The organism is Ferrovibrio sp., assembly GCF_036381655.1.
GTDB lineage: Bacteria > Pseudomonadota > Alphaproteobacteria > Ferrovibrionales > Ferrovibrionaceae > Ferrovibrio.
The window spans coordinates 57349-113117 of record NZ_DASVCJ010000065.1; the positions used below are offsets into that span (position 1 = coordinate 57349).

Genomic DNA, 55769 nt, shown 5'->3' on the forward strand with positions numbered 1-55769 from the left:
TGATCGGCGCCGCGAGAACCATCTCCAGCCGCGCGCCGGCGCGCCTCGGAACGGCAGCAAGTTTTCCAGCCGACGAACCGCTGGCGACCCTGCCGGTCGCCATCCTCGACACCGAAACCACCGGCCTGAACGTGGCGCACGACAGGCTGCTCGCCGTTGCAGGGTTGCATAGCCGCGGAAGCCGCTTGGAGACCGCGCCGCCGCTCGACTATCTGGTCTATCCCGGCATCAAGATTCCGAAGCGAGCCATCGCGATTCACGGCATCGACGATCGCAAGGTTGCCGCCGCGCCGCCTTTCGCCCTGATCTGGCCAAGCATCCAGATCTTCTGGCACCGCCGGGTGCTGGTTGGACATAACATCGCTTTCGACCTGGCGCTGTTGCGCCATGAAGCCGAGCGCCATCGCCTGGCCTTTCATCCGCCGGCTGCCGCCATCGATATCGGCATGCTCTACGCCGGACTGAAGCCGCGCGCGGCGGCAGTGACACTGGATGCCATCGCGCGCGCTCTTGCCGTCGAAATCGCCGGCCGCCACAGCGCGCTGGGCGATGCCGAGGCCGCTGCCGCGATCTGGCGGCATCTGCTGCCGGCGCTGGCCGGGCTCGGGGTCGGCACGCTGGGCGGCGCGCAAGCTCTCATCGCCAGGCAGCGCGACCTGATGCATGGCCAGGGCAAGGCCGGCTGGGCCGTCGACCTGCTGCTGCCGCACAAGCTTCGGAGCGCGCCGTGAGCGAACTGCCGCACGATCTCGAACCCTATCGCCGGCGCGTATCGGAGGTCATGCGCAGACCGGCGCGCGACATCGCCGAAGCCGCCACGCTGGTCGAGATCGCCGCCGCCATGGCCGCCGATCAGCGCGGCGCGCTGCTGGTCGCCGACCGCTACGGTCGTCATGTCGGCATCCTCACCGAGCGCGACCTGACCAGGGCGCTGGCCAGGCGTGGCGCTGCCGCTCTCGCGCTGACGGCACGCGACATCATGACTGCCGATATCGTCGCCATCGCCGAAAACGCTTTCCTGTTCCGCGCCATCGGCCGCATGCGGCGGCTGAACCTGCGCTATCTGCCGGTGACCGACTATGCCGGCCGCTTCATCGGTATGCTGTCGGCCCGCGCCTTGCTGCAGCAGCGCGCCCTGGAAGGCCAGGTGATCGCCGACGAACTCGATGTCGCGCAGGATGCGGCCGAACTGGCCCATGCCCGCGCCGCCCTGCCGGAGCTGGCTGCGCTTTTGCTGGCCGAAGGCTCCAGCGCAATCGCCATCGCAGCCGTGATCAGCAGCATCTATGCCGACATCACTGCCCGCGCCGCCGCCATAGTGGAGGCAAAGCTGACCGCAACGCATGAGCCGCCTCCTGCGCCCTGGTGTGTGCTGATGCTCGGTTCGGGCGGACGCGGCGAAAGCCTGCTCACGCCGGATCAGGACAATGCCATCATCCATGCCGGCAGCACCGAGGATGACGGCTGGTATGCCCGCGCCGGCGAAATGATCGCCGACCTGCTCAACGAGGCCGGCATCCCCTACTGCAAGGGCGGCGTGATGGCGAAGAATACCGCCTGGCGCGGCAATCAGGGGCAATGGCGCCTGCGGGTGACCGACTGGATCCGCCGCCATTCGGCGGAGGCCTTGCTGAACGTCGATATCTTCTACGATCTCAGGCCGGTCTATGGCGCGTTGCGGCTCGGCGAGAATTTGCGTCTGGAGGCGGTCGCCGCCGCCCGCGCCTCGCCGCTTTTCCTGCGGCTCCTGGCCGAGCAGGCAGCGCAGATGCCGCCGGCCATCGGCCTGTTCGGCCGGCTGCGGGAAAAGGACGGCCGCGTCGACCTCAAGCTCGGCGGCCTTTTGCCGCTGGTCAGCTCCGCCCGTGTGATGGCGCTCAAGCTGGGCAGCAATGCGACAGGTACCGGCGAACGCCTGCAAGCGGTTGCCGCTAAGGGCGGCCTGATCGGCGAGGAGGACCTGGCACGGCTTGCCGAGGCCCAGGAGCTTCTCCTGAGGCTGATGCTGCGCCAGCAGATCGCCGATATCAGAACCGGCGCCAAGCCCGGCAGCCGCGTCGACCCCGATGCACTGGCCCGCCGCGACCTTGTCCGGCTGAAAGCGGCGCTGAAGCATCTCGAATTGCTACCCGAGATGGTGCAGGGCGTGCTCACGCGCGGCTGAGCGCGGGTGTCGCTTATGGAGAACCTTCTAAACAGCCAGGATCAAAACTCCTTGCGCGTCCTCACCCGGCCATCGCTTCCGGACCGCGGCGGCACCTTGCTGGCGACGGCATTCACCGCAACGGCCAGCCGCTTCGGCGCAATCTGGCAATAGCTGCGCCGGACCAGCTCGGCCACCTCGTTCCACTCGGGCCTGCCGTCGAGCCACATGCCGACCCAGCCTTTGTGACCCACATAGGGCGGCACAAAGAAGCGCCGCGGATCGGCGCCAACGAGGATGGCCTGACTGCCGGGCAACGCCTTGCACCAGAGCGACAGCCGCCCTTCGGTTTCGGTTTCCATGACGAAAATTTTCCTGCGCACCCGATAGGTCGGGATGTCCCAGGTCTCCTGCTCCACCGCCTCAGGCAGAGCAAGGCAGATTTTGCGCAAACGGTCTGACGGCTTCATTATCGAATTCCATTCAGTAGTCCACACGCCAGCTATCCGCCAGCCCGCTGCGCCCCGCTATATCCCGACGATGGGAATCTCGCGTCAGGCGCGCAGTTTCATGCCCTCACATTCGCCTGCCCCGCTAGCGGCGGCCGGTCACGTAGAAGTTTTCGCCGCCGACGCAAATCTGGCGTAATCTGCGGCCATGAAGGACGCCGACGCTCTCTTCGCGGCCTTGCGGCAGTCCACCGATCCTGAAGCCGCAGATGCCATCGACGATCTGGTCCGCAATGCACCCGACCACGCATTGTGCCGCGTCAATGTGCTGTCCTTCGCCGCCGAGCGCAAGCTCAACGAGGAGCGCGCCATCGGCGCCTTTCTGCATGCGGCAAGGCTCGGCCTTTTCGAATTGTCGTGGAATGTACTCTGCCCGGGCTGCGGCGGCGTGCTGGCCGCCAACACGTCGCTCAGGACCGTGCGCAGCGAACATTACAACTGCGCGCTCTGCGCAGCCGGTTATGAGCCGACGCTCGACGAGCTGGTCGAGGTCACCTTCACGGTATCGCCGCGCGTCCGCCGCATCGCCGCGCATGATCCGGAAAGCCTGTCGATCGCCGAATATTCCCGGCAATATTACTGGGGGTCCGGCATCGAACTGCCGGCGAACTTCGCGGAAATCGTCGACGAGCTGACGCTCGAAACCATCGAACTGCCGCCGGGCGAGCGGGCGATCCTGTCGCTGCAGTTGCCGGCGCAATTCGCCATTGTTTTCGATCCCGTCAGCCATGCGGCGCAGTTCCTGGATGTGCAGGGCGAGCCAACGCAGGAGCGGCAGAGCCTGTCGATGATCCTGAATGACACGCATACGCCGAATGAGGCGGTCAGGCTGCGGCCCGGCCCCTTGCGGCTGCAACTCGAGAACAATACGCATCATCGCGTGCTGCCGGGCGTATGGATCGCCGACGACCGTCTGCACGATCTGCTCGGCCATCGCCGCCCCTTCCTGACGGCGAAGCGCCTGCTGACCAACCAGAACTTCCGCGATCTGTATCGTACCGATACGCTCGATATCGACCAGCGGCTGAAAATCGTCAGCCTCACCTTCCTGTTCACCGACCTGAAAGGCTCGACCGAGCTTTACGAGCGGGTCGGCGATCTGGCGGCTTTCGATCTGGTGAAGGCGCATTTCCAGGTGCTGCACGAGATCGTCGCTTCCGAGGCCGGCGCCGTGGTCAAGACCATCGGCGATGCGGTGATGGCGACCTTTCCAACCCCGGAGCGGGCGCTGGCGGCGGCCCTGCGCATGCGCGAGGCAATGGGCAGCTTCAACCGGGCCCATGGCGGCAGCCAGGACCTGCTGCTGAAGATCGGCATCCATGAAGGTCCCTGCCTCGCGGTCATGCTGAACGAGCGGCAGGATTATTTCGGCCAGACCGTCAACATCGCATCGCGGGTGCAGAACCTCGCCGCCTCGCACGCGATCTTCGCAACCGGCGCCGTGGTGGAGGATCCGCAAACCACTGCGCTGCTCAAGCATGCCGGCCTGATGCCCAGGCCGCAGCCGCAGCCACTGCGCGGCATCAGCCAGGAAGTGCCGGTCTACGAAATCCCCTAGCAAATTCCCTTAACGCTGCCATCGGGAACCGATCCGGTCGCTCCTGGGTTGAACGCAAGATCCATGGAGGCACCAAATGGCAGACAAACGCGACAAACAGCCCAAATCCGACCAGGTTTCGGCGCATGACGTTGACGAACTCGACGATGCGCACAAGTCGAAACGCGATGTGGAAGACGAATTGGATGCCGGTTTGGAAGGCACCTTCCCGGCGAGCGATCCCGTAGCGATCAGCCAGCCGACGACCGCCACGCCGCAAAAGAGAGACAAGCCGGCTGCCGAAGCCGGTAACAAAACCCGCGATGCCGTCGAAAACAGCGCTCCCCCTCGGCGCGTCAATGTCAGCGAAACCGAGGAAATCCGCTACTGGACGCAGCGCTTCGGCGTTTCGGAAGAAGAATTGAAAGAGGCCGTCCGCACCGTCGGTTTCATCCCGGCCGATGTCGCGGCCTTTCTCGGCAAACCGCTGTGATCGGCAGCAGCAGAGCTTGACCTGGGTCAAGGTTCACGCGGGGGAAACGGACAAGGCTTTCGCTGACGCGGCTCCCATGCATCGTCAGCGAAAGGAAAATCTCATGACCGCCAGCCCCTACGAACTGGTCAGCCGACATGTCGCCGCCCTGCTGGAGGACGGCGCCAGGGCCGCCATTCCGCCGGAAACCATTGCCGGTACCCTGATCACGGAAGCGGTGCGCGTGCTGAAGCGGCATCGCACGCTAGACGATATCCGCTCCGAGCTGATGTTCGTGATCGACAATCTGGAAGAGCGCGATTACGAATTCATGCGGCCCTGACGTCCTGGCGGACGGTGTCGCAAACGTCTAGAAAAGGCTGCCTTGCCGCTCGTCCCGGTCGGATTTTCCCGGCAGCACGAAAAGATCGCTGCGCGTCGGCAGACGCCGCTTGTTGAAACCGAGCCTGCTGCAGGCCAGCTTGAAACGCTGCGCGATCAAATCGGCATAAGGTCCCTCGCCGCGCATGCGGTTGCCGAATTGCGGCACGTAATCGGCACCGCCGCGCGCCTCGCGCACCATTTTCATCACCCGCGCGGCGCGGTCGGGATAATGCTCCTGCAGCCATTCGCGCCAGATCTCCTTGAGCTCCAGCGGCAGGCGCAGCAGCACGAACCCCGCCTCGCGCGCGCCGGCGTCATAGGCCGCCTCGAGGATGCGCTCCAGCTCCATGTCGTTGAGCTGCGGGATCATCGGCGCCGGCATCACGCCGCAGGGAATGCCGGCCTCGTTGAGCAGCCTGATGGCTTCCAGCCGCTTCGGCGGCGTGGATGCCCGCGGCTCCATCGCGCGGGCGAGCTTGCGGTCCAGAGTGGTGACCGAGACATGGACCTTCACCAGATTGAGCCGGGCCATTTCCGACAGGATGTCGATGTCGCGGGTGATCAGGAAATTCTTGGTCACGATGCCGAGCGGATGGCGCGTCTCGAGCAGCACTTCGAGGATGCTGCGGGTGATCTTCAACTCGCGCTCGACGGGCTGATAGGGATCGGTATTGGTGCCCATCGAAAGCACGGCCGGCTTGTAGCTCCTGGCCGCAAGTTCCTTGCGCAGCAATTGCGCGGCATTGCGCTTGACAACGATCTGGGTTTCGAAATCCAGCCCCGGCGAAAAACCGAGATAGGCATGCGTCGGCCGCGCGAAACAATAGACGCAGCCATGCTCGCAGCCGCGATAGGGGTTGATCGAGCGGTCGAAGGGGACGTCGGGCGACTTGTTCCAGGCGATGATGCTGCGGCTGGTATCCTCATGCAGCACAGTCCTGAGCGGCTCGGCCTCCTCCAGATTGCCCCAGCCGTCGTCCTCGCGCTGGCGCCGTTCGGCTTCGTAACGGTTGGTGGCATTGTTGATCGCGCCGCGGCCATGCCGGGCATCGGGATGGGCATGGTCGGCGGCAGTCGAAATCGTCCTCGGAGTCAGCTTGCTCATGGCGTCCTCACCGGCCGCCATCATACAGGACTATAAGAACATTTCAAGAAACAAGAACGTCGAGAGAACTGCGAAAAATGGATTAAAGCTCGATATTGTAGCGTATGAAGGGCGCGCGCTTGGCGACCCGCTCGTAAAGCCGACGGGCCGGGCCGTTGAACTCCTCGGTCTGCCAATAGAGCACCGCGGCTCCCTTGGCGCGGCTGATCTCGGCGACCGCCGCGATCAGGCGGCGGCCGATCCGCTTGCCGCGCGCCTCGGGCACCACGAAAAGATCCTGCAGATAGACATTGCCGCCGACATTCCAGGTAGAGGCGTGATGCAGATACTGCACCAGCCCAAGCGCCCGGCCGCCCGCTTCTATGGCCAGCAGACCCTCGATCGGGTCAGCGGGATCGAGCAGGCGTTTCCAGGTGAATTCGGTGGCCTCCTGCGGCACGGTCTTTTCATAGAAAGCGAGATAGCCGAACCACAGCGGCTCCCAGGAGGCACGGTCGCTCGCCGCGACGGGACGGATGACGATATCGGACATGGATGCGCGATTCCTGAACTGGATCGCCTCCGACTAGCCCGATTACGGCTCCAGGTGAAGCACCAGATTACGCAAAATCGATGGAGCCAATTTAGCGGCAGGCGGGCTGCGTTACCGCCCGCCGCCACGGCGCTCATGCTCGCGCAGGCGGGGAAACAGCTCGACGAAATTGCAGGGCTTGTGACGGTAATCGAGCTGGTCCTTCAGGATGCCGTCCCAGGCGTCGCGGCAGGCTCCGGGCGAGCCGGGCAGCGCGAAAAGATAGGTGCCGCGCGTCACCCCCGCCGTGCAGCGCGACTGGATCGTCGAGGTGCCGATCTTCTGATAGCTGAGCATGCGGAACAGTTCGCCAAAGCCGGGGATGGATTTCTCATACAGCCCCTCGAAGGCTTCCGGCGTCACGTCGCGGCCGGTCACGCCGGTGCCGCCGGTGGCCAGCACGACATCGATCGTCTCGTCATCGATCCAGGCGCGGACCTGTTTCTGGATGGCTTCGACATCGTCCAGCACGATGGCGCGCGCCGCCAGGATATGGCCGGCGCCGGTCAGCCGCTCGATCAGCGTAATGCCCGACTTGTCGTCCAGCTCGGTGCGGGTGTCGGATACCGTCAGCACGGCGATGCGTACCGGCACGAAAAGACGCTGGCCGTCGGGGCCGATCGCCGCGGTGGAGCTTGAGAGCGGGTCGCTCATGATTGATCTCCGCTACCTCCTGTTGGCCGTCTGCAGATCGCCGTCGAGGGGGCGATAGAGCGGCCAGTTGCCCATTACCGCGTCGGCAATGCTGGTATCGGGCTGGCCGATGCGGCTGCGGTAGATCCAATAATTGGTGAGGACACGCTGAACAAACAAGCGGGTCTCGCTCAACGGGATCGTCTCGATGAACAGGAGCGGATCCTTGTCGGCATCCGGCGTCTCGCGCAGCCACCGCTGCAGATTGCCCGGACCGGCGTTATAGGCGGCGGCCAGATACAGCAGGTTGCCGTTGATCATCGGCATCTGCAGCAGATTCTGCAGATAGCGCTGGCCCAGCTCGATATTGTATTCGGGCGCGAACAGCTTATGCCGGCCGCGCTTGTGGCGCAGGCTGCGGTCGCCGGCGACGGCGCCCGCGGTATTCGGCATGAGCTGCATCAGGCCGGCGGCGCCGGCCGCGCTCATCGCCCGGGCATTGAAGGCGCTTTCCTGGCGCATGACGGCGAAAATCAGCGCGCGGTCGACGACAAAGCCGTCATCGGGCTCCCAGGGCGGCAGCGGATAGAGCGCCTGGTCGTAATTCTCGCCCTTCACATTGTACCAGGCGATGCCGATGCGCATGGACGAGGCCGGCGCCTGCATGCGGCTGGCCAGGCCCAGCAAGGCCGCCGCGAGCTGGTCGTTCGACTGGGTAAACAGCCGCGAGATTTCGCGATCGGCGCGGACCGCCTCGCCCACCTCGCTGAGCGCCAGCGCACGCCGCACCGCTGGAATCGCCGTCAGCTTGCGGATTTCGCGCTTATCGAGCGGCGGCGGCGTCCAGGAGAAGGGCTCGTCGCCGCCGAGCTGGCTCAGGCAGAGCTGACCGTAGAAGGTGTATGGCTCGCGCGCGCCGATCTCGAGCAGGCGGATCGCCTCGGAGGGCTCGCGCAGGCGCAGCATCACGCGCGCGCCCCACCAGGCGCCGGCAGAGCGGTCCCAGGATGTCGCCTGCCTGGAGAAAGCCAGATTCTCGAAATGGTGCCCGGCATTGTCGTAGCGGCCGAGCCGCCAAGCCGCCAGGCCGGCGATCCAATCGGCTTCCGGCACTCTGGCGCGCGAGCGCTCGGCGGCGGCCGAGGCGAGATCGAGCGCCTTGGCATCTTCGCCGTCCAGGAGCCAAAGCCAGGCCAGCCGGCGGCGCCAGTCGTCGTACTCCGACGCGCTGAGCCGCTTCCTGATATCGGCATGGGCGAGCAAGGCCTCCGCGTCCTTGAGCCGGTCGCGGCGCAGCAGGCTGTTGAACTGGCTCTCGGCCCGCGCGATCGCATGGGAATGGGCCGGCTCGCGCTCCTTGAGCTGCGGCTGCCGCCGCGTCGTGGCCACGAGGCCCGGATCATTGTTGCTGTAATCACCCAGATCGACGCCAATCGGCGGCAGCGGCGCCTTTTGCTTGCGGCCCTTCTTCCGCATCGCCAGGGCGTAGATTTGCTCGGCGCCGGGCTCGTCCCGATAATGCTTCAGCCAATCGGAAAGCTCGGCAAAGGAACTAACATAAGCCGTCGGATGCATGTAGCGCTGATGCAGCACATGCCCGAGCAAGATCTTGTTCTTGAGCTTGCGGATTTCCTTGTCGGCTTGCTGCCAATCGGCATCCGCCTGCGCCGAGAAAATCCGCTGGTAATGCTCAAGGTCGCTGCCGCTCAGGATGACCGGCAGGTCGACATCCTGGGGCTGGGAATCGACGGTCTGGGAATCGGCGGTCTGCGGGTCGCCCTGCGCCCTGGCCTGCCCTCCCCCCAAAATGAATGCTGCCAGCAGCGTGGCGATGATCGTTACTTTCCGCATCACCGTTCCGCATACCCCATGTCGGGTTAAGGAACAAGGAATCCGAAATGCAATCTTAAGTAGAGAAAATTACGAATAGATTCGATGCGGCAGCCGCACGATGATCCCTGCCGCCAGCATGCAGCCGATGGCGCAGATCACGATCGGCCAAATATAGCTGCCGGTCGTATCGAAGGCCCACCCGGCCAGGGTCGGGCCAAGCAGCGTGCCAAACGCCACCGAAGTATAGAGCACTCCGATTACGGCCGAAGCGGCGCGCAGGCCGAAGAGGTCGGTGGTGAAGGCCGGCACCAGGGCGACAAAGCCGCCATAGAACAGGCCGAAAGCCAGGGCGAAGACGGCCAGCGCCCAGAACCCCACCGCCACCAGCCAGTAGAGCAGGGTTAGGCCGGTGAGCAGTACAATCAGGCCGAGCGCCCTGCCTCGCCCCAGCCGGTCAGCCAGTCCGCCGAGGACGAAGCGGCCCAGCGTCGAGCCGACCCCGATCAGCCCGACCAGCCAGACCCCCTCCAGATGGCTCAAGCCCTGATCCTGTGCGAAGGGCGCCAGATGGACGAACGGCACGAAGGTGCCCAAACAGGCCAGCGCGGCACCGCCATAGAGCCGCCAGAAGGCCGGATGGCGCAGCACTGCGCCCAGAGCGAGGCCCGGCACCTCTTCGGGGCGGGCCGTCCCACCGCGCGGCCCCTTATGATCCGGCACAGGCACGCCATCGGGCTGCAGCCCCATGCTGTCCGGGGAGCCGCGCAGCAGAAACGTCGCCACCGCGCCCAGCACCAGCGCTGCGATCCCGAAAGCGACATAGGCGCCGCGCCAGCCCAGATGCTCGATCGCCCAGGCGGCGACGGGCGGCCCCGCCATCGTACCGATGCCGATGCCGGCCACCGCCCAACCCGAGGCCTGACCGCGTTTGGCCAGAAACCAGCGCTGTACGGTGCCGATCGCCGGCACATAAGAAAAGCCGACACCCAAGCCGATGCCGATCCCATAGAAAACGACGATCGCGGCAAGGCTGTCGGCGAAGCTAGCGGCGATCAGGCCAAGGCCAACGCAAGCCAGGCCGAAACCGACGACCGGCCTGGGCCCCAGCCGGTCAGCCAGGGGGCCGCTGACGGCGCCCAGAAGGAAATACAGAAAACCGGCCAGGGAAAAGACCAGCGAAACCGTGCCGCGGGTCGCGCCGAAGCTTTCGCTGAGCGGATCGAAGAAGGCCGGAAAGGTATACGCGGCACCGAACCCGGTCAGCATTACCAGGAAGGCGGCGAAAACGACGACCCAACCGTAGAAAACTGTCGGCCTGGGCGGATGCAGACTGGCGTCGCTCACGACATCTCTTCGAGCTTGGCGGCCAAGGTGAGCATGTCCCGCCAGGCTTCGCGCTTCACGCCGGGCTGGCGCAGCAGATAGGCCGGATGCAGCAGCGGCATGGCCGGAATGACGAGGTCGTCCCGGCAATATTCCTGCCAGCGGCCGCGGATCCGGGTGATGCCCTGGGTCGTCCCCAGCAATGTCGCGGCGGCGAACTTGCCGGCGCAGGCGATCACCTTCGGCCGGCACAGCGCAATCAGCCGCTCGATGAAGGGCTTGCAAGCCAGGATTTCCTCCGAGGACGGATCGCGATTGCCCGGCGGACGCCAGAAAATCACATTGGAGATATAGACGTTGCTTTCGTCGCGGCCGATGGCCTTGAGCATCTTATCCAGCAACTGGCCGCTCTCGCCCACGAATGGTGCGCCCTGGGCATCCTCGTCGCGGCCCGGGGCCTCGCCGATGATCATCAGCGGCGCATTCGGATTGCCGCGCGCGATCACCGTGTTGGTTGCCGTCGCCTTGAGCGCGCAGCCGGTGAAGCCCTTGATGGCCGCCTCCAGTTCGGCGACCGAATGGCAGGCGGCCGCCAATTGGGTGGCGGCGCTTTCCGCCGCCTGGGCCGAGAGCAGCGCGGGATTGGCGGCGGCAGGCTTGGGCATGACCTGCGCCGGCGTGACAGGAGCCGGCGTCGTCTGCGGTCGGGGCGCCCCCCCAGCGGCAGCCGGCTTCGGCGGCAACAGGCTGGTGCGGTCGACCGGCCGATCGCCAATCGCCTCGTCGCAGCCTGCCTCTACATAAAAGAGCAGGACATCGAGCAGACTGGGCGGGACAGCGGCGGTTTGCGTTGCGGTCATCGGTTGGAAAAAGTCTTTCAAAATCAAGGCGGCGCCTGACGGTACGGCAAGGCGGCGCCGTTGGCTTGCCTCCCATAGTCTGGTAAGCAGGCAGGCAGCGTCAAGCCGGGAGGTTTGACGACAAAAAAGACCAGAAGCAGAGGTGCCCCGCGATGGAACGCGAAACGATGGAATACGACGTGGTGATCGTCGGTGCCGGCCCGGCCGGGCTCGCCGCCGCGGTCCGCTTGAAGCAGCTTGCTGCCGTGCAGGACCACGACGTTTCGGTTTGCGTGATCGAGAAGGGCTCCGAGGTCGGCGCCCATATCCTGTCGGGCGCGGTGGTCGATCCCATCGCGCTGAACGAACTGATCCCCGACTGGAAGGAAAAAGGCGCGCCGCTGAATACGCCGGTCGCCACGGACCGTTTCTGGATCCTGACCGAAGCCAATCATATTCCGATCCCGAATCTTCTGCTGCCGCCGCTGATGAACAATCACGGCAATTACATCGTCTCGCTCGGCAATGTCTGCCGCTGGCTGGCGGCGCAGGCGGAAGAGCTTGGCGTCGAGATCTTCCCCGGCTTCGCCGCAGCCGAAGTGCTCTATGGCGAGAATGGCGAAGTGGTCGGCGTTGCGACCGGCGATATGGGCATCGGGCGCAACGGCGAGAAGAAGCCGAGCTATACGCCGGGCGTCGAATTGCGCGCCAAATACACCTTCGTCGCCGAGGGCGTGCGCGGCTCCCTGGCCAAGGAGATCATGGCGAAATACAATCTGCGCAACGGCATCGATCCGCAGAAGTTCGGCATCGGCATCAAGGAACTGTGGCAGATCGATCCGGCCAAGCACCGACCCGGCCTGGTGGTGCATACCCAGGGCTGGCCGCTGGACAGCAAAACCGGCGGCGGCAGTTTCATGTACCACCTGGAGGACAATCAGGTGGCGGTCGGTTTCGTCGTCCACCTGAATTACCAGAACCCGTATCTCTCGCCTTTCGACGAGTTCCAGCGCTTCAAGACGCATCCCTCGATCCGCGACTTCTTCGAAGGCGGCAAGCGCATCTCCTACGGTGCGCGCGCGATCAACGAGGGCGGCCTGCAGTCGATCCCCAAGCTGACCTTCCCCGGCGGCGCGCTGATCGGCTGCTCGGCCGGCTTCGTCAACTTGCCGCGCATCAAGGGCAGCCATAACGCGATGAAGACCGGCATGCTGGCCGCCGAAGCCGCCTTCGCGGCCCTCAAGGGCGGCAGCGCCGGCGGTGACGAATTGGTGACCTATCCGGAGACCTTCCTGAATTCCTGGGCCTACAAGGACCTCTACAAGGTCCGCAACGTGAAGCCGGCCCTGAAACACGGCATGTGGCTTGGCACGCTGCTCGGCGGCATCCATATGTGGCTCAACGATCTTGGCCTTGGCTTCCTGGTCGGCTGGACGGCCAGACATGACAAGGCGGATCACGAAAGCTTGAAGCTCGCAAAGGATTGCAAGCCGATTCAGTACCCTAAGCCGGATGGCAAGATCAGCTTCGACAAGCTATCCTCCGTGTTCCTGTCGAACACCAACCACGAGGAAGACCAGCCGATCCATCTGAAATTGAAGGATCCATCCATCCCGATAGCGAAAAACCTGCCGATGTACGACGAGCCGGCGCAACGCTACTGCCCTGCCGCCGTCTACGAGGTGCTTCGTGACGAAGATGGCAGTAATCCGCGTTTTCAGATCAACGCGCAGAATTGCGTTCACTGCAAAACTTGCGACATCAAAGATCCTGCGCAAAATATCAACTGGACCGTGCCGGAGGGGGGCGGCGGTCCGAACTACCCCAATATGTGAGCCCATGCAGATCGACAAAGCCGCCCTCTTCTTCCGCCCCGGCCTCCGCCACAGGAAATCGCGGCGGCCATTCCTGCCCGCCGCCTTGGCGCTCGCCCTTGCGCTGCCGCTTTCGGCTTGCGGCGCCGGCGATGGCCATATGGCGTCGGGCTCCTCCCGCGGCGGCTACGAACTCGATTCCCCCTATGGCAACTTCCTGGCCGCCCGCCATGCGCGCCTGCTGAACGACAATGCCACGGCGGCGAAGTATTACCTGCGCGCGCTTGAGGAGGACCCCAATAACGCGCTGCTCGCGCAAGGCGCCTTTCTGACGCTCATCGCCGATGGCCGTGTCGCCGAGGCGGTGACGCTGACGCCGGCGCTGCGCGCGCATAATTCAGCCGACTACCTGCCGCGCATGGCGCAGGCTTCGGCGATGATGCTGGCGCGCGACTACGACGGCATATTGCAACTGGTCAACGAAGGCCCGTCGGGCGGCATCAATGCCGCCTTCAATCCGCTGCTCAGCGCCTTCGCCTATGCCGGCAAGGGCGAGGCCGATCAGGCAATCGCCAATCTCGACAAGCTGGAACGGCATCCGCTGCTGTCCGGCGTGCATGCCCATCTGAAGCCGCTGCTGCTTGATTTGCTGGGCCAGACGGATGCCGCGGCTGCCGCCTATCGCCGGGCCATCGAAGGCCGCGAGCGGGCCGGCACCCGACTGGTCGATGCCTATGCGCGGTTCCTGGAGCGGCAGGGCCGGCGCGACGAAGCGCGCAGCCTGCTGACGGAGCAGATGGCGCTCAATCCGGACAACCCGGTCCTGCAGCATGCGCTGCGCATGCTGAACACACCAAATGCGCATCCGGCGGAACCGCTGCTCGGCAATGCCGTCGATGGGCTGGCGGAAGCGATGTTCGCCTCTGCTTCGGCACTCGGCCGCAGCGACGGCGGCGAACTTGCCGAATTGCATCTGCAACTGGCCCTTTTCCTGCGTCCCGACCTCGACGATGCCCGCATGCTGCTGGCCGACATCTATGAGAGCCGCGAGCAATGGGATGAGGCGCTGGCCACCTATTCCAAGATTTCGCCCGCTTCGGCTTACGCGGAAAGCGCCCAGTTGCGCAGTGCCTGGTGCATCAACGAACTGGGCCGGACCGAAGAGGCGGAGCGGATTCTGCGCAATATCGTCAAGACCGACCCGACCAGCCCGCGTGCCCTGCTTACGCTGGCCGATATGGAACGGCAGATGGAGAACTGGTCGGCCGCGGTGAAGGACTACACGGCGGCGCTGGCGCGAATTCCGAAAATCGAAACCCGGCATTGGACGATCTTCTTCGGCCGCGGCGTCGCCAACGAGCGCGCGCAGAACTGGCAGCAGGCGGAAGCCGATATGCTGAAGGCCTTGGAGCTGCAACCGGACCAGCCGCTGGTGCTGAACTATCTCGGCTATTCCTGGATCGACCGCAACGTCAACATCGAGCGCGGCACCCAGATGATCGAGCGCGCCGTGGCACTGCGCCCGAATGACGGCGCCGTGGTCGACAGCCTGGGCTGGGCGCTCTATCGCCAGGGCCGCTACGCGGAAGCGGTGGTGCAGCTTGAGCGCGCCGTTGAACTCAAAGGCGGCGATGCGGTGATCACCGACCATCTCGGCGACGCTTATTGGCGGGTCGGGCGCGAAGAAGAGGCCCGTTTCCAATGGCGGCGGGCGCTCGGCCTCAAGCCGGATCACGACCTCGCCGTGCAGGTGCAGCGCAAACTGGATCGCGGCCTCAATCCGGTCGCCTCCAAGAACTGACCCATGGCGGGAACAGGCTTAAGCCGGCTGGCGCCGGCCAAGGTCAATCTGTTCCTGCACGTCACCGGCAGGCGGCCGGCGAATATGGAGCATGGCGGCTATCACGAACTTGAAAGCCTGGTTGTCTTCGCCCAGGACGATGGCGCCTGCGACCGGCTGGTAGTTGTGCCAGCCGACGCCGTGTCGCTGACCGTAGAGGGGACTTACGCGGCAGGCCTGCAGCAAGCCGGTGACGCCAATCTGGTCTTGCGGGCGGCCCGGCTGCTCGAACCGCTGCGACCGCCCGGCGCCAGTCCCGCGGGCGCCGCCTTCACCTTGACGAAGATGCTGCCGGTATCCTCCGGCATCGGCGGCGGCTCGGCGGATGCCGCGGCGGCACTGCATCTGCTGCGGGCACTGTGGCAAATCGAGATCGACGACGAAGCCCTCTCCCGGCTGGCTGCCCGGCTGGGCGCCGACATTCCGGTCTGTCTGTTCGGCCGCGCCGCCATGATGACGGGTATCGGCGAGATCATCGTCCCGCTAGCCGAACTGCCGCCGATCTGGCTGGTGCTGGCCAATCCGGGGGTGGCGCTCTCGACCGCGGAGGTTTTCGCCGCGCTCGGCGGCCGCTACAGCCCAGCGCGGCCGCTGGAACGCCGTCCGGCCAGCGCCGCCGATCTCGCCATCCTGCTCCGTGCCCGGCAGAACGACCTGGAGGCGCCGGCGCGCTTTCTGGCGCCCGAGATCGACCCGGTGCTTGCCGCCCTGCAGGCCCAGAGCGGCTGCCTGCTGGCGCGGCTGTCCGGTTCGGGTGCGACCTGTTTCGGGTTGTTCGCCACGGCGCGCGAAGCGCAGTTCGCTGCCCGCAACATCCAGCGCGCCCATCCGAAATGGTGGGCCGTCGCCACGGCGGCCGGATAAGCAGCGGAATATAGTTTCAATACGTGACCGGGAAAGATCAGGGCGCAGGAATTCCGCCGCTGCATCGTGAAGGCTTTTGATCATCAGCCAATGACGCGGTCGAGGGCGATCCATGTCAGCCAAATCCGATATCGTCATCTTCCTTCTGTTCATCGCCGCCTCCCTGGCGGTGGCAATCCTGGTCGGCTCGCCTCCGAAAGGCCTGGGCTGACGAAATCGGCCGCCGGCCGCGTGCAAGCCGGGAAAAAGGCCGACTAGAATCCATGAAAACTGCCGCTTTTAGCCAAGCTTAAAGACTGGAAAAGCCTCGCGGCTGCGATTATCTTCCGCCCCGCTTCGGTGCCGCGCCGGAGCCGACAGGCCCATTCCATCGGGCTTCGCTGGGGCGTCGCCAAGTGGTAAGGCAGCGGTTTTTGGTACCGCCATTCGGAGGTTCGAATCCTCCCGCCCCAGCCAGTTTTCGCTTGCCCGAAATCCCCTCCGCCGAGCCGCATGATCTGGCCTAAAAGCCAGATTTCCGGGAACCGAATCCCGCCAGCCGCATCCAATGGCATATCGCTCACAGGAGGAGCCCTGCCGATGGATGCCATGGTCAAACCACTCGAGGATTTCGACGAAGCGGAGCCGCGTCCGAGTGTTGCGGAAGCAGAGGCGGCCGTACGCACGCTGATCCGCTTCGCCGGGGATGATCCCAGCCGCGAAGGCCTGCTGGATACGCCCGCCCGCGTGGTGCGCGCCTATCGGGAATGGTTCCGCGGCTATGACGAGGACCCGATCGCGCTCCTGCAGCGCACCTTCGAGGAAATCGGCGGTTATCGCGAGCCGGTCGAGTTGCGCAATATTCCGCTGCATTCGATCTGCGAGCATCATATGGCCCCGATCCGGGGCAAAGCCCATATCGCCTATCTGCCGGTAGACCGGGTGGTCGGCATCTCCAAGCTGGCACGGGTGGTCGAGGCCTGCGCGCGGCGCCTGCAGATCCAGGAGCGCCTCACCGACGAGATCGCCAATGCCATCGATGTGGCGTTGCAGCCGCGCGGCGTCGCGGTGGTGATCGAAGCCGATCATGGCTGCATGACCTCGCGCGGCGTCTGCGCAGCCGGCGCGCGCATGGTGACGAAATGCCTGCTCGGCAGCTTCCGCGAGGATGCCGATCTGCGCCGGGAATTTCTGTCGTCCTTGGCGTTATGAAATCGGGAACCTTCCGACGATGCCGCCATCCAATGATTGCGACGGACGATAACCGCCCGTTGGAAATGCCCCATATGGAGGGACGACATGCTTTCCGTAAACACCCCGAATGAAGCTGCCATACTCCCCCGGCGCAGCTTTCTCACCGGTGCGACGAAGATCACCCTGTCGGCAACCGCCATCGCGCTGCTTGCCGGCAATGACGGTCTCGCCGTCGCCAATGCCCATGCCGCCACGTCGAATGATGTGACGATCCTGAACTCCGCCCTTGGCGCCGAGCAGGAAGCCGTCGCCGCCTATCAGCTCGGCGCCGATAGCGGCCTGCTGCAAAAGCCGGTTCTGGCCCTGGCCGTCCAGTTCCAGGGCCATCACAAGCAGCACGTGGAAACCCTGGCCAAAACCATCAAGCAGCTTGGCGGCACGCCGGTCGCGCCGCCGAAGTCGTTTTCCTTCCCCACCGACAAGCTGAAGAGCCAGACCGATGTGCTCGCCTTCGCGGCCGGCCTCGAGAAAGGCGCCGTCAGCGCCTATCTCGGCGCCGTCCCGATCCTCCAGAACCGCGAACTCGCCAAGGCGGCGGCGTCCATTCTGGGCGATGAAGCCATGCACTGGGCGGTGCTGCGACAGGCGCTGGGGCAGGACCCGGTGCCAGTGGCCTTCGTGTCGTGAAAGGCAAGGCAGGCGCTGCGAACGCGCCGGCGCCTGCCGATTTCGCCGTGTCGGCCATCCGCATCTACGCCACAGCCGCTGTCGCCGCGGCGATCCTGGCAACCTCCCCCGCCCGCGCCGCAAGCGGCGATCCGGCACGCGGCGAGCAGATCTATCAGCGCTGCATCGCCTGCCACTCCCTGGAGCGCAACCGCACCGGCCCGAAACATTGCGGCCTGTTTGGCCGTCGCGCCGGCAGCGTCCCGGGCTATGCGTATTCCCGCGCCATGGCCAAGTCGGGCATCATCTGGGATGAGAAAAGCCTCGACCGGTTTCTCGCCAATCCGCTAACCGCGTTGCCGGGTACCAAAATGGGTTATGCCGGCATCCGGGACGCCCAGGAGCGGGCGGATCTGATTGCGTGGCTGCGCAGCGCCACGCGGGATCCGAAGAAATGCCCTGCCGGTGCGAATGGTGGTGATCAGCCGCATCGGTGATAACATTTAACCCGGAGCAGCCCATCATGCAGGCTATAGCACAACGACGCCTCGATAGCCTTTCCGCCTACGATGATACCGCGCTGGTCGATCTGGCCCGGCGAGGCGACGAAGCGGCCGTGCGCGTCATCATCCAGCGCCATAACCGGCGCCTGTTCCGCACTGCCCGCGCTGTGCTGCGCGATGATGCCGAAGCCGAGGATGCCGTGCAGGAAGCCTATATGCGCGCATTCACGAAGCTCGACGGGTTTCGCGGCGAATCGAGCCTGGCGACCTGGCTGACGCGGATCGCCCTCAACGAGGCACTGGGCCGGCTGCGCCGCAAGCGCGCATCCGGTGCACTGACGGAACTCGACAGGGCCGCCGCCACGCAGAGCGAAGGGACCATCATCATGTTTCCGCTGACGCAGGCTTCGGCCAATCCTGAAACCGAACTGGCGCGCGAGCAGATCCGCAGCCTTCTCGAACACATCATCGACGAGCTGCCGGAGCCGTTCCGGATGGTGCTGATCCTGCGCGATGTCGAAGAGATGAGCACCGAGGATGTTGCGGCGCATCTTTCGATCAAGCCGGAAACCGTCAAGACCCGGCTGCATCGCGCACGCAAACTTATCCGCGCCGCGCTCGACAAGCGTTTCGCCGCGGCACTTCCGGAGCTGTTTCCCTTCGACGGGTGGCGCTGCGTGGATATGGCCGAGCGCGTAGTGCGGCGGCTCCGGACCGAGGGCCTGCTGCCGGCCCTCCCGGAAGAAGGCCGCTAGAACTTCGGCTGAACACGGGTCAGAAAGCCATATCTGGCGGAACAATCGATCAGCGGCTCGGTTCCTGATTTACCGTCGGTTTTCCGGACGGGATGCCTGCCACCCGGCATGTCTTTTCCGATGGGACGAAATGCCGCTCGCGATCGAAGACTATGCCCTGATCGGGAATCTGCACACCGCTGCTCTTGTCGGCCGCGACGGGTCGATCGATTGGCTATGTCTGCCGCGCTTCGATTCTCCGGCCTGCTTCGCCGCCCTGGTCGGCAAGCCGGAGAATGGGCGCTGGCTGCTGCAGCCGGATTGCGACATCACGGAAGTGAAGCGCCGCTATCGGGACGACACGCTGATCCTCGAAACGGAATTCACCACCGAAGCCGGCCGCGTGACCGTTTCGGACTTCATGCCGGTGCCGGCCGACGAGCGCCGCGTCGACCTGTTCCGCATCGTCACCGGCCGTCAGGGCAAGGTACCGATGCGCATGGAGGCCGTCTTCCGCTTCGGCTATGGCGATATCGTGCCATGGGTGACGAAAAGCAACGGCGGCATTCACGCGATTGCGGGGCCGGATGCGGTCTTCCTGCACTCCCCGACCGAAACCCATGGCGAAAACGACCGCACCTTGGCCTCCTTCGAGGTGAGCGAAGGCCAATCGCTGCCATTCATGCTGTCCTGGACCAGGTCGCATCAACCGGAGCCCGGAAGATTGGACCCTTACCAGGCGTTACAGCAGACCGAGACATGGTGGACGGGCTGGATCGGACGTTGCACTTATACCGGGCCGTGGCGTCATCACGTGGTCCGTTCGCTTTGCGCGCTGAAGGCGCTGACCTACGAGCCCACGGGCGGGATCGTCGCGGCGCCGACCACGTCGCTGCCGGAACGCATTGGCGGCATCCGCAATTGGGATTACCGGCTTTGCTGGCTGCGTGACGCCACCTTCACCCTCTATGCTTTGCTGCAGTCCGGCTTCGACGCCGAGGCCGCGGCATGGCGCGAGTGGCTGCTGCGTGCCATAGCCGGCAAGCCGGACCAGTTGCAGATCATGTACAGCATTGTCGGCGAGCGCGATCTGCACGAACGCGAGATACCATGGCTGGACGGCTACAAGGGCAGCAAGCCGGTGCTGATCGGCAACGATGCGCATACGCAGTTGCAGTTGGATGTCTATGGCGAGGTGATGGACGTCTTCCACGGCGCCAGGAAGCATCAGGTGCAGTCGGAGAAGAATGCCTGGGAGGTCCAGAAGGTACTGCTCGATTTCCTGGAATCGAACTGGCGGCGGAAGGATTTCGGCATCTGGGAAGTCCGCGCGCGGACAAGGAACTTCACGCATTCCAAGGTCATGGCCTGGGTTGCGGCGGATCGCGCCGTCAAGGCCATAGAGCAATTCGGGCTGGATGGCCCGGTCGAACGCTGGCGCGCGCTGGCCGCCACCATCCATGACGATGTCTGTGCCCAGGGCTTCAATCCGGAGATCGGCTCCTTTGTTCAGCATTACGGCGGCGAGGAACTGGATGCCGCGTTGCTGATGATCCCGCTGGTCGGCTTCCTGCCGCCGCAGGATCGGCGCGTGAAGGGTACGGTCGCCGCGATCGAACGGGAACTGGTCCATGACGGTCTGGTGCGCCGCTACTCCTCGGAGACCGGTATTGACGGACTGCCGCCCGGGGAAGGCGCGTTCCTTGCCTGCACCTTCTGGCTGGCGGACAATTACGCCATGCTCGGCCGCTGGTCCGATGCGGAGAACCTGTTCCGCCATCTGCTGTCGCTGACCAACGACGTTGGCCTCCTCGCCGAGCAGTATGATCCGATCGCATGTTGCCAGCTCGGCAATTTTCCCCAGGCATTTTCGCATGTCGCGCTGATCGGCACCGCCTACAACCTGGCGTCACGATCGAGGGCAAGCGCCTCGCGGCGGTCGGCAGAGGTCGCGGCCAAGGAAGAGGAAGACACGGGAGACAATCCGCCCGCTGATGCGGGATAGTCCGCCTTCTCATCCGGTTATGCCCGCCCAGTCAGGCCTGCGGCAATATGCCTGGAACGATCCTGGATATTCCGTGTTCAGCGCTGGGAGCGCCAGGCAATCTGCCTGGCGGCATGGAGGCATACAATGGCCGAAACTCTGTCCGACATTCTTATCGACACGATTCACCAATGGGGCGTGGAGGTCGTTTTCGGTCTGCCTGGCGATGGCATCAACGGCATCATGGAGGCGCTGCGCAAGCGCCAGGACAAGATCCGCTTCGTCCAGGTGCGGCATGAAGAGGCCGCAGCCTTTATGGCTTGCGGCTACGCCAAATGGACCGGCAAGCTCGGTTGCTGCCTCGCCACCTCCGGCCCCGGCGGCGTGCATCTGCTCAACGGGCTTTATGACGCCAAGATGGACGGCGTGCCGGTGCTGGCGATCACTGGCATGCAGTTTCACGACCTGATCCACACCCATACCCAGCAGGATGTCGAGCTCGACAAGCTTTTCACGGATGTCGCCGTCTACAACACCCGCGTGATGGGGCCGGCTCATATCGAGAATGCCGCCGATCTGGCTTGCCGCACTGCATTGTCCTATCGGGGCGTGGCGCATCTGACCGTGCCGGTCGACTGGCAGGAGGCCAAGTTCGATCCGGCGCAAACCTCCAAGCGCAATGTGCCCGGCCACAACTCCTCGAAAATGGTGCGTCGCTCGGGCGCGCCGGATCAGCATGACCTGCAGCGCGCCGCCGATATCCTCAATGCCGGCAAGAAAGTGATGATCCTGGCCGGCCGCGGCGCGATCGGCGCCGGGGAAGAGCTGGAACGGATCGCCGAACTGCTGGCCGCGCCGATTGGCAAGCCGCTGCTGGGCAAAATGGCGGTGCCGGATGACAGCCCCTATACGACTGGTTCGGTCGGCCTGCTCGGTACGGAACCGTCGCAGGAAGCCCTTGAAAATTGCGATACGCTGCTCATCGTCGGCAGCACCTTTCCCTATATCGAATACTATCCCAAGCCCGGCCAGGCGCGTTGCGTGCAGATCGACCTCGACCCGCAGCGGATCGGCTTGCGCTATCCGGTCGATGCCGGGCTGCTCGGCGACGCCAAGACAACGCTCGCCGCCCTGCTCCCCCTGCTGCGCCGTAACACCTCGCGCGACTTTCTCGACGATGCCAAGCTCGGCATGCAGAAGTGGCATAAACGCATGGAGGAGCGTGCCACCAGTCAGGCCAAGCCGATGAAGCCGCAGGTGGTTGCCCATGAGCTGGGCAAACGGTTACGCGACAATGCCGTATTCACCTCGGATTCGGGCACCATCGCCACCTGGTATGCCCGGCACATGCCGGTCCGCCGTGGCCAGATGTGCACGCTGTCGGGCAACCTGGCGACCATGGCGAACGGCTTTCCTTATGCCATCGCCGCCCAGGTTGCCTATCCGGAACGCCAGGTGGTCGCCTTTGTCGGCGATGGCGGTTTCACCATGCTGATGGGTGAGTTCGCCACCTGCGTGAAATACAAGCTGCCGGTCAAGGTCGTGATCGTGAAAAACAACAGCCTCGGCCAGATCAAATGGGAGCAGATGGTCTTTCTCGGCAACCCGGAATTCGGCTGCGACCTGCAGCCGATCGATTTTGCGGCTTACGCGCGGGCCTGCGGCGGCAAAGGCTATACCATCGAAGATCCGGCCAGTTGCGGCGACATCCTTGAGCAGGCGCTGAACGATCCGGGACCGGCGATCATCGAGGCGGTGGTCGACCCGCATGAGCCGCCGATGCCGCCGAAGACCGACATGACCCAGGCCAAGCATTTCGCCGAGGCCCTGGCGCGCGGTACGCCGCATGCCGGCCGTATCGCCTTGACGGTGCTCTCCGACCGGGTACGCGAGCTGGTCTGATCGGGCGCGATGCGCCATGCTCGACAGCGTCGCCGCCCGCGCCTTCACCGTCCCGACCGACGCCCCGGAGGCGGACGGCACCCTGGAATGGACCGCGACGACCATCGTCGTGGTGCAGGCCCGCTGCCAAGGTCAGGTCGGATTGGGCTATACCTACACCGATCGTGCGGCGGCTGAACTGATCAATACCAAGCTCGCGGCCATCGCTGCCAACAGCGATCCGATGGCGCCGGGCCGTAGCTGGGCGGCAATGGTCAGGGCGGTGCGCAACCTGGGCCGGCCTGGAATATGCGCCGCTGCGATTTCCGCTGTCGATGCCGCGCTTTGGGATCTCAAGGCACGGCTGCTCGACCTGCCGCTCGCCGTCTTGCTGGGGGTGCTGCACCAATCGGTGCCGATCTACGGCAGCGGCGGCTTCACTTCCTATTCAGCCGAGCAGCTAACGCAGCAGTTGCAGGGCTGGGCGCAATCCGGAATCCGGCAGGTGAAGATGAAAATCGGCAGCCACCCCGAACAGGATGGCGAGCGGGTGCGTCTTGCCCGCGAGGCGGTCGGGCCGGAGGTCGCGCTTTTTGTCGATGCCAACGGCGCCTATGACCGCAAGCAGGCGCTGGCGCAAGCCGAAATCTTTGCTGCGCAGAACGTGACCTGGTTCGAGGAGCCGGTCCCGTCCGATGATCTGGACGGTCTGCATCTGCTGCGCCAACAGGCGCCAGCCGGCATGGACATCGCAGCAGGCGAGTACGGCTACGATGTGAACTATTTCCGCCGCATGCTGCACGCCGGAGCAGTCGACGTGCTGCAGGCGGACGCGACCCGCTGCGGTGGGGTTACCGGCTTCCTGCAGGCCGCCGCCCTGGCAGATGCGTTCTGCATCCCGCTTTCCGCGCATACCGCTCCCGCCCTGCATTTGCCGCTTTGTTGCGCCGCTGCGCGCTTGCGCCATCTGGAATATTTTCACGATCACGTCCGGATCGAACGGATGATCTTCGATGGCGCGCCGGTGCCGGATGGCGGCGCGCTGAAGCCCGATCTATCGCAGCCCGGCTTCGGCCTGGTTCTGCGCGAGGCCGATATGGAGGCCTTTGCGGTCTAGGAGGCGGAGATGGCGGAATTCAACGACGGGGCCCGCACACGGCTGGCCGCCGATCTGCAGAAGGCGATCGCCGGCAGCGTCGGCTTCGACAATGGCAGCCGCGCGCTTTATGCGACGGATAGCTCAAATTACCGGCAAGTGCCCATCGGCGTGGTGCAGCCCCGCACCGTCGAGGACGTGATCGCGACTGTCGCGCTTTGTCGAAAATATGATGCCCCGCTCCTGCCGCGCGGCGGCGGCACCAGCCTGGCCGGCCAATGCTGCAATACGGCGGTGGTGATCGATATGTCGCGTCATCTGGACGCGGTGAAATCGATCGACTCCGCACGGAAGACGGCGATCGTGGAGCCCGGCTGCGTGCTCGACGACCTGCGCGAGGCGGCGGAACGCCATCACCTCACCTTCGGCCCCGACCCCTCCACCCACGACCACAACACCCTTGGCGGCATGATCGGCAACAATTCATGCGGCGTGCATTCGGTGATGTCCGGCCGCACGGCGGATAACGTGAACCGCCTGGAGATCCTGACCTATGACGGCCTGCGCATGTGGGTGGGGCCGACGCCAGACTCCGAGCTGGAGCAGATCATTGCAGCCGGCGGCCGCCGAGGCGAAATCTACGGCCGCCTGAAAAGCCTGCGCGACCGCTACGCCGAGTTCATCCGCGCCCGCTTTCCGAAAATTCCGCGCCGCGTCTCCGGCTACAATCTCGACGATCTGCTGCCGGAAAAGGGCTTCAACGTCGCGCGCGCCCTGGTCGGCTCGGAGGGCACTTGCGCCCTGGTGCTCGCGGCGGAGCTGCGCCTGGTGCATAGCCCACCCGGTCGCGCCCTGGCCGTGCTCGGCTACCCGGACGTCTTCAGTGCCGGCGATCATGTGCCGGACATCCTGCGCTACAAACCGCTGGGCCTGGAGGGTCTGGACGACCGCTTGATCCGCTACATGCGCAAGAAACCGCTGCATGCCGAAGACCTGGGGCTTCTGCCGGAGGGCAATGGCTGGCTGCTGGTCGAGCTTGGCGGCGAAAGCCGTGAAGAGGCCGCCGAGAAGGTCAAGGCGCTGTGCGAGGATCTGGGCCGGCGGCCCGACGCTCCGCATATGAAGAGCTACACCAACATGGCCGACGAGGCGCGGCTGTGGGAAATCCGTAAATCCGGGCTGGGCGCCACCGCCTGGGTACCAGGCCAGCCGCCCACCTGGCCCGGTTGGGAAGATGCAGCCGTGTCGCCGGAGAAGGTCGGCCGCTATCTGCGCGACTTCCGCAAGCTGCTCGGGCGTTACGGATACGATTGCGCAATATACGGCCATTTCGGCGACGGCTGCATCCATGTGCGCATTGATTTCGAGCTGACGAGCCAAGCCGGGATCGACAAATACCGCCGCTTCCTCGACGATGCCGCCGACCTGGTCGTGCAATATGGCGGGTCGCTGTCCGGCGAACATGGCGACGGCCAGGCACGCGGACCGCTGCTGAGCAAGATGTTCGGACCGGAGCTGATCCAGGCCTTCCAGGAATTCAAGGATATCTGGGATCCGGCCGGAAAGATGAATCCCGGCAAAATGCCGCAGCCGGCAGCGCCGGATGCCCACCTTCGCCTCGGCGCCGGTTTTCATCGCGACAAGCAGTCGACAGTTTTCCAGTTTCCTGCCGATGGCGGTGATTTCTCTCACGCCACGCTGCGCTGCGTCGGAGTGGGAGAATGCCGGCGGCATGGCGGCGGCGTGATGTGTCCGAGCTACATGGCGACCCGCGAGGAGCAGCATTCCACCCGCGGCCGCGCCCGCCTGCTGTTCGAGATGCTGCAAGGCGATCCGCTGAATGGAGGTTGGCGCAGCGAAGCCGTGCGCAACGCACTCGACCTCTGCCTGGCCTGCAAGGGCTGCCGGCACGATTGCCCCGTCAATGTCGACATGGCGACTTACAAGGCGGAATTCTTCTCGCATTACTATGGCGGCCGGCTGCGCCCTCGCGCCGCCTGGTCGATGGGCCTGATCCATTGGTGGTGCCGCGCCGCCGGCGTGGCGCCCGGACTGGCCAATTTCATCGGCCAAACGCCCGGCGTCAGCCAGATCGCCAAATGGGCTGGTGACCTGGCGCCACAGCGGCGGGTTCCGCGCTTCTCCCGCGAACCTTTCCGCGAGCAGTTCCGCCGGCGCGGCTATCGCCGCAGCGGCGGCAATCGCGTGCTGCTCTGGCCCGACACGTTCAACAATTATTTCCACGCGGAAACGGCAATGTCCGCCACTGAAGCCCTGGGACGGGCCGGTTTCGAGGTCGTATTGCCCGAAAGAGTGCTCTGCTGCGCCCGCCCCCTCTACGCCTGGGGCATGCTTGATCTGGCGCGCCGGCAGCTTTCGCAAATTCTCGCAACGCTCGGCCCCGAGGTCGAGGCCGGCACGCCGCTGGTCGGCCTGGAGCCGGCCTGCATGAGCGTCTTCCGCGACGAGATGCTCAACCTCTTCCCGGAAAACAAGACGGCGCGGAAGCTGGCCGAGAACAGCTTCTTGCTCGGCGATTTCCTGACGCGCAACGATTATCGGCCGCCCCGGCTTCGGCGCCGGGCCGTCGTACATACGCATTGCCATCATCGTTCGGTTCTCGGGCTTGCCGGCCAGCGGAAGATGCTGGATGCCCTCGGGCTCGACTATCGCATCCTGGATTCCGGCTGTTGCGGCATGGCTGGCTCTTTCGGCTTCGAGCGCGATCACTACGAAGTGGCCATGAAGATCGGCGAACGTACTCTGCTGCCGGCGGTGCGGGCGCTCGACGACGATGTCCTCGTCATCGCCAACGGCTTCAGTTGCCGCGAGCAGATCGAACAGGGAAGCGTGCGCCGCACCCTGCACCTCGCCGAGGTCCTGCGCATGGCGCAACGCCAAAGCGCGTCCTAGGAACGCCGGCCTCCAGACCGGCCACAAAGATGACCCAGGCCAAAGAACAGGCCGGCGCCGGCGGCAATGACTGCCAGACGCACCAGCTGCGCATCGAAGACAACCGCCGAAGGCGAGGATTCGTCGTCGAAACGGCCATGGGTGCGATGCAGATCCGTTACAGGCTGTTCGAGATTGTCGCGCCGTTCGGGCCGCACCGCCTTTTCGGTCTGCTGTTCGGCGAAGGCATTCTTGGCGAGATAGCGGTCCATCCATCCCGGCCAGACCATGTTCGCCAGGATGGAGGCCACCGTGACCCAGCCGACCCAATATTCGCGGCAGGGCCTGTTGGCGGCATGGAAGATCGCCTCGGCCACCGCCTCGGGCTGCACCACCGGCGGCACGGGCCGTGGCCGGCGCGGCAGATGCGTCCGCGCCCAGTCGAATTGCGGCGTATTGACCGCGGGAAGCTCGACGATGGTCAGCTTGACGCCGCTGCCTTCGCGCAGCAACTCGGTCCGCAAAGACCCCGTGAAGCCGCGGATCGCATGCTTGGCGCCGCAATAGGCGGCCTGCAGGGGAATGCCGCGATAGGCCAGGGCCGATCCGACCTGGACGATCACGCCGCGATTGCGGCGGCGCATGTAGGACAGGGCGGCCATCGTGCCATGGACATAGCCCAGATAGGTCACTTCGGTAACGCGGCGGAATTCTTCCGCAGTCATTTCGCTGAATGGCGAAAATACCGTCAACATCGCGTCGTTGATCCAGACGTCGATCGGCCCGAGATCCTGCTCTATGCGCTCGGCCGCCTGCGAGACGGCCGCCGCATCGGCGACATCCAGCGGCAGCGCCAGAGCCCTTGCGCCACGCCCCTCCACTTCCGCCTTTACTGTCTCCAATGCCGTCGCATCGCGGGCGATCAGGGCGATCTGCCGCCCCGGACGGGCGAAGCGATGCGCGGTAGCGCGGCCGACCCCGGCTGCGGCGCCGGTAATGGCTATCGTCTTCATGGCGGCACCCCTAGCTTTCATTGGGGCGGATCAATGCCAGGCCGGAACTCGGATCGACCTTCTTGCGCAAATGCGCCGGCGTCTCCGTGACGATGACCTCCAGGGTCGGCCGCACATGGCCCTCGGACAGATGCCCGGCCATCGCCGTGCCGTCACGCTTGCCGACCACGAGGTGGACATGCAGCGCCGGCTCTCCCGACGGAGCGAGCGCCACGTCGCCGATCATCGAAGCCACCTCGACCTGCTCATGGATCGGGATTTTCCGATAATCCTTCTTTTCCCAATCGAAATAGGCCAGCACGACATCGCTGAACGCGCCGATGCCGGTCAATTGCGCCGCCGAAAGGTCCTCCTGCCGCGCGAAAATCTGCAGAGCAGCCGTGACCTCCTCATCCTGCTCCAGAACCACGGCGAACGTGCGCTGTCCTTCCACCTGGTGCAACAACCTGCTCTGCATGGAACTTCTCCTCGGTAATGCGCCCGTTACAAAAACCTCACAGGCGGGACAGGGTTCCGAAGAAGATGGCGCAGAGGATCAGGCCGCGGGAGCGGTGATTTGCCCGGCGGCTCAGCTTGCAGCGACGACCTGGTCGCGCAGGCTGCGCTTCAGCAGCTTGCCGTTGGCATTGCGCGGCAGCGGCTCGTCCAGCAGGGTGAAGCTTTCCGGCACCTTGTAATCCGCCAGCCGCGTCGCACAGAAAGCCTGCAGCTCGGCGGCCGTCACATCGGCCTGTTTGCGGCTCACGAAAGCATGCACCCGCTCGCCCAGGACCGGGCAGGGCTTGGCGACGACGGCACTTTCCAGCACGCCGGGATGATGGCTCAGCACATTCTCGACCTCGACCGAGAAAATCTTGTAGCCGCCGCGGTTGATCATATCCTTGACGCGGTCGAACACCCGCACGAAGCCATCGGCATCGACCGAGCCGATATCGCCGGAATGCCAGAAGCCGGCGGTGAACGACTGCGCCGTCGCCTCGGGGTTGTTCCAATAGCCCTGCACCACCATGGGACCGCGAATCCAGATCTCGCCCGGCTCGCCAGGCGGCACTTCGCGGCCATCGGCATCCGCCACGATGACATCGACACAGGGCAATGCCAGGCCGACGCTGTCCGAATGGCCCGGCGTGAACCGGGCCGGCATCATCGTGGTCGGCGAGGTTGTTTCGGTGGCGCCATAGGCATTCATCAGGCCAAGCTGCGGCAATTTCTCCGCCAGGGCGGCAATCGTCGCCTCCGGCATCGGCGCGCCGCCATAGCCGCCGACCCGCCAGGTCGAGAGGTCGTAGCGGTCGAAATCCGGCTGCAGCAGACAGAGATTGTACATGGCCGGCACCATGATCGTGTGGGTCAGCCTTTCCCGTGCCGCCAGGCTCAGGAATTCCGCCGCCTTGAATTCCGGCATCATGATCACCGCACCGCCCGCGCACCAGGCAGTGATGATCACCGCCATCACGCCCGTCACATGGCTTGCCGGCACCGCCAGCAGCGTGCGGTCCTGCGGCGTCAGGTCCATGCAGTAGCAGAAATGCAGAGCCGAATGCACGATGTTGACATGCGACAGCATCGCGCCCTTCGGCCGCCCGGTGGTGCCGGAAGTATAAAGGATCAGCGCGACCGCCTCTTCCGGCGGGTCCTTGAATGGCGGCGCGGCTTGCCCCGACAGCAGGCTCTCGAACGGCTCGGAGCCGGCACATGCGCCGCCGACGGCATAGCGGCGCTTGAGGTGCGGCAGATCGGCAGCATCTGGCAGGCGCGATGCCAGCGTAGCCTCGTGAACCAGGGCGACAGCGCCGGCATAATCGAGAATATAGGCGATCTCCGGTGTCTGCAGACGCGTGCCGATGGGCACGGCAACGGCACCGAGGCGCAAGATCGCCAGCAGCGCGGTGACGAATTCGACGCGGTTGCCCAGCAGCATGCCGACCCGGTCGCCGCTGCTCACGCCGGCTGAAGCCAGCCCCCCGGCAATCTCCTCAACGCGTTCGGCCAATGCGCCATAGGTCAGCCGTTCCGAACCGCAGACCAGCGCCTCGGCCTCGGGTCGTGCCGAAACCGTGGCGGCGAACATTGCATAGGTATGTGCCGGCCGGCCGGCGAAGCAGCGTACGACGCGATCACCAAACAGGACTTCATGCCGGATGCGGATGTCAGGCTTCAGTTGCCACTGCACGGTACGTCTCCCAGGCTCTGCTTTTCTGTGCGGATGCTGGACCGCTATGGGATCAGACATAGCCCGGGAGGGTCGTTTTGGAAACAGCCGATTCGCCTGATCAATCGTCGTCGAGCCAGCCCTGCGCCGCACCCGCATGGCAGGCCTGGCAATTCGATTTCGTCACGACATCGGGGGCCTGCCAGACCCGCGCCGGAAAGTCATGCTTGCGCAGAAAGGCCGGGTTCTCGGTGATCCGCCTGGGCTTGCCGGACGGCGCGACCCAACGCATGAATTCGCGCAGACCCTGCCCACCCGGCGCATCCCCGGCATGAGTGACGAGATAGTCCTTGATATGAGCGGCCTGATCCATCGACAAGGAAGCATCCTCGCCGAAATGATCGCTCAGATCATCGAGCAATGCGGCCCAGGAGCGGGCCGGCAGAAGGCCGGGCGGAAAGGCCGTATGGCATTCCCCGCACGCCTTCTGGGTTGCGGCATCGGTCACCGGGGCGACGAACTTGCCTCCGGCATGCCCTGCGGTGCTGAAGATCAGCACAAGCAGGCCGAGAGCGCCTGGCATCCAGAACTGTCCCATCGTCATTGTCCGATCATGAAGGTAAGATAATCGCCGCGCTCCTGCGGCGTGCAGTCACGCCCTAGCACACTCTTGCAGTCGCGGGCGAAATGCTTCTCCACCTCGGTCAGATCGGTGTAGCGCTGCGGATTGACCGAGACGGCGGCGGGGTCGATCGGACGTCCCGTCTTGGCATTGCGGCCTGGCTGCTTCGGATCGCTGGTGTGGCAGGACATGCAAGATGGCGTCCGCGCATCGCTGCCCGCCCAAGTGGTGCGATACAGCGTTTCACCGCGCGCCGCCGAGAACCCGGCGAAGCCGGAATCCGCCGCCCGCGCCAGATCGGCATATCGCTTCAGGATCGCCGACCGGTCCGCATCGGCGGCCATGGCGGCAAGCGGGATCGCAATCGCGGCGACGGCGGCCAGGGCGATACGAGGGAGAGTCATGGCCGAACCTCCCCCTGGCTCTTGCGGGGAACAGACTCCAAAAGGCGCTGGGCCAACCCTTTTGCCCGGTTCGTCAGCCCGCGGCCGTTATAGAGCACGATTACGAAGGCGATATGGCCGAAGATCACCCACAGCGAGGCCTGCGCCAGGCCTTCATGCAGATCTTCGATCCAGGTGACGAAATCGGCAATCGCACCGGTGGCGGCCGCGGCGCCGACGACGCCCAGCAGAGCCACGGCGAACCAGGCGAAGAACGGATTGCGGCCCCGGCGCTTGCCGAACCAGGCCAATGTTCCCGTCAGGCTGGGGCGCGGTATGTGGAAAGGGTTGCCCGGTCGTGCCAGCAACCCGGCCAGCAGGCGCAGAACGATGGCCGCCAGCACCACGTAACCGGCAAAAAGATGCATGGCATAAGTGTCCTCATCGGCCGTCAGATAGGCAACGAGGAAGCTGCCCGCCAACAGCGCGTGCCATAGGCGGAGCAGAACGAAACCGTGCTTACGCATGAAGGTCCTTGGCATGATGATGCTCCCGGCTCCTCAATCCTCGTCATCATTTCGGCAATCGCCGCCGAAAGCATCGGGCCAGCGATTCCGCTCGGCGCTCTCGCGACGACGGTGTTCCTTATGCTCCTTTTTGCCGAACGCCCGGTCCGTGGGCTTGAGGTAGCCGTTATCGGCAGCGGCCTGCGATGCGCCGGCGGCCGGCGCCTGGATTTGCGGCGCCTTGCCTGGCGCGTTCTGGGCCGTTTCCGCATAGGCCGCGGCGAATCCGGCGATGATGGCGGCGGCGATAAGGCCCTGGAAAAACATCTTGCGCAGCATGGTCGACTCCTTGGTTTGAACCGCCACAACGCTATGCCATCGCGGCTGAACCGGGGCTGACTGGCGCGTTCATCTGCCGTTCAGCTTGTCGCTGCTAGAGTGCCGCCATGCAAATCCCCTTGGCCCTGCTCGCCCTGTCTGCGGCACTGACCATCGCCAGCCCCGCCCAGGCGGGCGAGGACGATCACGACCGGGCGCGCCGTGCGGTCGAGTCAGGAGAAATAAAGCCACTGCGAAGCATTCTCGAAAATGCCGAGGCGACCTACGGCGGCCAATTGATCGAGGCCGAGCTGGAGCGGGAGGATGGCCGGCTCGTCTATGAACTCAAGCTGCTCACCGTCGATGGCCGATTGCTGAAGGTCTATTATGATGCTTGGAGCGGATTGCCGCTGAACAAAGCGAAGCATCATCATCGCAAATGAGAATTCTTGTCGTCGAGGACGAGCCGGTTCTGGCTCTGCGGCTGCAGCAGACCTTGGAAGCGGCGGACTTTGCCGTCGATGTCGCCTATGACGGCGAGGAGGGCTGGCATCTGGGCGATACCGAAAACTATGATGCGGTCGTCCTCGATCTCGGTCTCCCGAAGCTCGATGGCGTGAGCATTCTCCGGCGCTGGCGCGACAGCGGCCGAGCCTTTCCGGTCCTGATCCTGACCGCCCGCAGCCGCTGGTCGGAAAAGATGGCTGGCTTTCAGGCTGGCGCGGATGATTACCTGACCAAGCCCTTCGAAATGGATGAGGTGGTCTATCGATTGCGGGCCCTGATCCGCCGCGCCGCCGGCCATGCCCAGCCGGAACTGGCCTGCGGACCGTTGCGGCTCGATACGCTGGCGGGCCGTTTCAGCCTGAACGGCATTCCGATCCAGCTCACGGCGCAGGAATTTCGCATCCTCTCCTACCTGATGCATCATGCCGGCAAAATCGTCAGCCGCACCGAGCTGATGGAGCATGTCTATGACCGGCATTTCGACAGCGATTCGAATGTGCTCGAGGTGCTGATCGGCCGGATCAGGCGCAAGCTCGACGCCGACCTGATCCATACCGTGCGCGGCCAGGGATATCGCCTCGCCGACGAGGCAGCGCCATGAGCGAAAACCGCAAGCAGGCACGCATCGCCACGTCGCTGAGTTTGCGTCTGGTCGCCGCCGCCCTGATCTGGATGCTCTTCCTGCTCGGCATCGGCGGTGCGGTACTGACCCTCGCCTTCCGCCAATCTGCGGTCCAGGAATTCGGCCACCGTCTCGATGCGGTGCTGCGCACCGTGATCGCCGCCGCCGAGGTCGGGCCGGATGGCTCGCTGATCGTCAAGCCGTCGCTCGGCGATCCGCGCTTCGAGCAGATTTTCTCAGGCTGGTATTGGCAGGTCGCCGGACCGAGCGGACGTCTGACCCGGTCGCGGTCGCTTTGGGACAGTACCTTACCCGTCCATACCGACGGCGACGAGCGGCGCGAAATCGAGGGGCCGAAAGGCGAGCCGCTGCTGGTCGTCGAACGCGATATAGAATTCCCTGGGCTGGGCGGCCCGGTTCACATGCTGATCGCCGGCGACATGCGGGAATTGTCCGATCGCACCCGCAGCTTCAATACATTGCTCTTCGCCACCATCGGGCTTTTCGCCCTCGGCATGGCGATTGCCATCGTCATCCAGGTCCGTTTCGGTTTGCGGCCGTTGCGCCTCCTCACCGACCGGCTCGCTCTCGTTCGGAGCGGCAAGGAGAAGCACCTGACGGGCGTTTACCCGCGCGAGGTTGCGCCGCTGGTCGAAACGATGAATGCCATCCTCGATCACGACGCGGAATTGATCCAGCGCGCCCGCACGCATGTGGGCAATCTAGCCCATGGCTTGAAGACGCCGCTGGCGGTCCTCCAGACGGAACTGCGCGGAAATCCCGACAAGGCGGCGATCGAAACGCAGCTGCGCCGCATGAGCCGCCTGATCGACCATCACCTTGCCCGCGCCGCGGCGATGGCGGGATCCGGCCGGGCCCTGGGCCTTCAGGTTGATGTGCGCTCGACCGCCAGCGACATCGCCTCGGTGCTGTCTCGCATCCACGCGGATAAGCGGATCGAGACCATGATCGACATGGATGCCCACATCACTTTTCGCGGCTCCCGCGAGGACCTCGAGGAGATGCTGGGCAATCTGATGGAGAATGCGTGGAAATGGGCGCGCCGCCGCGTGCTGATTTCGGCCAGAGTGGCCGAAGGCAACCTCCATATCGCGGTCGAGGATGATGGTCCCGGGCTGTCGGAAGAACAGACGGCCGCCGTCATGCAGCGCGGCGCCAAGCTGGACGAAACCGTACCGGGATGGGGATTGGGCCTTGGCATCGTGGCCGATATCGCCGCTCTTAACGACGGGACTATCGCCATCGGCCGCTCCGACCTCGGCGGCGTCAAAGCCGAATTGTCGCTGCCCGGCAGCGCCTGACCCAGCGCGGGCTGATCTAGACCGCCCGCGCGATCACCTCCGTAGGAGCGATGCGCCGCTCTTGCAGGCTGCGGATCATGTTGGCGATCTTGACCGGCGCATCCTTGCCCATCAACAGGTGCAGGCCCAGCGGTGACGGCCCGCCCTTGCCGGCGATGCGCTGCCGCATGGTTTCGAAGGTGGCCATGCCGAAGGCGGAGCGGTCCTCGATCCCTGCGATCTCGAAACCCGACCGGCGCAGCAGGTCCTGAAGCGCCTCCGCGGTAATTAGGAAACTGGTTTCGGCGCCGGCCGCCCAGGGCACCGGGAAGTACGGCGCCCCGCCCGGTCCCTGCAGCACATCGTATATGCCGAATACCGCGCCGGGTTTGAGCACACGCCGTACTTCCCGGTAAAGCCGATCCTTGTCGGCGATGTTCATGCCGACATGCAGCATGTAGGCGCCGTCGAACGCCGCAGCATCAAATGGCAGATCGAGGGCACTCGCCTGGCGGTAATCCGTGCGGGCCGACAGGCCGACCAGATCGGCCAGGCGACGGGCTACATCGCAGTAACCTTCGGTCAGGTCGATGCCGGTGACATGGCAGCCGCGTTCGGCCGTGAAATAGCGCGAAGCGCCGCCGATGCCGCAGCCGATATCCAGCAGGTGCGCGCCCGGCGCAAAGCCGAGCCGGTCGGCGAAGTGAATCGTCGCCGGCCGACCGCCGATATGGAACTCGTCCACCGCGGCGAGATCGCCTGGCTTGAGCGCCGCCATGCTCTTGCCCATGGCGGCGAGCGCGGATTCTATGGCGGCGAAAAGATCGTCGCGGTCATAATGGGCCGCGACGATGCGTTCCAGGTTCTGTTCGGCAGTCACGGCACCCTCTCCTGACGGCGACCATTCAAGCCGTCGGAAGGGCGCCGCGCAACGCCTTCAGTTGACGACGCGCCAGGAGCCGTCCGGCATCAGGCAGGCCGTGCCGTAGCTGCGCTGCGGCGCGCCCGCCACGGTGACGGCGGCTTGGTATTCGCGGCAGTACTGTCCGCCGGCCGTCTGATAGACCGGCGAGGCCGGCACGGCGGATACCTGCCCGCCGCCATAGGGCGCGGGCGCGTATACGACGGGCGGCGGGGCCGTGTAATAGGCGACCGGCGGCGGCTGCACCACCACGACGCGTGGCCGGTAGGCCGGCGGGCCCCAATAACGGTGATCCCAATGGGCCGCACGGTGATGACCATGCCGCGGCGGGCCGTACCACGGGCGGGCATGCCAGCCGCCGGTGGAATAGCTGAAGGAGAAGCTGTCCGCCTTGGCGGGCATGGATGCGATGGCAAGTCCGCCAACGACGGCGGCGGCACAGAGAGCAAGCGAGCGATTCATGGCACAGCCTCCTTGGACTGTTGCCTGGACGCTGCGCCGCGATCATGGCGAATTTGTGAAAAAAATTAGCGGCAGGAAAGGCGGCGGTCGCCGCCTTCGCTGGGCGCAGCCGGCTCAGTACATATGCTGCCCGCCGTTGATCGACAGCGTCGAGCCGGTGATGAAGCCGGCCTCGTCGGCGACCAGAAACAGCACGCCGCGGGCGATCTCCTCGGCGCGGCCGAGCCGGCCGACCGGGATCTTGGCGACGATCTTCTCCAGCACGTTGGCGGGCACGGCGGCGACCATGTCGGTATCGATATAGCCCGGCGCGATGGCATTGACCGTGATGCCGCGCGCGGCGCCTTCCTGCGCCAGCGCCTTGGTGAAGCCGTGGATGCCCGACTTCGCCGCGGCATAATTGACCTGGCCGTACTGGCCGGCCTGGCCGTTGATCGAGCCGATATTGACGATACGGCCGAAACCGCGCTCGCGCATGCCGTCGATGACGGCACGGCACATATTGAAGCAGCCGCCCAGATTCGTGTCGATCACCGCCTGCCATTGCTCATGGCTCATCTTGTGCAGCGTGCCGTCGCGCGTGATGCCGGCGTTGTTGACCACGACATCGACCGGGCCGAGTTCGCGCTCGACCTTCTTCACGCCTTCCTGGCAGGCCGCGAAATCCGCGACACTCCATTGGTAGGTCTTGATGCCCGTCTCCGCCTCGAAGGCCTTGGCCCTCTCCGAGTTGCCGGCATAATTGGCCGCCACCTTGAAACCGTTTTGATGCAGCAGCTTGGAGATCGCGGCGCCGATGCCGCGGGTTCCGCCGGTGACGATTGCTACGCGGGACATGGAATTCCTCCTGTTACGGCTTTTTTGTTATGTGATGATGTCAGATGCTGGCCGACGAATCTTGTGACCGACAAGGGCGCGGGCTACCCCCGCCCGCGCCCTGAGGTTTTTTCAGTCGCGCTGGACGCACATGGCGATGCCCATGCCGCCGCCGATGCACAAGGTGGCCAGACCCTTCTTGGCGTCGCGGCGCTGCATCTCGTAGAGCAGCGTCACCAGCACGCGGGCGCCGGAGGCGCCGATCGGATGCCCGATGGCGATGGCGCCGCCATTGACGTTCACCTTCTCGGTATCCCAGCCCATGTCCTTGTTCACCGCGCAGGCCTGCGCGGCAAAGGCCTCGTTGGCCTCGATCAGATCGAGATCGTTGACCGACCAGCCGGCCTTCTTCAGCGCCGCGCGCGAAGCCGGAATCGGGCCGGTGCCCATGATCGCCGGATCGACGCCGGCCTGCGCCCAGGACACGATCCGGGCGAGCGATTTGACGCCGCGCTTCTTGGCTTCCTCGCCGCTCATCAGCACCACGGCGGCGGCACCGTCATTGATGCCCGAGGCATTGCCGGCGGTGACCGTGCCGTCCTTGGCGAAGGCCGGGCGCAGCCCCTTCATCGCGTCGAGGGTGGCGCCGTGGCGGATATACTCGTCCTGCTCGACGACGGTGTCGCCCTTGCGGGTCTTGATCGTCACCGGCACGATCTCGTCCTTGAAGCGGCCGGCCTTCTGCGCGGCTTCGGCCTTGTTCTGGCTCTTGACCGCGAATTCGTCCTGCATGTCGCGGGTGATCTGCCACTGCTTGGCGACATTCTCGGCCGTGTTGCCCATATGGTAGCCGTTAAAGGCATCCCACAGGCCGTCGCGGATCATCGTGTCGATGAAACCGAGGTCGCCCATCTTATGCCCGGCGCGCAGATAGGCCGCGTGCGGCGCCTGGCTCATGCTTTCCTGGCCGCCGGCGACGACGATGCTGCTGTCGTTGTTCTGGATCGCCTGCCAGCCCAGCGCCACCGCGCGCAGGCCGGAACCGCAGAGCTGGTTGACGCCCCAGGCCGGCACCTCGACGGGCAGCCCGGCATTGATCGCCGCCTGCCGTGCCGGATTCTGGCCCTGCGCTGCCGTCAGGATCTGCCCCATGATGACCTCGCTGACCTCGCCCGGCTGCACGCCGGCGCGCTGCAGGGCGCCGGTGATGGCGACCTGGCCGAGATAATGGGCGGGTACGCTGCTGAGCGTGCCGTTGAACGAGCCGACCGGCGTGCGGGCGGCCGAGGCGATGACGATGTCGGTCATTGATCCTTCCTCCACTGGCGAAAGTCTTGCGGGACAGGCATGGCTGGGGCCGACGGGCACACCACGCTTGGTTCCCTAGACGATAGCGGCCTTTTCGCAACTGCGGCAAGGCTGCCGCAGCGCAAAATCGCTCTACCTCCTATGCTTTGGCAGCGGTCTTTCTGCGCCGCCGCGGCAAAGCGGGTTTTTCCGCATCCTGACGATGCAGCCAGGCGGCCAGAGGGCGCCACAGACCGGCCTCCGCCCGCGGCCCGACGACCATGCCGACATGGCCGCTCGGGACGTCCAGCCGCTCCGCGTTGGCAAGCTGCGCCAGCAGGACCGCCGCGCCTTCCTTCGGCACCAGCTTATCGCGCTCGGGCAGGGCGACCAAGGCCGGCTTCTGCCACTCCTGCGGCCGGACCGCACGGCCCTGCACCAGCCAGGCACCGCGCGGCGGCGTATTCTCGCCATACCAGCCCAGCAGGCATTCGCGGGCGACCGGCCCGGCCAGCGGCACGCCGTCATTCAGCCAGTCCTCCATGGCGACGAAACGCCGCTCGTTTTCGCCGCCCTCCGGCATGGCGTTGAACAGGGTGAATTTCCTCATCGCGGTCAGCGGATCCAGCGCCCAGAAGAAGCCCTGCAAGACGTCGACATCGAGCGGCGGCGGCGCCCCGTCGGGGCCCGGCGGCACGAGGCTGGGAGCCAGCGCCTGCACCAGCGCTGCCTGATGCGCGCCGCCGGCATGGAAATCCCACGGCGTCGCCAACAAGGCCAGGGCGGCGACGGCGTCCGGTTTCCGCAGGGCGGCGGCGAGCGCCAGATTGCCGCCCATGCAATAGCCGAGCAGCACCGGCGCACGGCCGCTCGTCCGTCTGGCCGCCGCAAGACCGCGCCGCAGCCGTGCAATATAGGCGGCAAGATCGAAGGCGCGTTCGGTTTCGCCAAGATCGCCCCAATCGAGCAGGAACGGCCGCAAACCCTGCTGCGAAAGATACCGCGCCAGGCTCTGGCCCGGCGCGAGGTCGAGCACATAGGCGCGGTTGACCAGCGACGGCACCATGACCACCGGCAGGCCGCCGGCAGGACCATAGTCGAGCAGCCGGCTGCCGCCTTCCCTCCAGACAGCGGGCGGATCGGGCAGGTCCCGGCGCCAGGCGTGACGGCGATAGCGCAGCATGCCGCCAGTCATCGCGGTCAGCCGCAGCATCGCCTGGCGCATCAGCGCCGCGGCGAAATCACTCGGATCGACGGCGGCGAGGGCTGGCGCGAGGCTTGCGAAGCGCGGCTGCAAGAGCGGATTCCAGAGCGGCGAGCCGCGCCTCGCAATCGGCCAGGCGGCGAGCGAGCTCAGCAGCATCAGGTTGGCCGTCGCCAGATGCAGCGGCAGCGGGCGCGGTCCCGCCCGGTGAATCGCCAAACCTTGCGCCGCTGGGCTGGCTGTGGCCGGCTTGGCCGCTTGCGCTTCCATCCTTCTTGCCTCCTGTCCCCATCTGCCGCGCGGCAGCTTCCGCGGCAAGGCCCGCGCCGCGCTGCCACAGCGCCAGCCAGGTTGCCGAAAGCTCGGCCAGTTTCGGGTCATTGGCCAGCAATCCGGCCTGCTCCTGCCAGAGATCGAGAAACTGCCGGGCCAGCGCCTCTGCATCGTTCGCCTTGGGCTCAGTCATGCCGCTAGGCTACACCGAAGGGCTGTTTTCCGACCAGCTTTTCGCAGCGCAACAAGAGACTTGCGCCGGACAATGAATATGAGTGAAATGTGCCCCGACAATTCATCCGAGGAGCGCGTCAACGTGGCCGAACAAGACCAAACGACAACGGCGCCGACGATCAAAATCAAGAAATACGCAAATCGGCGTCTTTATAATACGGCGACTTCTTCCTACGTGACCCTCGAAAATCTTTGCCAGATGGTAAAAGACGGCCAGGATTTCATCGTCGAGGATGCGAAGACCGGCGAGGATATTACGCGCAGCGTGCTGACGCAGATCATCTTCGAAGAGGAATCCAAGGGACAGAACCTGCTTCCCATCGGTTTCCTCCGCCGGCTGATCTCCTTCTACGGCGACAGCCTGCAAACCCTGGTTCCGAGCTATCTCGAAGTGTCGATGGCCTCGTTCCAGCGCAACCAGGAACAGATGCGCCAATACATGGCCGAGGCATTCGGCGAGATGTTTCCCTTCCGCAGCATCGAGGAGATGGGAAGACAGAATATGGCGATGTTCCAGCGCGCCATGAGCATGTTCAACCCCTTCGCAGCCAAGCTTGGCGATACCGCCGGCGAGAAGAACGACAAGGGGGGCGCTGCCGGCGGGGAACAGCCGGCGGAAGTCGACGCGCTGAAGGCGCAGCTCGAGGAGTTGCGCAAGCAGGTCGAAGCCCTTGCTCGAAACAAGGGATGAGCGGCTAGCTCCCCAGCCGCAACTTACCAGCCCCATGCCCAAGAAGAGCCGCGGGCCGCGCCTGCGGCCTTCGATTTCACTGGTGCTTACCGGCGGCGTCGGCCTGCTGATGCTGCTGGCCGGCATCGCCTACTCCATCGCCATGCTGAGCGGCCGCCTGAACACGGTGGAACTGTTGCGCGACCGCAACGAGCGCATCGTCAACCGGCTGGTCGAGCGCACGCAGCTGCAGCTCGACCCGGTGCGGCAGCGCGTCGCGATATTGCGGGACCGGCTGCAATCCAGACAGCTCGGCATCAACGACGTCGGTCGCCTCAGCGACTACATGGTCGCCTCGCTGGATGGATTGCCGCAGGTCGATGCGCTGGCTTTCATACGCAACGACCTCGTGGCGACGCGGGCGGTGCGCAATGGCGGGCAGATCGTCATGCGGCATGACAGCGTCGCCGGCTATCCGGGTTCCGCCGTCCGCATGCAGACCATGCGCAGGGCGTTCGAGGCGCATCGCGGCGATGGCAGACTGACCGACACGGTGATCTGGGGCGACCTGATATGGAGCCCCGAACTGCAGCAGCCCCTGATCAATGTCCTCGCCCCCGTGGTGGTGGATGACGTCTTCGTCGGCGAATTGGCAGCATTGGTTTCTCTGGGCTCGCTGTCGCGCATCCTGGAGGCCGACAGCATCGACGAGCGGGCGGTGAATTTCATTCTTTACGGCAATGATCAGGTCCTCGCCCATCCCACCCTGCTCAATCACAAATACGAACTTTCGCTGCAGCAGCCGCTGCCGACCCTGGCGGAAATCCACGATTCGGTGCTGCGGCAGATCTGGTCGGGACGGACCGACATCCGCCTCGCCCGCCCGATCCTGGGCAATGGCGAATCCCATATCGTCGAGGCCAACGGGCGGCGCTGGATCTTCGTCTACCGCCGGCTGGAGGGCTATGGCGACAAGCCGTGGCTGATCGGCCGTTATTTTTCGTTCGACGAGATCGACAAGGAGGTTACCCGCCTGCAGATTTCCGCAGCGATCGGCGCGGTCGCCTTGGTGCTGTCGCTGCTGATCGCCTGGCGCATAAGCTGGCTGCTGCGCCGCCCGGTGCTTTCGCTCAGCGACGCCGCCAATCGCTTGCGTAACCTGGATTTCGATGCGCCGCCGCTCGATCGCGTGCGGCTGCGCGAACTGGATGATGCGGCGCAAGCCTTCAACGCCGCGACTGCCGCCCTGCGCTGGTTCGGCAATTACGTGCCACGCAAGCTGGTCAATCGCCTGCTGCGCGAAGGCGAGGAAGCCGTCAACATCAGCAAATACCGCGAGGTGACGGTGGTGTTCACCGATCTGGTCGGCTTCACGGCGATGTCGGAACGGCTGACGGCCCAGGAAACCGCCGACCTTCTGAACGATCATTTTGCCCTGCTGACCACCTGCATCGAGGCCGAGGGCGGCATCGTCGACAAATTCATCGGCGATGCCGTCATGGCGGTCTGGGGCGCGATCAAGCGCGACGACGATCACGCGGCCCATGCCTGCAAGGCAGTGCAGGCGATCGGCGCGGCGGTGGCGGCGGACAATGCCCGCCGCGTCATGCTCGGCAAGCCGGTTCTGCGGATGCGCATCGGCGTCCATTCCGGCCCGGTCGTGATCGGCAATATCGGCGCGCCGGGCCGCATCAACTACACGGTGGTCGGCGATACCGTGAACACGGCACAGCGGCTCGAACAGCTCGGCCACGAGCATTTGGGCGATGATCAGAACGTGATCGCGCTGGCCAGCGCCGAGACGGTCGAGGCGGCCCGCCTCGATCCGAAGCCGCCCTGCGTCGGCCGCATTTCCGTCAAGGGGCGCGCCGCTTCCGTCGAGGTTTACCGGCTGGAACTCTAGGTTTTCCGCCGGTTAACTTTTCCTTAGGCGAATCCGGCTTGAGTCCGGGGCGAACGGACGGAGTCCATGGTCAGTACCGGAATCGCCAGCCCGATCTTGGCGCCTAGCCATATCCCGGGCCAAACCCCGATCGCATCCCAGCCGCTGGGCGGCCGCCTCGATTCCATCCGCGTCAAGCCGGCATCCGACGGCCCGCAGCAACGCCGCAAGGCAGGCGCCGGAGATTTCACCCCCGACCTGCCGGATACGGCCGCCGCCGCCAAACCGCGCAGGCCCGGCACAGCCGCCGGCCCGCTGCCGCTTTTGCGCCGCCGCACCGACCGCGGCGAGCCGGCCGATGCCAGCATCCAGATTCCGCCGCATCTCGAGCGCCGCCGCGCCTGGCGCGAGGCATTCGGCCTGAATACCTTCCACACTCAGCAGCTTGCCCAGGCGGAGACCGAGGAATCATCCGGTGAAATCCGAAACGCCGGCGCTCTCGCCTATCGCCGCGCCGCCTGGCACGGCCGGCTGGACCTCGACCTTGCGCAAGCCGTCAGCGTGACCGTATAAAGACCACTCTCCATTTGTTAGTGGTCAAATAATGCAATCTGAACCCGCGGACCTGTTGGTCATTGGCGGCGGCGTGAACGGGACAGGCATTGCCCGCGATGCCGCCGGCCGCGGCCTCAAAGTTCTCCTCGCCGAGCGCAACGATCTCGCCAGCGGCACCTCATCCGCCGCCACCAAGCTGATCCATGGCGGGTTGCGCTACCTGGAACAGTATGAATTCCGCCTGGTGCGCGAATCGCTCGGCGAGCGCGAAGTACTCTGGCATATGGCGCCGCACATCATCTGGCCGCTGCGTTTCGTGCTGCCGCATCACCCCGGACTGCGTCCGGCCTGGATGATCCGGCTCGGCCTTTTCTTCTACGACCATCTGTCGTCGCGCCAGACACTGCCGGGCTCGATCGGGCTCGATCTCGCCGACAACGATCCGCGCGGCCTGCCTCTGAAGCCGCAGTTCAAGTGCGGCTTCGAATATTCCGACTGCTGGGTCGACGATGCGCGCCTCGTCGCCCTGAACGCCATGAGCGCGCGGCAGCTCGGCGCCACGATCCTGACCCGCACCGCCGTCACGGCGGCGCAGCGCGTCGACGGCCTGTGGCGGGTGACACTGACCGACCAGGAAAGCGGCCAGAGCAGCGAGGTTGCGGCGCGCGGTATCGTCAACGCCGCCGGCCCCTGGGTGCGCGAGACGCTGACCGGTGCCTTCGGCGTGAACCCGAAGAACGCGATCCGGCTGGTCAAGGGCAGCCATATCGTGACCCGGCGGCTCTATCAGGGCGACCATTGCTACATTTTCCAGAATGCCGATGGCCGGATCATCTTCGCCATCCCCTACGAGCATGACTTCACCCTGGTCGGCACCACCGATATCGCGGTGGAGCGCCTCGACGGACCGCCGAAGATCAGCGAGGAAGAGACCACCTATCTGCTTGCCGCTGCCAGCGAGTATTTCCGCCAGCCGCTCACCCGCGACATGATCGTGTGGTCCTATGCCGGCATCCGGCCGCTCTATGATGATGGCGAAAACAACCCGTCCTCGGTGACGCGCGATTACGTGCTCGATCTCTCCGCCGGTCCGTCCGGCAAGGATACGCCGCTGCTTTCGGTCTATGGCGGCAAGCTGACGACCTATCGCCGGCTATCCGAGCACGTGATGGAAAAGATCGCACCCTTCTACCCGAACCTGGGCAAATCCTGGACCGGCAAGCAGCCGCTGCCGGGCGGCGATCTCGGCGGCATGGATTTCGATACCTTCGCCGAAGATCTGACGCGCCGTTATCCGCAGTTCCAGCCTGCCTGGCTCAGGCGTCTGGCGCGGCGGCACGGCACGTCGGTGCCGGCGCTGCTGGGCGACGCCAAGGCCACGGCGGACCTGAGCGACAATTTCGGCGGCGGCCTCTATGCTCGCGAGGTCGATTGGCTGATGCGTCAGGAATGGGCGCGCGAGGCCGACGACGTTCTCTGGCGGCGCACGAAATGCGGCCTCTGGTGCAGCGCCGCCGATCGGGAACGATTGACGCTCTGGATGGCGCAGCATCGGGCATGAAAGGCAGGCCATGAAAATCGCGATCGTCGGTGCCGGGGCCATCGGCGGCTATCTGGGCGGCATGCTGGCGCGCGGCGGACATGACGTGACGCTGATCGCCCGCGGCGCCCATCGCGATGCCATCCGCCAGAACGGCCTGACCATCGAAAGCCGGAGCGGGAATTTCACCGTGCATCCTGCCTGCACCGACGATCCGGCGCAGGCCGGGCCGCAGGATTACGTGATCCTCAGCCTGAAAGCCCCGGCAATTCCGGACATGGCCGAGAAGATGCTGCCGCTGTTCGGACCGGAAACCGCCGTCGTAACCGCGATGAACGGCGTGCCCTATTGGTACTTCTACCGCCATGGCGGTCCGCTGGACGGCACGCGGCTGCAAACGGTCGATCCGGGCGAGAAGCAATGGGGCCGGATCGGCCCGGAGCGCGCCATCGGCAGCGTCGTGTGGATCGCCGGCGCGATCACGGCGCCTGGCGTGATCCATCATGGCGGCGGCAGCCGCCTGCCGCTCGGCGAGCCGGACGGCCGCGCCACGGATCGCGTCAACCGCCTGAGCCAGGCGCTTAGCGAGTCCGGAATAGAGGCGCCGGTGCTCGACAATATCCGGCAGGAAATCTGGACCAAGCTGTGGGGCAACCTGTCCTACAATCCGGTCAGCGTCCTGACGTTCGGCACGCTGGAAAGCATGTCGCGCGATCCGGATGCGCGCCGCGTGATCGCGGCTATGATGGAGGAATCCCGCAATATCGGCGAGGCGCTTGGCATCCGTTTTCCCCTCACCATCGAGGAACGCATGGCGGCGGCGGAAAAGGTCGGCGCGCACAAGACCTCGATGCTGCAGGATCTGGAAAGCGGCAAGCCGATGGAAATCGGCGCCCTGATCGGCGTCATCGCCGAACTGGGCCAGCGGCTCCGGATCGCCACGCCGACCCTCGACACCGTGCTTGCCCTGGTGAAGGCGCGCGCACGCGCCGCAGGAACCTATCGGGAGGAAATCTGATGAACGGCTTCAACTGGCGTACGCTGTCGGCCGACGAACTGGAGGCGCAGTATAATCCGCGCAAGTCAGTGCCGGATTTCGAGCAGCATTTCACCGCCTGGGTCGAGCGTTCGGCTTCCGCCAGGACGCGCCTGCCCGGCGCATACGATCTGCGTTACGGACCCGGCCCACTGCAGACCTATGATCTGCACAAGCCCGAGGGCAGCGCCACCGGCCGGCCGCTGGTCGTCCTGATCCATGGCGGCTATTGGCGCGGGCTGGACAAGAACACCATGACTTTCACCGCTGAGCCATTCGTGGCGGCCGGCGCCGTGGTGGTCAACCTCAATTACGATCTCTGCCCGGCCGTGACGCTGGATGCCATCGTGCGCCAGATGCAGGACGCGCTCGTGCATATCGTTGCCAAGGCGGCGGACTGGGGCACCTCGGCCGCCAGGCTGCATGTCATCGGCCATTCGGCCGGCGCGCATCTCGCCGCAATGATGGCCGCGGCGCCGTGGGCCGGCGATCTCGGCGCGCGGCCGCAGATTGCCTCGCTTGGTTTGATCAGCGGCGTCTTCGAGCTGGAGCCGGTGCTGCATATCAGCCCGAACCAGGAGATCCGGCTCGATTCCGCCATGGCGGTACGCAACAGCGTGACGCGGTTCGCGCCCAAGCTGGCCGGTCCAGTGCTGGTGGCGGTCGGCGACGACGAGCCGCAGGCCTGGCAGGCGCAGAGCGTCGATTTCCATCAGGCCTGCCGCGATGCCGGCACGCAAGCGCATTTGATGCGGGTGGCCAATGCCAACCACTTCAACATCCTCTACGCGCTGGCCGACGCCTCCAAGCCGCTTTGCACCGCCCTGCTGCGGCAATGCGGGCTCAAATAGTCATCGCGTGAGCTGTTCGTAGACGCTGCGCGCGACCGGCAGCAGCGCCTCGCGCCCCACCTCGCCGGTCAGCGCATAGCCGAAGCCGCCATCGACCCAGTAAAAGGCCGCCGCCTTGCCTTCGCTGGCGAAGCGGAAGGCCGTGTCGCTCGCATGCTCGCCGGAGCGCACGTAAAGCGTCAGCCGCTGGCCCTGGCGGTTCTCGTACATGAACTGCGCGGCATTCGCCTCGCCGGCCGGCAGCAGGCGCCCACCGATCAGCGAATAGCCCTGCGCGGCCAGGACCGGCACTTTCAGCTCCGTGCCGAGCCGTTTCGAAAGCCAGGCGACGAGATGCTTCTCTTGCGCGGCCGGCACCTCGACCGGATGCAGCACTTCGCGGCTGTAGACGAGATGCGCCCGCGCCGCCTCCTGCGGCAGCGCGGCCACGAGCGGCGCCGGCGTCAGCAGGCCGCGCCCGAACCAACCGATGCCGGCGCCGAGCGCGGCGATCAGCAGCGCGGCGGCGATCCGTCCGGCCCAGCGCCAGCGCGCTGCGCTGCGCCATTCCTGGGCCAGCAGGGCCACCAGGGCGGGCGGCACCGGCTCGTCCAGTTCCGGCGCGAAATGGTGGCGCAGATCCTCGGCCTGCTGCTGCCAGAGCGCAACCAAGGCGGCATCGTCCGGATGGACGGCGAGATGCGCCTCGACTCGGGCGCGCTCCGCCGGCGCCAGCAGGTCGTCGACATAGGCGTGCAGATCCGCTTCGGTTACCGGCGACGCGCCTTCGCCCGTCATTTCACCCTCCTCAGATATGGCCGGCCGCCATCGCTGCCCGGTACGGGGCCGCCGCCCATCAGCGCGCGCAGCCGCTCGCGCGCCCGGGTCAGCCGCGACATCACGGTGCCGAGCGGGATATTCTGCACCCGCGCCGCCTCTTCATAGCTCAGGCCTTCGACCGCCACGAGCATCAGCAGCACGCGGTGATCCTCCGACAGCAGGTCCAGGGCGGTCTGCAAATCGCGCAATTGCAGCCTTTCCCATTGCCCGCCGCTTTCAGCCGGTCCCTCGCCGGCATCGTCCAGAGGATAGCCGTCGGGCCGGATCGCCTCCCGGCGCTGCCGGTTGCGCCACAGGTTATGCAGGATGGCGAACAGCCAGGGCCGCAGCGCCTGCTCGTCGCGGCGCAGGCTCCAGGCCGCCAGGGCGCGCGCCAGGCAATCCTGCACCAGATCGTCGGCGAGCTGCGCATCGCGCGCCAGCACGCGGGCGAAGCGGCGCAGCCGCGGAATCTCGGCCTCGATCGGATGCGGTGGGCGGCGGAACAGCATGGGATGGGTGGGCGGCGGCGACCTCCGCCACCCACCTTATCCGGCAAATTACGGCTTGGCGACGTGCCAGGCGCCGTTCAGGAAGCCATCGCCGGTGGTATCGCCCGGCTTCTGGTCCTTGACCCAGCCATAGAGCGGCTTGCCCTTGTAGGCCCATTGCTTGGAGCCGTCGTCGCGGGCGATCACGGTCCAGTTGCCCATCGCCTTGGCGGCGGCATCGGCCTTCAGCGGCGGCCAGTTCTCGGCGCATTTGCCGTTGCAGACCGATTTGCCCGGCATGGTGTCCTTGTCGAAGATGTACAGCGTCATGCCCTTGGCATCGGTCAGCACCGGGCCGAGCGCGGTCTGGCCGGTCTTGGCCGGACCCATATCGGCGGCGGTGGCGCAGGCGGCGAGCCCAAGGCTGAAAACCACGCCCAGAAGCAGGTGGCGATACATGGCGAAATCCCCTCTTTTTCCGGCGACCGCCAGTCGGCCGCCCGATGAGGAAGACACGCGGCGAGCGGCTTTATTCCCGTCAGCGCGGAAAAAATCTCCGCCCCGGAACGGTCCCTTGTCCGTTCCGCCTTCCGCTCCTACCATCCTTGGCATGCGTCCGAGCCTCTCTGCCCTGCTGATCCTGCCGTTGCTGGCCCTGCCCGCCCAGGCACAGTCAACCCAGGCGCAGCCGAGCCAGACCCGGGAGGCCGTCAAGGCCGAGCCGCCGGCCCGGCAGGAGAGCAGCAAGCCGGCCAAGCCGGATGTAGACGCACTGTTCGAGCAGCTTTACGAGGCCAACAATCCGCTGGACGGCCACCGCATCGAGCATGCGATCGTCGAAGCTTGGTCAAAGACCGATTCCGACACCATCAACGCGCTGATGCAGGGCGGCATGGCGGTGATGGAAAAGGGCGACTACAAGCGGGCGGAGGAGATCTTCTCGCAGATGATCGCACTGAAGCCCGATTTTCCGGAGGCCTACAACAAGCGCGCCACCGTGCGTTTCCTCGCTGGCGACTATGCCGGCTCGGTCGCCGATATCGAGCGGACGCTGAAACTGGAGCCGCGGCATTTCGGCGCGCTGGCCGGCCTGGGCACCATCATGGAGCGGCTGGACAATCTGCCCGAGGCTTTGAAGGCCTATCGCCGCGCCCTGGCGGCCGATCCGTATCTCGAAGACGGGCCGGAGAAGGTGAAGGACATCCGCCGCCGCATCGACGCGCGCACGCTCTGACCGGACGCCGACGCCGCCCCTACTTCATGAAGATGAAATAGACCGCCCCGATCAGGCAGGCGAAGGCGGCGAGGTAATTCCAGCGCAGCGTCTCGCCGAGATAGAGGATGGCGAAGACGGCGAAGACCGCGAGCGTGATCACCTCCTGGATGATCTTGAGCTGCGGCGGCGTGAACGCGCCGCTGAGATAGCCGATGCGGTTGGCCGGCACCGCGAGGCAGTATTCGAAGAAGGCGACGCCCCAGGAGATCAGGATCACCTTCCACAGCGCGGTCTGCGGCTGCTTGAGATGCCAGTACCAGGCGAAGGTCATCATCACGTTGGAGGCGGTGAGCAGCAGGATCGTCGGCATGGGAGAGCTGTGTTTTATTTCTCAACGCGCGCGATGCGCAGGATGTTGGTGGTACCCGACGAGCCGAAGGGCACGCCGGCGGTGATCACGATCAGGTCGTTGACCCTGGCATAGCCGCCCTGGCGCGCCAGCGCCGCCGCCTTGGCAACCATATCGGAGAAGTTGACCGCATCGGGCGAGACCATGGCGTTGATGCCCCAGGCGATCGTCAGCCTGCGCGCGGTGTTGATCAGCGGCGTCAGGCACAGGATCGGCGATTTCGGCCGCTCGCGCGCCGCGCGCAGGGCGGTCGCGCCCGACATGGTGTAGGTGACGATGGCGGCGGCGTTGACCGTTTCGGCCACCTGGCGCGCAGCGGCGGTGATCGCATCGGCCGCGGTATGCTCGGGCAGCGCATGCTCGGCATCCATGATGCCGCGATAGAGCGGGTCCCGCTCGACCTGTTCGGCGACGGCGTTCATCACCTGCACCGCCTCGATGGGATAGTCGCCGGACGCCGTCTCGGCCGACAGCATGATCGCGTCGGCGCCGTCGTAGACCGCCGTTGCCACATCGGAAACCTCGGCGCGCGTCGGCACCGGCGCCTTGACCATGCTGTCGAGCATCTGCGTCGCCACCACCACCGGCTTGCCGGCGCGGCGCGCCAGCCGCACGATGCGCTTCTGCAGGCCCGGCACGTCGGGCAGCGGCAGTTCGACGCCGAGATCGCCGCGCGCCACCATCAGCGCATCGGAGAGTTCGACGATCTCGTCGAGATGATCGATCGCCGAGGGCTTCTCGATCTTGGCCAGCAGCGCGGCGCGGCCGCCGATCAGTCCGCGCGCCTCGCGCAGATCGTCCGGCCGCTGCACGAAGCTGAGCGCCACCCAGTCAACGCCATGCTCCAGCGCGAAGGCGAGATCGGCGCGGTCCTTCGCGGTCATCGCCGAGAGCGGCACGATCACATCGGGCAGATTGACGCCCTTGCGATCCGACAGCCGGCCGCCGACCAGCACCTCCGTCTCGGCCCAGGCTTCGCCCCTGGCGGCGGCGGCGGACATGCCGTTGACGGCCACCACGCGCAGCCGCAGCTTGCCGTCGTCGAGCAGCAGCTCGGCCCCGGGCCGCAGGCTGTTCAGCACCTCGGGATGCGGCAGCTGCACGCGGGTGGCATCGCCGGGCCTGTCCTCGCCGTCGAGCCGGAAGCGCTGCCCCGGCAGCAGATCGACGCCGCCCCTGGCGAAGACGCCGACGCGCAGCTTGGGCCCCTGCAGGTCGGCGAGCAGGCCGATCGGCCGCTGCAGCTCGCCTTCCAGCGCCCGCACCATCCGGATCCGGGCGAGATGATCGTCATGGCTGCCATGACTGAAATTCAGCCGGAAGACATCGGCGCCCGCATCGGCCAGGGCGCGCAGGCGCTCGGGCGTGGCGCTGGCGGGGCCCAGGGTGGCGACGATCTTCACGTTACGCGCGCGATGCATGGCTCACCCTGGCTGTCACTCTAATATTCGGCGGACCGGCATTGGGACGACAATCCGCGCCGCCGGCCCGGGCCAGCGGAGCCGGCGCCGGACTGGCCGGCCTCGAATCGGTCACGATCATAGACGAAAATATTAAGGATCAAGCAGTTGCGTTTTTTGCTGCATTTGCGAAAAAGACGCCGCCTTCCACAGCCCCTTCCAGAGTCCAAAAGGACCAGACTATGGATATTGCCCGCATCGCGGTGGGAAAAAACCCGCCGTACGACATCAATGCCGTGATCGAGATACCGGCCGGCGGCTCGCCGGTGAAATACGAGCTGGACAAGGATTCCGGCGCGCTGTTCGTCGACCGCTTCCTGCATACGGCGATGTTCTACCCGGCCAATTACGGCTTCATCCCGCATACGCTGTCCAACGACGGCGATCCCTGCGACATCCTGGTGGTGAGCCATGTGCCGGTGGTGGCCGGCGCGGTGATCCGCTCGCGGCCGATCGGCGCCCTGAAGATGGAGGACGAGGCCGGCGGCGACGAGAAGATCATCGCCGTGCCGGTGGACAAGCTGCACCCCTTCTACACCAACGTGAAGACCTACGAGGAACTGCCCAGCATCCTGCTGCAGCAGATCGAGCATTTCTTCGTCCATTACAAGGACTTGGAAAAGGGCAAGTTCGTCAAGAGCGCCGGCTGGGTCGGCCCCGACGACGCCGCCAAGATGATCACCGACGGCATCGTCCGCGCGGCGGGAATCCGCTGACGCTGCGGCGGGTCCGACGCCCCGAGGCGCGCGGCGGGCCTAACATGTCCTTGCGCCGGTTCAGGCCCGATCAAGCCTTATCCCGCCTTATCCGACGTTTGCGCGCCGGCGTGGCCGTTTTCGACCGCCGCGGACCGCCAGTGACGGCTGGTGACCGTTCCGGACCGTTTCGTCCCGTTTTGAACCATTCCGTCCCGTTTTGAACCGTTTGGGGTCGGTTCCGGTCCGTCATGGCCCCGCCCGCCCAGGATCTTACCCCGCGAGCCTGGCATGCATACGGCGATGTTCGCGCCGCCCGGCCTTGTTCGGAGGAGCCCCAGAGCAACTTGGGGCAACCTGGGGCAACGCATGGCCTTGCCTGATATATGATGTTCAACAGCGTGCATCCAATATAAAGAACAAATAGAGAAAATGAAGCGGCAAAAGATAAAAGCCGCCTAGCCGGGCGATGCAGCCATGAAAACCGCCAACTGAGCCGCGAAAGCTCTCCGGTAGGCGGGGCGCGCTTCGCCGCGCGCGACATAGGCGGCGGGCGACTCCCCTCACCCCTGCAGCCCGAGCGCGTTCGGCAGCATCCAGGCGGCTTTCCGCTTCTGCGCATCGTCGAGCGCCGCGTAAAGCTGCGTTGCCGGCTGCTGCATCGCGCGCAACAGATCGAGATGCGCCGCCAGCCGCGCCTCGGCGGCGGCGAAGCGGTCGGGCAGGCTGACGCTGGCGGCACTGGCCGCCGCGCCGGCCCCCGAAGCCGAAGCGGCGCCGGCAGCCGCACCGGCCGGGCCCATGCGGGCGGTGCGCGCCGCCTGCATCGCATCGCGCGCCGTTTTCGCATTGGCGCGCAAGGCATCGGTAAAGGCGTTCCAGGCCGATGCCTGCGCATCCGCGATGGCGAGTTCGGTCTTCATATAGGCGAGCAGGCCTTCGAGCCGCGCCGGATCGGTCAGCGCGCCCATCGCGCCGCCGCCTGCCGCGCCCGGGCCGCCTGCCATGCCGCCGCCCATCGCCGCTCCCATCGTCCCCCAGCTCCAGGCGCCCTGGCCGACGGTGCCGTCCGGCATCGTCACCGTGCCCTGCCCCATGCCGGGGCCCATCATCACCGTACCCTGCATCATCGGGCCGCCCATCGGGCCGAACATGAAATTGAAGCCCTGCGGGCCGTTCTGCTGCTGGGCCTGCCCGGAACCAGAACCAGATTGCCCGGGACTCGACTGCACGGGAACTTGCTGCGGCTTCTGCTGGGCGCAGCCGGGCTGCGCGGCAATGGCGACGGCGAGCGCGGCAAAAGCCGCCGCGAAGATCGGATGGCGCATGGCACACCTCCTGTCGTTCCTCAGGAGGCTAGCGCGTGCCCTCTGTCCGGCAATGCCGCCGGCGCCCGGCCTCAGCCGCGCGCCGGAATCGTCAGGCCGCGCTGCACCGCCGGGCGCGCCAATCCGCGTTCCAGCCAGCGCGGCACGGCCTTCAGCCGGTCGTAATCCACCAATGCGCCGGCATCGTAGAAGCCGATCAGGTTGCGCACCCAGCCCAGCGTGGCGATATCGGCGATCGTATAATCCGCGCCCATGATCCAGTCGCGGCCGGACAGGCGGTCCTCCAGCACGCCGAGCAGGCGCTTCGATTCGTCGGCATAGCGCTTGAGCGGCCGCTTGTCCTCGTATTCCCGGCCGGCGAATTTATGGAAGAAGCCGACCTGGCCGAACATCGGGCCGATCGCGGCCATCTGGAAGAAGACCCACTGGATGCATTCGTAGCGCTGGGTGGCATCGGCGGGGATGAACATGCCGGTCTTGTCGGCCAGATAGAGCAGGATCGCGCCGGACTCGAACAGGGCCAGCGGTTTGCCGTTCGGCCCGTTCGGATCGAGGATCGCCGGGATCTTGCCGTTCGGATTCAGCGAGAGGAATTCCGGCAGCCAGCTCTCGTTCCTGGTGATGTCGACCAGATGCGGCTCGTAGGCGACGCCGGTCTCCTCCAGCATGATCGAGACCTTCACGCCATTCGGCGTCGGCAGCGAGTAGAGCTGCAGGCGATCCGGATGCCGGGCGGGCCAGCGCTTGGTGATCGGGAAGGCGGAAAGATCGGGCATGTGCGGCTCTTTTTTTTGAAGCATCTGCCCACGCCCGTTGCGCCCCTGTCAATGCCCAGGACAAGGCCGGGCGACGGCACCTGTCGCTAGACCTACCCCGCAGAGGTCGGGCGGCAATGCAATGAACGCTTTCCCTTGGCCAAGAAAGCCGCGTAACATTTGCAAAATTATCGAACCGATCGCGCCCCGTCCCCGCAAGCCATAAGACGCATCATGCCGATCTCGCATCATCGCCGCAGCAGCGTCGTGCTGGCCCTGGGCATCGCCCAGACGCTCGGCTGGGGCTCGACCTATTACCTGCCGGCGATCCTCGCCGCGCCGATGGCGCGCGACTTCGCCGTGTCGACGGAGGCCGTCTACGGCATCTTCTCGGCGGCCATGCTGCTCAGTGCCTTCATCGGGCCGATGGTGGGCCAGCGCATCGACCGCTTCGGCGGCCGCCAGGTGCTCAGCCTGTCCAGCCTGGTCTTCGCTGCCGGGCTCGGGCTGACCGGCCTGGCGCCGAACATCGTTCTCTACGGCCTGGGCTGGATGATCACCGGGCTGGGCATGGCGATGGGACTGTACGAAGCGGGCTTCGCCACGCTGACCGCGATCTACGGCAGCAGCGCGCGCAACGCGATCACCGGCATCACGCTGCTGGCCGGCTTCGCCAGCACGATCTGCTGGCCGATTTCGGCATTGATCGAGGCGGAATGGGGCTGGCGCGCGGCCTGCCTGACCTGGGCGGCGGCGCATCTCGTCATTGGCCTGCCGATCCACCGCCTGCTGATCCCGACCACGCTGGCCGCCGAACGGCTGGCGCCGGCGCCGGAACCGGACGCGGCGGCAGCGCCGCCCGCGGCAGGCGAGGAATCGCTGTTCAGCCGGCCGATGCTGCTGATGGCCTTCGCCTTCGCGGTGACCTGGATCACCAGCACGGCAATGGCGGCGCATCTGCCGCGCATTCTGGAAATGGCCGGGGCCAGCCGCGCCGAAGCCGTCACCGCCGCGGCCCTGGTCGGCCCGGCGCAGGTGGCGGCGCGCTTTCTGGAATTCAGCCTGCTGCGGCGGCTGCATCCGCTGCTCTCGGCCCGGCTGGCGACGATCACGCATCCGATCGGCGCGGCTTTGGTGCTGCTCTTCGGCGCGCCGGCGGCGTATCTGTTCACGATCCTGCATGGCGCGGGCAACGGCGTGATGACGATCGCCAAGGGCACCTTGCCGCTGGCCATCTTCGGACCGGTCGGCTATGGCCGCCGGCAGGGCTGGCTGGCGGCGCCGACCCGCTTCGGCCAGGCCTTCGCGCCGCTGATCTTCGCACTGCTGCTCGAGCGCTTCGGCACCTATGTGCTGCTCTTCTCCAGCGCCCTGTGCCTGTCCGCCGGCATCGCCATGCTGCTGCTGCGCGGCGCCGATACGGCGGCCAAGGCAGAGGCCTAGCGGGATTGAGGCTCAGGATTGAGGCTCAGGCCGGCTGCTCCAGCCCGACGAGTTCGAAGCTGAGCCGGCGCAGCCTGGCGCGGGCGGCGGCATCGTAGGCCTGGGTATCGGCGCGCGCCTCGCGCTTGCCGTTGAAGAACAGGCCGCTTCTGCCTTCCAACTCGGGCGCGAGCGCGAGATGGAGGATCGCCTCGCCACCCTCGCGGACGCTGCTGCGCGGCGTCACGCCGCTGCGGCGGACCATGGTCGTGTCCATGTAGGTGGCGGGATGCAGGCAATTGACGGTGACGCCGGCATCCTTCAGTTCGCCGGCGAGGTCGATGGTGAACAGGATCTGCGCCAGCTTGCTCTGGCAATAGGCACGCCCGCCGCTGTAGCCGCGCTCCAGCATGACATCGTCGAAGTCGATCGCCTGCTGGCCGAGCGAGGAGACGTTGACGATCCTGGCCGGCCGGCTTTCAATCAGCCGCGGCAGCAGCAGCTCTGTCAGCAGAAAACCGGCAAGATAGTTGACGGCAAAGCGCAGCTCGATGCCGTCGGCGCTGAGCCGCCGCGCCTCCCGGCCCGCCGTGTCGGCAGTTCCGATCCCGGCATTGTTGATGAGCAGATCGAGCCGGTCCTGCGTGAGCAGCACGGATTCGGCCAATTGCCGCACGGCCTGCAGCGAGGAGAAATCGGCGGGATAGAACTGGCCGCTGCCGCCGGCCTGGCTGATCTCGCGCATCAGGCTTTCGCCCCGGCCGGCATCGCGGCCATGCGCCAGCACATGAAAGCCGCTCTCGGCCAGCCGCGCCGCCACGTAGCGGCCGACGCCATCCGTCGCGCCGGTCACCAGCGCGATCTTCTTCTCCCCTGCTGCCATCATCGGTCTCGCCTCCTGATTGCCGTTGGCGCCAATCTGGTGCGCGGCGCGGCAAAGAACAGAGGCGTCAGCAGTCGAGACGGCCGCCGGGACAGGTCTTGTAGGCACCGGGATTGGTCTGATCCGGCACCTTCGGCGGTGGATTGTTGTAGCTGCAGGCGCCCAGAACGACGAGCGCCGAGATCATCGACAACGCCAGCAGCCATTGCAACATGGACCAGCGGAGCATGGTCATCCCCGTGATGAACACGCTCGTAAAACCGCCGGCGGGGTAAGCCGGTTCCGCTTTTGCGCCGGCGACCCCGCCTGGTCACAGCCCTCGGCGCTTCGGCGCCTACGCCTCCTCGCCGAAGCCCTTGC

The 55769-nt window shown here is 65.7% G+C and carries 57 protein-coding genes and 1 tRNA gene (2 of these 58 only partly in view); 29 read left to right on the forward strand and 29 right to left on the reverse strand.

Translation table 11 applies throughout. From position 1 onward, the window contains the following. Window positions 1-731: the 3' portion of a 3'-5' exonuclease gene (locus VF194_RS14040; RefSeq protein ID WP_330891803.1), read on the forward strand. It extends 37 nt beyond the left edge of the window; the window shows 731 of its 768 coding nt (coding positions 38-768); its start codon lies beyond the left edge, outside the window; its stop codon occupies window positions 729-731. Continuing rightward, window positions 728-2164 carry a DUF294 nucleotidyltransferase-like domain-containing protein gene (locus tag VF194_RS14045; RefSeq protein ID WP_330891804.1) on the forward strand — a complete coding sequence of 479 codons (1437 nt, stop codon included), beginning with the start codon at window positions 728-730 and terminating at the stop codon, window positions 2162-2164. The genes VF194_RS14040 and VF194_RS14045 overlap by 4 nt, the downstream gene beginning before the upstream one ends. Window positions 2165-2205: 41 nt before the next feature. Here the strand turns inward: VF194_RS14045 and VF194_RS14050 are convergent, their stop codons facing one another. Then, entirely contained in the window at window positions 2206-2613 is a 408-nt protein-coding gene (locus VF194_RS14050) for an MmcQ/YjbR family DNA-binding protein (protein WP_330891805.1), read from the reverse strand. A 187-nt stretch (window positions 2614-2800) separates the two neighbouring features. Here VF194_RS14050 and VF194_RS14055 point away from each other — a divergent pair, with 187 nt between their 5' ends. The 3 genes from VF194_RS14055 to VF194_RS14065 all read left to right on the forward strand — a co-directional run bounded on the left by VF194_RS14055 (window position 2801) and on the right by VF194_RS14065 (window position 5004). Next, window positions 2801-4210 carry an adenylate/guanylate cyclase domain-containing protein gene (locus VF194_RS14055; RefSeq protein WP_330891806.1) on the forward strand — a complete coding sequence of 470 codons (1410 nt, stop codon included), beginning with the start codon at window positions 2801-2803 and terminating at the stop codon, window positions 4208-4210. Window positions 4211-4286: 76 nt separating this feature from the next. Continuing rightward, on the forward strand, window positions 4287-4682 hold the full coding sequence (locus tag VF194_RS14060; protein ID WP_330891807.1) for a DUF3606 domain-containing protein: 396 nt from the start codon (window positions 4287-4289) through the stop codon (window positions 4680-4682). Window positions 4683-4785: 103 nt separating this feature from the next. Further along, window positions 4786-5004: a hypothetical protein gene (locus VF194_RS14065; protein ID WP_330891808.1), complete on the forward strand. Its 219-nt coding sequence runs from the start codon at window positions 4786-4788 to the stop codon at window positions 5002-5004. Between the two features lie 27 nt (window positions 5005-5031). Here VF194_RS14065 and VF194_RS14070 read toward each other — a convergent pair whose 3' ends face one another. The 6 genes from VF194_RS14070 to VF194_RS14095 form a co-directional block, all read right to left on the reverse strand. After that, window positions 5032-6150, reverse strand: a complete 1119-nt coding sequence (locus VF194_RS14070) for a PA0069 family radical SAM protein (RefSeq protein WP_330891809.1) — start codon at window positions 6148-6150, stop codon at window positions 5032-5034. A gap of 82 nt (window positions 6151-6232) precedes the next feature. Beyond that, window positions 6233-6682, reverse strand: a complete 450-nt coding sequence (locus tag VF194_RS14075) for a GNAT family N-acetyltransferase (RefSeq protein WP_330891810.1) — start codon at window positions 6680-6682, stop codon at window positions 6233-6235. Window positions 6683-6793: 111 nt separating this feature from the next. Next, entirely contained in the window at window positions 6794-7375 is a 582-nt protein-coding gene (gene moaB, locus VF194_RS14080) for a molybdenum cofactor biosynthesis protein B (protein WP_330891811.1), read from the reverse strand. Between the two features lie 12 nt (window positions 7376-7387). Further along, window positions 7388-9205 carry a lytic transglycosylase domain-containing protein gene (locus tag VF194_RS14085; protein ID WP_330891812.1) on the reverse strand — a complete coding sequence of 606 codons (1818 nt, stop codon included), beginning with the start codon at window positions 9203-9205 and terminating at the stop codon, window positions 7388-7390. A 69-nt stretch (window positions 9206-9274) separates the two neighbouring features. Then, window positions 9275-10531: an MCT family MFS transporter gene (locus VF194_RS14090; protein ID WP_330891813.1), complete on the reverse strand. Its 1257-nt coding sequence runs from the start codon at window positions 10529-10531 to the stop codon at window positions 9275-9277. Then, a complete protein-coding gene (locus VF194_RS14095) occupies window positions 10528-11370 on the reverse strand; it encodes a uracil-DNA glycosylase (protein ID WP_330891814.1) in 843 nt (280 codons plus the stop codon). The genes VF194_RS14090 and VF194_RS14095 overlap by 4 nt, the downstream gene beginning before the upstream one ends. 152 nt (window positions 11371-11522) lie before the next feature. Between VF194_RS14095 and VF194_RS14100 the strand changes: the two genes are divergently transcribed. The 12 genes from VF194_RS14100 to VF194_RS14155 all read left to right on the forward strand — a co-directional run bounded on the left by VF194_RS14100 (window position 11523) and on the right by VF194_RS14155 (window position 26817). Then, window positions 11523-13184, forward strand: coding sequence for an electron transfer flavoprotein-ubiquinone oxidoreductase (locus tag VF194_RS14100; RefSeq protein WP_330891815.1), 1662 nt, complete (start codon window positions 11523-11525; stop codon window positions 13182-13184). Window positions 13185-13188: 4 nt separating this feature from the next. Continuing rightward, on the forward strand, window positions 13189-14964 hold the full coding sequence (locus VF194_RS14105) for a tetratricopeptide repeat protein (RefSeq protein WP_330891816.1): 1776 nt from the start codon (window positions 13189-13191) through the stop codon (window positions 14962-14964). Between the two features lie 3 nt (window positions 14965-14967). Continuing rightward, entirely contained in the window at window positions 14968-15867 is a 900-nt protein-coding gene (locus VF194_RS14110; protein WP_330891817.1) for a 4-(cytidine 5'-diphospho)-2-C-methyl-D-erythritol kinase, read from the forward strand. Window positions 15868-16248: 381 nt separating this feature from the next. Continuing rightward, a tRNA-Gln gene (locus VF194_RS14115) sits at window positions 16249-16323 on the forward strand. Window positions 16324-16455: 132 nt separating this feature from the next. Beyond that, complete coding sequence (gene folE / locus VF194_RS14120; RefSeq protein WP_330891818.1) at window positions 16456-17058, forward strand: GTP cyclohydrolase I FolE; 603 nt, start codon at window positions 16456-16458, stop codon at window positions 17056-17058. 87 nt (window positions 17059-17145) lie between these two features. Beyond that, complete coding sequence (locus VF194_RS14125; protein ID WP_330891819.1) at window positions 17146-17727, forward strand: ferritin-like domain-containing protein; 582 nt, start codon at window positions 17146-17148, stop codon at window positions 17725-17727. Between the two features lie 47 nt (window positions 17728-17774). Beyond that, window positions 17775-18203, forward strand: coding sequence for a cytochrome c family protein (locus tag VF194_RS14130; protein ID WP_330891820.1), 429 nt, complete (start codon window positions 17775-17777; stop codon window positions 18201-18203). 26 nt (window positions 18204-18229) lie between these two features. Beyond that, window positions 18230-18964, forward strand: a complete 735-nt coding sequence (locus VF194_RS14135) for an RNA polymerase sigma factor (RefSeq protein WP_330891821.1) — start codon at window positions 18230-18232, stop codon at window positions 18962-18964. A 130-nt stretch (window positions 18965-19094) separates the two neighbouring features. Beyond that, entirely contained in the window at window positions 19095-20948 is a 1854-nt protein-coding gene (locus VF194_RS14140; RefSeq protein ID WP_330891822.1) for a glycoside hydrolase family 15 protein, read from the forward strand. Window positions 20949-21074: 126 nt separating this feature from the next. Beyond that, window positions 21075-22829 carry a thiamine pyrophosphate-dependent enzyme gene (locus tag VF194_RS14145; protein WP_330891823.1) on the forward strand — a complete coding sequence of 585 codons (1755 nt, stop codon included), beginning with the start codon at window positions 21075-21077 and terminating at the stop codon, window positions 22827-22829. Between the two features lie 16 nt (window positions 22830-22845). Next, window positions 22846-23925: an enolase C-terminal domain-like protein gene (locus VF194_RS14150; RefSeq protein WP_330891824.1), complete on the forward strand. Its 1080-nt coding sequence runs from the start codon at window positions 22846-22848 to the stop codon at window positions 23923-23925. Window positions 23926-23934: 9 nt separating this feature from the next. Further along, complete coding sequence (locus VF194_RS14155; RefSeq protein WP_330891825.1) at window positions 23935-26817, forward strand: FAD-binding and (Fe-S)-binding domain-containing protein; 2883 nt, start codon at window positions 23935-23937, stop codon at window positions 26815-26817. Here the strand turns inward: VF194_RS14155 and VF194_RS14160 are convergent. The 7 genes from VF194_RS14160 to VF194_RS14190 all read right to left on the reverse strand — a co-directional run bounded on the left by VF194_RS14160 (window position 26814) and on the right by VF194_RS14190 (window position 31811). Continuing rightward, a complete protein-coding gene (locus tag VF194_RS14160; RefSeq protein WP_330891826.1) occupies window positions 26814-27809 on the reverse strand; it encodes an SDR family oxidoreductase in 996 nt (331 codons plus the stop codon). The two genes, VF194_RS14155 and VF194_RS14160, sit on opposite strands and share 4 nt — an antisense overlap. A gap of 10 nt (window positions 27810-27819) precedes the next feature. Beyond that, complete coding sequence (locus VF194_RS14165; protein ID WP_330891827.1) at window positions 27820-28266, reverse strand: PPC domain-containing DNA-binding protein; 447 nt, start codon at window positions 28264-28266, stop codon at window positions 27820-27822. 111 nt (window positions 28267-28377) lie between these two features. Next, window positions 28378-29982, reverse strand: coding sequence for a class I adenylate-forming enzyme family protein (locus VF194_RS14170; protein ID WP_330891828.1), 1605 nt, complete (start codon window positions 29980-29982; stop codon window positions 28378-28380). Between the two features lie 100 nt (window positions 29983-30082). Further along, window positions 30083-30565, reverse strand: coding sequence for a cytochrome C (locus VF194_RS14175; protein WP_330891829.1), 483 nt, complete (start codon window positions 30563-30565; stop codon window positions 30083-30085). Beyond that, window positions 30562-30987 carry a DUF1924 domain-containing protein gene (locus VF194_RS14180; protein ID WP_330891830.1) on the reverse strand — a complete coding sequence of 142 codons (426 nt, stop codon included), beginning with the start codon at window positions 30985-30987 and terminating at the stop codon, window positions 30562-30564. The genes VF194_RS14175 and VF194_RS14180 overlap by 4 nt, the downstream gene beginning before the upstream one ends. After that, window positions 30984-31508: a hypothetical protein gene (locus tag VF194_RS14185; RefSeq protein ID WP_330891831.1), complete on the reverse strand. Its 525-nt coding sequence runs from the start codon at window positions 31506-31508 to the stop codon at window positions 30984-30986. The genes VF194_RS14180 and VF194_RS14185 overlap by 4 nt, the downstream gene beginning before the upstream one ends. An 18-nt stretch (window positions 31509-31526) precedes the next feature. Beyond that, complete coding sequence (locus VF194_RS14190) at window positions 31527-31811, reverse strand: hypothetical protein (RefSeq protein WP_330891832.1); 285 nt, start codon at window positions 31809-31811, stop codon at window positions 31527-31529. Between the two features lie 107 nt (window positions 31812-31918). Between VF194_RS14190 and VF194_RS14195 the strand changes: the two genes are divergently transcribed. The 3 genes from VF194_RS14195 to VF194_RS14205 are packed head-to-tail and all read left to right on the forward strand — an operon-like array spanning window position 31919 to window position 34241. Then, a complete protein-coding gene (locus VF194_RS14195; protein WP_330891833.1) occupies window positions 31919-32233 on the forward strand; it encodes a PepSY domain-containing protein in 315 nt (104 codons plus the stop codon). Next, a complete protein-coding gene (locus tag VF194_RS14200; protein ID WP_330891834.1) occupies window positions 32230-32898 on the forward strand; it encodes a response regulator transcription factor in 669 nt (222 codons plus the stop codon). The genes VF194_RS14195 and VF194_RS14200 overlap by 4 nt, the downstream gene beginning before the upstream one ends. Then, a complete protein-coding gene (locus tag VF194_RS14205) occupies window positions 32895-34241 on the forward strand; it encodes an ATP-binding protein (RefSeq protein ID WP_330891835.1) in 1347 nt (448 codons plus the stop codon). Before VF194_RS14200 ends, VF194_RS14205 begins: the two co-directional genes overlap by 4 nt. A 16-nt stretch (window positions 34242-34257) precedes the next feature. On the opposite strand, the gene VF194_RS14210 is transcribed toward VF194_RS14205, so the two are convergent. The 5 genes from VF194_RS14210 to VF194_RS14230 all read right to left on the reverse strand — a co-directional run bounded on the left by VF194_RS14210 (window position 34258) and on the right by VF194_RS14230 (window position 39181). Further along, window positions 34258-35100: a class I SAM-dependent methyltransferase gene (locus VF194_RS14210; protein WP_330891836.1), complete on the reverse strand. Its 843-nt coding sequence runs from the start codon at window positions 35098-35100 to the stop codon at window positions 34258-34260. Between the two features lie 57 nt (window positions 35101-35157). Further along, a complete protein-coding gene (locus VF194_RS14215) occupies window positions 35158-35604 on the reverse strand; it encodes a hypothetical protein (RefSeq protein WP_330891837.1) in 447 nt (148 codons plus the stop codon). A gap of 114 nt (window positions 35605-35718) precedes the next feature. Beyond that, complete coding sequence (gene phbB / locus VF194_RS14220; protein WP_330891838.1) at window positions 35719-36441, reverse strand: acetoacetyl-CoA reductase; 723 nt, start codon at window positions 36439-36441, stop codon at window positions 35719-35721. A gap of 111 nt (window positions 36442-36552) precedes the next feature. Further along, window positions 36553-37728, reverse strand: a complete 1176-nt coding sequence (locus VF194_RS14225) for an acetyl-CoA C-acetyltransferase (protein WP_330891839.1) — start codon at window positions 37726-37728, stop codon at window positions 36553-36555. A 139-nt stretch (window positions 37729-37867) separates the two neighbouring features. Then, window positions 37868-39181, reverse strand: coding sequence for an alpha/beta fold hydrolase (locus tag VF194_RS14230; protein ID WP_330891840.1), 1314 nt, complete (start codon window positions 39179-39181; stop codon window positions 37868-37870). Between VF194_RS14230 and phaR the strand changes: the two genes are divergently transcribed. The 6 genes from phaR (at window position 39162) to VF194_RS14260 (ending at window position 45952) form a co-directional block, all read left to right on the forward strand. Next, window positions 39162-40109, forward strand: a complete 948-nt coding sequence (gene phaR, locus VF194_RS14235) for a polyhydroxyalkanoate synthesis repressor PhaR (RefSeq protein ID WP_330891841.1) — start codon at window positions 39162-39164, stop codon at window positions 40107-40109. The two genes, VF194_RS14230 and phaR, sit on opposite strands and share 20 nt — an antisense overlap. 34 nt (window positions 40110-40143) lie before the next feature. Further along, a complete protein-coding gene (locus VF194_RS14240; RefSeq protein ID WP_330891842.1) occupies window positions 40144-41991 on the forward strand; it encodes an adenylate/guanylate cyclase domain-containing protein in 1848 nt (615 codons plus the stop codon). 66 nt (window positions 41992-42057) lie between these two features. Further along, window positions 42058-42543, forward strand: a complete 486-nt coding sequence (locus VF194_RS14245) for a hypothetical protein (RefSeq protein ID WP_330891843.1) — start codon at window positions 42058-42060, stop codon at window positions 42541-42543. A 31-nt stretch (window positions 42544-42574) separates the two neighbouring features. Continuing rightward, a complete protein-coding gene (glpD, locus tag VF194_RS14250; RefSeq protein WP_330891844.1) occupies window positions 42575-44086 on the forward strand; it encodes a glycerol-3-phosphate dehydrogenase in 1512 nt (503 codons plus the stop codon). 10 nt (window positions 44087-44096) lie between these two features. After that, on the forward strand, window positions 44097-45083 hold the full coding sequence (locus VF194_RS14255) for a 2-dehydropantoate 2-reductase (RefSeq protein WP_330891845.1): 987 nt from the start codon (window positions 44097-44099) through the stop codon (window positions 45081-45083). Beyond that, entirely contained in the window at window positions 45083-45952 is an 870-nt protein-coding gene (locus tag VF194_RS14260; RefSeq protein ID WP_330891846.1) for an alpha/beta hydrolase, read from the forward strand. Before VF194_RS14255 ends, VF194_RS14260 begins: the two co-directional genes overlap by 1 nt. On the opposite strand, the gene VF194_RS14265 is transcribed toward VF194_RS14260, so the two are convergent. The 3 genes from VF194_RS14265 to VF194_RS14275 are packed head-to-tail and all read right to left on the reverse strand — an operon-like array spanning window position 45953 to window position 47700. Beyond that, window positions 45953-46729: an anti-sigma factor gene (locus VF194_RS14265; protein ID WP_330891847.1), complete on the reverse strand. Its 777-nt coding sequence runs from the start codon at window positions 46727-46729 to the stop codon at window positions 45953-45955. Beyond that, entirely contained in the window at window positions 46726-47262 is a 537-nt protein-coding gene (locus VF194_RS14270; RefSeq protein ID WP_330891848.1) for an RNA polymerase sigma factor, read from the reverse strand. Before VF194_RS14270 ends, VF194_RS14265 begins: the two co-directional genes overlap by 4 nt. Window positions 47263-47310: 48 nt before the next feature. Continuing rightward, a complete protein-coding gene (locus VF194_RS14275; protein ID WP_414656109.1) occupies window positions 47311-47700 on the reverse strand; it encodes a hypothetical protein in 390 nt (129 codons plus the stop codon). 151 nt (window positions 47701-47851) lie between these two features. Between VF194_RS14275 and VF194_RS14280 the strand changes: the two genes are divergently transcribed. Then, the gene (locus tag VF194_RS14280; RefSeq protein WP_330891849.1) at window positions 47852-48475 is read left to right on the forward strand and encodes a tetratricopeptide repeat protein; all 624 of its coding nucleotides are present in this window, start codon (window positions 47852-47854) and stop codon (window positions 48473-48475) included. 19 nt (window positions 48476-48494) lie between these two features. Here VF194_RS14280 and VF194_RS14285 read toward each other — a convergent pair whose 3' ends face one another. Together VF194_RS14285 and pyk are read right to left on the reverse strand one after the other, a co-directional pair. Then, the gene (locus VF194_RS14285; protein ID WP_330891850.1) at window positions 48495-48827 is read right to left on the reverse strand and encodes a DMT family protein; all 333 of its coding nucleotides are present in this window, start codon (window positions 48825-48827) and stop codon (window positions 48495-48497) included. 14 nt (window positions 48828-48841) lie between these two features. Further along, window positions 48842-50287 (reverse strand): pyruvate kinase, encoded by a 1446-nt coding sequence (gene pyk / locus VF194_RS14290; RefSeq protein WP_330891851.1) that lies wholly within the window; start codon window positions 50285-50287, stop codon window positions 48842-48844. 221 nt (window positions 50288-50508) lie between these two features. Here pyk and ppa point away from each other — a divergent pair, with 221 nt between their 5' ends. Beyond that, window positions 50509-51042: an inorganic diphosphatase gene (gene ppa / locus VF194_RS14295; protein WP_330891852.1), complete on the forward strand. Its 534-nt coding sequence runs from the start codon at window positions 50509-50511 to the stop codon at window positions 51040-51042. Window positions 51043-51584: 542 nt separating this feature from the next. Here the strand turns inward: ppa and VF194_RS14300 are convergent. Beyond that, the gene (locus VF194_RS14300) at window positions 51585-52349 is read right to left on the reverse strand and encodes a Spy/CpxP family protein refolding chaperone (RefSeq protein ID WP_330891853.1); all 765 of its coding nucleotides are present in this window, start codon (window positions 52347-52349) and stop codon (window positions 51585-51587) included. A gap of 71 nt (window positions 52350-52420) precedes the next feature. Beyond that, window positions 52421-53125 (reverse strand): glutathione S-transferase N-terminal domain-containing protein, encoded by a 705-nt coding sequence (locus VF194_RS14305; protein WP_330891854.1) that lies wholly within the window; start codon window positions 53123-53125, stop codon window positions 52421-52423. A gap of 213 nt (window positions 53126-53338) precedes the next feature. Between VF194_RS14305 and VF194_RS14310 the strand changes: the two genes are divergently transcribed. After that, entirely contained in the window at window positions 53339-54547 is a 1209-nt protein-coding gene (locus VF194_RS14310) for an MFS transporter (protein WP_330891855.1), read from the forward strand. A 25-nt stretch (window positions 54548-54572) separates the two neighbouring features. Here VF194_RS14310 and VF194_RS14315 read toward each other — a convergent pair whose 3' ends face one another. The 3 genes from VF194_RS14315 to VF194_RS14325 all read right to left on the reverse strand — a co-directional run. Further along, window positions 54573-55412, reverse strand: a complete 840-nt coding sequence (locus tag VF194_RS14315) for an SDR family NAD(P)-dependent oxidoreductase (protein ID WP_330891856.1) — start codon at window positions 55410-55412, stop codon at window positions 54573-54575. Between the two features lie 64 nt (window positions 55413-55476). Continuing rightward, a complete protein-coding gene (locus VF194_RS14320) occupies window positions 55477-55638 on the reverse strand; it encodes a hypothetical protein (protein WP_330891857.1) in 162 nt (53 codons plus the stop codon). Between the two features lie 105 nt (window positions 55639-55743). After that, window positions 55744-55769, reverse strand: partial view of a DUF1330 domain-containing protein gene (locus VF194_RS14325; protein WP_330891858.1) — the 3' end only. It continues 400 nt past the right edge of the window; 26 of the gene's 426 nt are visible here — the last part of the coding sequence; its start codon lies off the right edge, out of view — the gene reads right to left on this strand; it ends in the stop codon at window positions 55744-55746.

Coding starts and splice junctions, on each gene's coding strand:
- VF194_RS14050 (WP_330891805.1), bottom strand. CDS start 2,613: ATGAAGCCGTCAGACCGTTTGCGCAAAATCTGCCTTGCTCTGCCTGAG.
- VF194_RS14055 (WP_330891806.1), top strand. CDS start 2,801: ATGAAGGACGCCGACGCTCTCTTCGCGGCCTTGCGGCAGTCCACCGAT.
- VF194_RS14060 (WP_330891807.1), top strand. CDS start 4,287: ATGGCAGACAAACGCGACAAACAGCCCAAATCCGACCAGGTTTCGGCG.
- VF194_RS14065 (WP_330891808.1), top strand. CDS start 4,786: ATGACCGCCAGCCCCTACGAACTGGTCAGCCGACATGTCGCCGCCCTG.
- VF194_RS14070 (WP_330891809.1), bottom strand. CDS start 6,150: ATGAGCAAGCTGACTCCGAGGACGATTTCGACTGCCGCCGACCATGCC.
- VF194_RS14075 (WP_330891810.1), bottom strand. CDS start 6,682: ATGTCCGATATCGTCATCCGTCCCGTCGCGGCGAGCGACCGTGCCTCC.
- moaB (WP_330891811.1), bottom strand. CDS start 7,375: ATGAGCGACCCGCTCTCAAGCTCCACCGCGGCGATCGGCCCCGACGGC.
- VF194_RS14085 (WP_330891812.1), bottom strand. CDS start 9,205: ATGCGGAAAGTAACGATCATCGCCACGCTGCTGGCAGCATTCATTTTG.
- VF194_RS14095 (WP_330891814.1), bottom strand. CDS start 11,370: ATGACCGCAACGCAAACCGCCGCTGTCCCGCCCAGTCTGCTCGATGTC.
- VF194_RS14100 (WP_330891815.1), top strand. CDS start 11,523: ATGGAACGCGAAACGATGGAATACGACGTGGTGATCGTCGGTGCCGGC.
- VF194_RS14105 (WP_330891816.1), top strand. CDS start 13,189: ATGCAGATCGACAAAGCCGCCCTCTTCTTCCGCCCCGGCCTCCGCCAC.
- VF194_RS14110 (WP_330891817.1), top strand. CDS start 14,968: ATGGCGGGAACAGGCTTAAGCCGGCTGGCGCCGGCCAAGGTCAATCTG.
- folE (WP_330891818.1), top strand. CDS start 16,456: ATGGTCAAACCACTCGAGGATTTCGACGAAGCGGAGCCGCGTCCGAGT.
- VF194_RS14125 (WP_330891819.1), top strand. CDS start 17,146: ATGCTTTCCGTAAACACCCCGAATGAAGCTGCCATACTCCCCCGGCGC.
- VF194_RS14135 (WP_330891821.1), top strand. CDS start 18,230: ATGCAGGCTATAGCACAACGACGCCTCGATAGCCTTTCCGCCTACGAT.
- VF194_RS14140 (WP_330891822.1), top strand. CDS start 19,095: ATGCCGCTCGCGATCGAAGACTATGCCCTGATCGGGAATCTGCACACC.
- VF194_RS14145 (WP_330891823.1), top strand. CDS start 21,075: ATGGCCGAAACTCTGTCCGACATTCTTATCGACACGATTCACCAATGG.
- VF194_RS14150 (WP_330891824.1), top strand. CDS start 22,846: ATGCTCGACAGCGTCGCCGCCCGCGCCTTCACCGTCCCGACCGACGCC.
- VF194_RS14155 (WP_330891825.1), top strand. CDS start 23,935: ATGGCGGAATTCAACGACGGGGCCCGCACACGGCTGGCCGCCGATCTG.
- VF194_RS14160 (WP_330891826.1), bottom strand. CDS start 27,809: ATGAAGACGATAGCCATTACCGGCGCCGCAGCCGGGGTCGGCCGCGCT.
- VF194_RS14165 (WP_330891827.1), bottom strand. CDS start 28,266: ATGCAGAGCAGGTTGTTGCACCAGGTGGAAGGACAGCGCACGTTCGCC.
- VF194_RS14175 (WP_330891829.1), bottom strand. CDS start 30,565: ATGACGATGGGACAGTTCTGGATGCCAGGCGCTCTCGGCCTGCTTGTG.
- VF194_RS14180 (WP_330891830.1), bottom strand. CDS start 30,987: ATGACTCTCCCTCGTATCGCCCTGGCCGCCGTCGCCGCGATTGCGATC.
- VF194_RS14185 (WP_330891831.1), bottom strand. CDS start 31,508: ATGCCAAGGACCTTCATGCGTAAGCACGGTTTCGTTCTGCTCCGCCTA.
- VF194_RS14190 (WP_330891832.1), bottom strand. CDS start 31,811: ATGCTGCGCAAGATGTTTTTCCAGGGCCTTATCGCCGCCGCCATCATC.
- VF194_RS14195 (WP_330891833.1), top strand. CDS start 31,919: ATGCAAATCCCCTTGGCCCTGCTCGCCCTGTCTGCGGCACTGACCATC.
- VF194_RS14200 (WP_330891834.1), top strand. CDS start 32,230: ATGAGAATTCTTGTCGTCGAGGACGAGCCGGTTCTGGCTCTGCGGCTG.
- VF194_RS14205 (WP_330891835.1), top strand. CDS start 32,895: ATGAGCGAAAACCGCAAGCAGGCACGCATCGCCACGTCGCTGAGTTTG.
- VF194_RS14215 (WP_330891837.1), bottom strand. CDS start 35,604: ATGAATCGCTCGCTTGCTCTCTGTGCCGCCGCCGTCGTTGGCGGACTT.
- phbB (WP_330891838.1), bottom strand. CDS start 36,441: ATGTCCCGCGTAGCAATCGTCACCGGCGGAACCCGCGGCATCGGCGCC.
- VF194_RS14225 (WP_330891839.1), bottom strand. CDS start 37,728: ATGACCGACATCGTCATCGCCTCGGCCGCCCGCACGCCGGTCGGCTCG.
- VF194_RS14230 (WP_330891840.1), bottom strand. CDS start 39,181: ATGGAAGCGCAAGCGGCCAAGCCGGCCACAGCCAGCCCAGCGGCGCAA.
- VF194_RS14240 (WP_330891842.1), top strand. CDS start 40,144: ATGCCCAAGAAGAGCCGCGGGCCGCGCCTGCGGCCTTCGATTTCACTG.
- VF194_RS14245 (WP_330891843.1), top strand. CDS start 42,058: ATGGTCAGTACCGGAATCGCCAGCCCGATCTTGGCGCCTAGCCATATC.
- glpD (WP_330891844.1), top strand. CDS start 42,575: ATGCAATCTGAACCCGCGGACCTGTTGGTCATTGGCGGCGGCGTGAAC.
- VF194_RS14255 (WP_330891845.1), top strand. CDS start 44,097: ATGAAAATCGCGATCGTCGGTGCCGGGGCCATCGGCGGCTATCTGGGC.
- VF194_RS14260 (WP_330891846.1), top strand. CDS start 45,083: ATGAACGGCTTCAACTGGCGTACGCTGTCGGCCGACGAACTGGAGGCG.
- VF194_RS14265 (WP_330891847.1), bottom strand. CDS start 46,729: ATGACGGGCGAAGGCGCGTCGCCGGTAACCGAAGCGGATCTGCACGCC.
- VF194_RS14270 (WP_330891848.1), bottom strand. CDS start 47,262: ATGCTGTTCCGCCGCCCACCGCATCCGATCGAGGCCGAGATTCCGCGG.
- VF194_RS14275 (WP_414656109.1), bottom strand. CDS start 47,700: ATGTATCGCCACCTGCTTCTGGGCGTGGTTTTCAGCCTTGGGCTCGCC.
- VF194_RS14280 (WP_330891849.1), top strand. CDS start 47,852: ATGCGTCCGAGCCTCTCTGCCCTGCTGATCCTGCCGTTGCTGGCCCTG.
- VF194_RS14285 (WP_330891850.1), bottom strand. CDS start 48,827: ATGCCGACGATCCTGCTGCTCACCGCCTCCAACGTGATGATGACCTTC.
- pyk (WP_330891851.1), bottom strand. CDS start 50,287: ATGCATCGCGCGCGTAACGTGAAGATCGTCGCCACCCTGGGCCCCGCC.
- ppa (WP_330891852.1), top strand. CDS start 50,509: ATGGATATTGCCCGCATCGCGGTGGGAAAAAACCCGCCGTACGACATC.
- VF194_RS14300 (WP_330891853.1), bottom strand. CDS start 52,349: ATGCGCCATCCGATCTTCGCGGCGGCTTTTGCCGCGCTCGCCGTCGCC.
- VF194_RS14305 (WP_330891854.1), bottom strand. CDS start 53,125: ATGCCCGATCTTTCCGCCTTCCCGATCACCAAGCGCTGGCCCGCCCGG.
- VF194_RS14310 (WP_330891855.1), top strand. CDS start 53,339: ATGCCGATCTCGCATCATCGCCGCAGCAGCGTCGTGCTGGCCCTGGGC.
- VF194_RS14315 (WP_330891856.1), bottom strand. CDS start 55,412: ATGATGGCAGCAGGGGAGAAGAAGATCGCGCTGGTGACCGGCGCGACG.
- VF194_RS14320 (WP_330891857.1), bottom strand. CDS start 55,638: ATGCTCCGCTGGTCCATGTTGCAATGGCTGCTGGCGTTGTCGATGATC.